Consider the following 43,464-nt stretch of genomic DNA (forward strand, 5'->3'; position numbering starts at 1 on the left):
ACGGTGACCGAGCCGATCGTGTCGGCGACGACCTCGAGCGAGACGGCTTCGAGGTTGAGCGGACGTGACCGGCCGCCGCTCAAGACGCGCCACACCACCAGATTCACGACCAGACCCACCAATGCGATCGCCAGCATCAACCCCGTCATCACCTCCAGCGGGTTCCCGAACCTCCCGACCGCCTCGAAGACGACGTACCCGGCGACGGCCAGGAGGAGGACCGCATTGGCGAGAGCGGCCAGGATCTCGAGCCGGTAGAGGCCGTACGTTCGCCTCGTGTCGGCCGAGGCGCGTTCGGCGGCGACCGAGGCCGCCAGGGCCATCCCGAGCCCGAGGGCGTCGGTGGTCCATGTGGCCGGCGTCCGACATGAGGGCGAGCGATCCGCTGAGGACCGCACCGACGAACTCGACGACCATGAACCCCGCGATCAGCGCCAACGCCACAGCCAGCCGGCGGACCTGGCCCACCGGCCTCGACTGGGCTCCATCGTGGTCGTGGTTCATCCTCGCGCCACGGTAGCGATGGCGGCACGCCGGCCGGCAGCGGGGATCAGATCTCGAGGTACCTGGTCTCGTCGTGCGTCACGGCACCGCCGATCTCCGTTGCGTCACCGCGCCACCGCAGCTCGATGAGCGACGGGTGGCCCATCTCCTCGCCCTGCCGGATCTTGACGCTTCCCTCCTCCTCTCCGGCCGATCGCATGGCGGCCGCCAAGGCGACGGCGGCGCTCCCTGTCGCCGGATCCTCGGGGACACCGGCGGCCGGGGCGAAGAAGCGAACTCGAGCGGCGCTTCCTCGGCGATGGGCGATGAGCACGCCGAAATGGTCGGCGAGCACTCCGAGATCGGGTGCCACGGAGGCGACTGCCTCTTCCGAATCGACCACGAAGATGAGGTATTCGAGCGGCATCATGACCCGGTAGGCGGCGATCGGCGCCGGTACTCCGGCGGCCCCGGCAAGAGCCACAAGATCGTCACCGGCCGCCACTTCGCCGAGCGGCCCGGTCTGCACCCACGTCACATCGCCTTCGAACCGCAGGCCCACCTCTCCGATCCCGCAGCGAAGCCGGTCGACGCCCCCCGGCCCCATCCGGCCCATCACGTGCCCGGTCCCGACGAGCGGATGCCCGGCGAACGGCAGCTCCATTCCCGGCGTGAAGATCCGCACCACCGGAGGCGCGCCCGGCTGCCAGTCGACGAACGCCGTCTCCGAAAACCCGAGGTCGGCTGCGATCTGCTGCATCATCTCGTCGTCGAGCCCGATGCAGTCGTTGACGACGCCGAGGTGGTTGCCGCCCTCGCCCCCTCGAGTGAACACCCGCAGGACGTGAACCGACCGGGCCATGCGCTCCTCCCCGAGTAGATGACCCGCAAACGCTAGACGCCGATCCGAGCGTGCTCGGAGGCGGCGACCCGAGGTTGTCGCGGCCGGCGCGTCGCAGCGCAACCGGTGGCGCCCGGGTCCGCTCCCGGAGCGGGGTGGCGGACCGCCCCCAGCTACATTCGGGCGCGTGATCGCTCAGGACTTCGTCGACATCCTCGGCCTCGACTCGCTGCTCGCCCAGCTGGTGCTCGGCCTGGGAGCCGCCATGGTGCTCGGCAACGGCTACGCCATCTACCAGCACCGCAGGGGGCGAGCGCCCCATGGTGCCGCCGGCGGGTTCCGAGCCGCACGCGCTTGGTGGCTGCTCGGGGTCGGAATCGTGATCCTGGCTTGGGGAACTGCGAGCCTGGCGGTCTGATGTCCTCGGAGCTCTCCTTCATCTGCAGGACGTGTGGCCACCAACATGCTGCGTCGCTCTCGCCGCCACCGCGCTGCGCCATATGCGACGATGAGCGTCAGTACGTCGGGTGGGAGGGCCAGCAGTGGACGACCCTCGCCGAGTTGGCGGAGGAGGGTCACCGCACGGAGCTGCGCGACGTCGAACCGGGCCTCTGGGGGGTCGGGGTGACCCCGGCCCTCGGGATCGACCAGCGGGGGCTCGTGGTGACGACGCCGCAGGGGAACGTCCTGTGGGACGTGCCGGGGTTCGTGGACCACGAGGCCATCGAGCGGGTTGCCGGGCTCGGGGGCCTGGCAGCCATCTCGGCGTCGCACCCGCACTTCTACGGCGTCATGGTCGAGTGGGCCCGGGCCTTCGGTGCGACGATCTTCTTGCCGGTCGCCGACCGGGAGTGGATCATGCGTCCGGACGCGAGCATCGAGCTGTACGAGGAGGCGGTGTCCCCGGTGGCCGGTGTCCGCCTCGTTCGAACAGGCGGTCACTTCGCCGGTAGCGCCGTCCTCGAGTGGCGAGCAGGCGCAGAGGGAAGGGGAGCGCTCCTCACGGGAGACACCGTCGCGGTGGTGCAAGACCGCCGGTGGATATCGATCATGCGGAGCTACCCGAACCTCATCCCACTCGACGAGGCGACGCTCCGAGCCATCGACTCGGTGCTCGACGGGCTGCATTTCGACCGGATCTACGGAGGCTGGTGGGGCCGGGTGATCCCGACCGGTGCCAGGGCGAAGGTGAAGGCGTCGATCGAGCGGTACATCGAGAGGATCGGAGGAGCCGACACATGACTGGCCGCACGATGAAGCCCATCACCGTCGAGGCGCGCCTACCGGCTCCCCCGGACGAGGTGTTCGCCTTCATCGCCGACACCCGAAACGATCCGCAGTGGTGCTCCAACGTCGAAACGGTCGAAGTGATCGCCGGCGGCGCCATCACTCCAGGCACGGCCTTCCGATTCCACCAGCATTTCGACAGGCCCGGGGGGAGACGCATGCAGTTCGACGTCGACGTCACCATCGAGTCCACGGAGGGCCGGTCGATCACCTGGGTCGCCGACGATCGATTCCAGCTGCGCCGAATCACGATCGCCGTCGAGCCGGCCGGCGAGGATTCGAAGGTGACTCAGACCACCGTGGCCACGTTCAAGAGCCCACCCGGGCCGGCGAGGTGGATGTACCCGCTCCTGGCCAAGCGCACCTTCAAGCGCCAGTTCGCGGCCCTCGCCGCCCGCTATCGCTGACCGGCCGGTTCACCGCCGGTCGCGGTGGACGACGCCTTCGATGGGACGGCGATCGGTGTTCTCGATCGGGCGGAGAGGCCGATCTGCCGGCTGCACAGAGGCGCTCTCGGGTGGGTTCAGGTGCCGGCGCCCGGACCATGCCGAGATGTCTCGGGTACACTGGTCCCTCTGACGCGGATGTAGTTCAATGGCAGAACACGAGCTTCCCAAGCTCGGAGTGGGGGTTCGATTCCCCTCATCCGCTCGATGATCCTGTCCGACCGCGACATCAACGAGGCGATCTCGTCCGGCCGGATCATCATCGACCCGTTCGATCCGTCGATGGTCCAGCCGTCGTCCGTCGACCTGCGTTGCGACAGGTTCTTCCGTGTGTTCGAGAACCACCGCTACTCGATCATCGATCCCAAGGCACCCCAGCTCGATCTGACGAAGCAGGTGGAGGCGGGCGAGGACGACCCGTTCATCCTCCACCCGGGTGAGTTCGTGCTCGGGTCGACCATGGAGATCGTCGGACTGGCAGACGACATCGTCGCCCGCCTCGAGGGCAAGTCGAGTCTCGGCAGGCTCGGCCTGCTCATACACTCGACGGCGGGCTTCGTCGACGCCGGCTTCAAGGGCCAGGTGACCCTCGAGCTGTCGAACGTCGCCAACCTCCCGATCGCCATCTATCCGGGCATGGCCATCGGGCAGGTGTCGTTCTACGAGCTCAAGTCGCCCGCCGAAGCGCCGTACGGCTCGCAAGGCCTCGGCTCGAAGTACATGAACCAGGCGGGTCCCACGGCGAGCAGGATGCACGAGAGCTTCGAGGGATGATCGGCCCAGGGCCGAGGGACGGTGCCACCTCCCTCACGGCGTGAACGTCGTTCCTTCGGTGAGCCACATGCTGAGCTCGCCCCTGTCGGGCTCGTGGAGGGCACCGTCTCGCACGAAGTACGCCCTGTCGGCCAGCTCGAGGGCCGCCGGATCGTGAGTGGCGATCAGCACGGCCGTCCCGTTTCGAGAGATCCCCTCGAGCAGGTCGAGAACGGCTGCCCCCGTGCCCGTGTCCAGCTCCCCGGTCGGCTCGTCGGCGAGGATGTACCCCGGTCCGTGGACCAGAGCCCTGGCGATGGCGACCCGCTGCTGCTCGCCGCCCGACAACTCGTCGGGCCTGTGCCCCAACCTCCCCTCCATCCCGACCGCGGCGAGCGCCGCGCCGACCTTCTCCCGCCCCTCACGGCCCCCGACCCCGATCAGCCGCAGCGAGACGTCGACGTTCTCCTCTGCCGACAGCAGCGCCAGCAGGCCGGCCGTCTGGAACACGAAGCCGAGCTTCGTTCTCCTCAGTACCGCGGCGGCATCCTCCTCGAGCGTGTCGACGCGCTCGCCGTCGAGGAAGACTTCTCCCTCGTCCGGCGGCTGTAGGACGCCGGCGATGTGCAGAAGGGATGTCTTGCCGGAACCCGAGGGCCCGAAGAAGGCGACCAGCTGGCCCGGGTCGATCGTGACACTGACGCCGGCTGCCCCGACCGCGCCGCCCGGGTAGCGCTTCGTCACGTTGCGCAGCTCGAGGCTCACGATCCCACCTCGCCCGCCGCCTCCTCGGGCGAGAGGAGGATCCCGTCCTCGGTCGTCTGCGCCCTGACGTGGCGCCCGATCCCCGCTTGGAGGAGTAGGTCGCGCGGCAGGCGCACCCCTCCTCGCTCGTCGACGGTCAGCACCTCCGATGCTCCTTTGCGCCGTTCGGTTGCGGTCCTGCCGTCTTCGAGCCGCACCACCCTGTCGGAGCGCACCGCAAGGGCGACGTCGTGGGTCACGACCAGGACGGACAAGCCGCCTTCGTGTGACATGCGGCGCAGCAGTTCGTACACCTCGAGGCCCGTCTCGGTGTCGAGCTCACCCGTCGGCTCGTCTGCCAGCAACAAGCGGGGGCCGAGGGCGAGCGCAACGCACAAGGCGAGCCGCTGCTGCTCGCCGCCCGACATCGTCGCCACCCTTGCGTACGCCTTGCTGCGGAGGCCGGTGGCCTCGAGCAACCCCTCCGTGCGCTGTCTGCGCACCTTGCGTGAGACGCCGGCCATCAGCATCGGCAGCTCGACGTTCTGGGCGGCCTTCAGGTAAGGAAGGAGGTTGCGGGTGAAGTCCTGCCAGAGGAACCCGACATTGCGCCTGTAGTGCTTCACGAGGCCCGACTGCGTCACGTCCTCCAGGTCGGTCCCGGCGACGTGCGCCTTGCCTGCGGACGGAGACTCGAGACCGGCGAGGATCTGCAGAAGCGTGGACTTGCCGGCTCCCGACCTGCCTACCACAGCGACGAACTCTCCCTCCTCCATCACGAAGTCGAGGCCTTGGAGCGCCACCACCTCGAGGTTTCCCTGCTTGTGGATCTTGATGAGGTTGCGGCAGTCGATGATCAGCGCCATCAGCGCTCCACCTCCCGGAGGACCTCGCTCATCCTCCGCACGGACACCCGCCGCGTCGCCCACACGACGGACACGATGAGAAGCGCTCCGACGAAGGCGACGTAGCCGAGGAGCACGATCCAGTCGATGCTCAGGATGATCGGCGGGACGATGTCCTCGGCGGTCTCGCCGAGCTGCAGGAAGGGCAGCATCGCCTTCATGAGGGCGATTCCCCCGGCGATGCCGATGACGGCGCCCAGCCCGAGGACGACGAGCTGCTCGACAGCGAACGTGGCAGCAACGCTCGACCGCCCCAGCCCGAGGGCGCGCAGCACCCCCATCTCCCTGGCGCGCCTGGCGACGGCGAGCAGCACGTACCCGGTGACCCCGAACAAGGCGAGTGCGATCGACGTGGCAGCACCGACGAAGAGGATCGCAACCAGACCGACTTGGACGGGCCTGCTCGAGAACTGCGCCTCGGCGCCGGCGATCGTGATGACCTCGTCGGGGCTCTCGCTCGGGGGGAGCTGACCGGAGACGCGGCGGGCGGCGGCATCGGCGTCGTCCGTCCTCACCCAGAGCTCCTGGGGTGCGGTCACCCGTCGGGGCGTCGTGTTGTAGCTCCACGTCGCTTCGCCGTTCAACAGCATGTTCATGGCGTCGATGTCGAAGACCATCGTCCCTTGGAAGCGGCGATCCGTGACCGTCGGAACCGGTCCCACGAGCCCGGCGAGCTCGGCGTCGAACACGGTGCCCTCGACCGAGAACGCCGCCGACTCGCCGACCTCGAGGCCGGCGTTGGCTGCCGCCTCCGCGTCGAGGAGGACCCGCACCGGGACTGGGGGCATCCGGAGCTGGGGAACGGTGGCGCCGATGCGGCCTCGCACCGGGAACACCCAGACATCTGCTTGGCCCTCCCTCGCCAATGGCGACGCTGCGAGCTCTTCGGCTGTCGGGGGTTCCTGGCCTTCGGGGAGCTCGCGAAAACGGGCGTCGCGCGCAGTCATGGCGGTCTGGTCCTCGCGGATCGACATGCCTTCTGATGGCTGGAGCTCACCGTACAGGTCGGCCCGCAGGTCGGCCCGGCCTGCCGGCGTGACAACTTCGATGGAGGAGACGACCACCTGCTCACCGTTCGTGACGTTCCCGTCTGTCGGGTTGACGCGCTCGACCCAGATGGCATGGATCGTGAGCGGAGGCACCGGCGGGCTGGGGTAAGCCGGGCGGCCCTCACCGAGATCGATGGCCACGGTCCGCCACTCGGTCGTGACGAGGTCCTCGTCGGCCTGCATCGTCCATACCTTGCCGTCGGCATCGAAGACCTTCGCCATCCAACGGACGGTCCTGTCCTGCAGGGCGGTGCTCAGCTCCACTTCGGCGAGGACCGTGGAAGGAACCACGATGCCGTCGAGGCGGATGGCCGTGGCGTCCGCGGCCAGGGTGACGCCCTGGTCCGGCGGGTCACCGTCCGGGCGAAGCGGCGAGAACACCGACGAGGGGTCGACGCCGAAGTCCGACCGCCAGACGACCACTTCCGAGAACTCGTCCGGGCGAATGGCGATGCCCTCGGCGGGGCGCGACTGGGCGCGGCGCGGACCGCCGGACGTCCTGAGCACCCCCGTCCCCGCGTCGCCGTCCGGCACCGCGAGGAAACCGGCACCTGGTGCGACGATGCGCAGGTCCGCTCCGGCTGCGAAGGCCGCCCTGTCGGTGAACGACCCCTCCAACGTGTTGGCGTACGTGAGCGCGAACGCCCCGAAGCCCGTCGTGAGCCACACGAGCAGAGCGAGCCGGCCGTAGGGGATCGGGTTTCGACCCAGATGCCAGCCCGGCAGCGCAAGGGGCATGGCGCGCCTCTTCGTCATCAGCCACCCGACGAGGCGCAACACCCACGGGAGCACCCGCAGGAGCACGAGAGCGCCTGTGAACAGCAGCAACACCGGGAAGACGACGGCGACCGGGTCGAGGGCCACCTCGTCGCCCGACGTGTTGATGAAACCGCGCTGCGCGAGTTGGACGAGGATCACGAGTGACAGTGCGATAGCGAAGAGGTCGAGGTTGTAGCGCTGCCACACGGAGGTGCCGGTGGGGCGGGCGGCGAGTGAGCGCAGCTCCAGCACGCGCCGCCTGGCGAAAGGGATGATGGCCAGCCCCATCGCCACGAACGTCGTGACGGCCCCGCCGAGGACCCACGGGACGACGGATTGGAGCTGGGCGACCCGAAGCGGCTCGCCACCCGTGAGCTCGGAGAGCGGGGGGATGCGCCCCGTCAGGCCCACCATGAGCCGAGCGACGTATGGGGCCGCCGCGCCGGCGACCCCTGCGATGAGTAGCGATTGGGCGAGGTGGATCCCGACCGTCTGCCACGTGCTCGCTCCCCTCGTCCTCAGCAAGGCCATCTCAGGCCCCTCGCGCTCGAGGGTGAGGGCCGCCGTGTAGACCAGAAAGTACAGCGCACCGCCGACCACGAGAGCGAGGATCGCCAGGATCGGGGCTCCGACGACGACCGACCGCACGCCGAAGGCGTCGAGTAGCGAGGTGAGCCCTGAACTGGTTGCCATGGCGCCCCCGGTCGCCTGAGCCGTCTCGGCCCTGAACGAGTTGACGGCGCCTCGGATCGCTGCCAACTCCTCGAGGTCGAGCTCGTCGGGCGCCAGCTCGAGGACGAATCGCTGCGTGGCGCTCGTCTGGACGAGCCCTCGGAACGGCCGCAGCCAGGGATCCTCGGTCGGCGTGATCGGGATCTGGGTGGTCCACGCGTCGAACGTCGCCTGGTCGACGTAGATCATCCGCGACGGGTCGTCGATCCCCCAGATCTTCGCTCCTGGGTCCACAGGTTCAACGATCCCGGCAATCTCGACGACCTCGAAGGTCTCCCGCTGGCCGAGAAAGGGCTTGAGGACGAAGCGGTCTCCTACGTCGAGAGCTCCGAGTCTCGAGACGTCGGAACCGATGGCGATCCGCAATGGATCCCCACCGCTTGCGGGGCTGCTGCTCGTCGGCGGGAACTCACCCGAGACGACGGTCACCGCCTCCTCCATGAACGGGCTGGTGAGGAGACGAACCTGCAGAGGCTCCTGAGGCGGCGTCGGATACGGGGCCTGCGGAAACTCTTCCGGCGGCGTTCCATCGGCCTCGAGCCGGGCGATCTCGCCGCGCCACTCCTCGGCCGACCCGAGCCAGTCCTCGGAGCCTCCGATCGGGATGACGACGAGCTCACGCGACTGCGTGCGCTCGATGATGGAGGGGTACCACTCCGCCAGTGAGCGAGCCTGGGTGTCGGCGACGAGATCCCTGTTCGATGCGGCCGTGGCGGCGGAGTAGGAGGACGTGGTCTCGAGCGCCACCAGGTCGACCTGGCTCGCAGGTGCCCCCCGTACCGTGAACACGAGGTCGACTGCCTGCACCGAAGCTTCGTAGAGCGGCACGATGACCAGCAGCGCGATCACCAGGGTCGCTCCGAGCAGCGACCCGACGAGGATGCCTCGTTTCGCCCACACGCGGCGGACCACGAGATCGATATAGGGCACGAGCCTCACGTGAGTTGTTGCCTCCGACCCGAATACCGTAATCCGGATGCTGCGATGGGTGCTCCCCATGCAAGAGAGGCGTGCTCCGGGCCCGGCGACGCCGGGGCGGAGGGCTGTGCGTGCTGCGGCGCTATCCCCGCACCCCTCGCAGCGAGATGAGGTGCTTGTTGACGCACGCCGCACGGCCGGCCCCGGTGGCGTCGAGGTCGGGGACGCCCGCCAGGCATTCCGTCGTGACGTGGTTGCAGCGCGGAGCGAAACCGCACCGATCGGCAGGGGCGTCCGTGATGCGCGGCGGGGAGCCTCTGATCGGTCGTAGCCGTTCGGAGCCTGCCCAGGGTATCGACCCGAGCAGCCCCTCGGTGTAGGGATGGCGCGGCGAGGCGAAGATCTGCTCGACGGGGCCTTCCTCGACGATGCGGCCGAGGTACATCACGATCACCCTGGTTGCGAGTGAGGCCACGGTCGCCAGGTCGTGGGTGACGAGGATCATCGCCATGGCGCGCCGGTCACGCATGTCGCGGATCAACGAGAGCACCGATGCGGCGACAGAGGCATCGAGCCCCGAGAGCGGCTCATCCGCCACGAGGAGGGCCGGGGCCTTGACGAGGGCCGCCGCCAGCATCGCTCGCTGCGCCTGTCCCTGGCTGAGCTCGTGACGAAAGGACGAGAACGCCCGGGCTCGCGGGAGCTGCACCTCGCCGAGGGCGTCGAGCACGCGTTCGTTGATCATCTCCGTGGTGAGTCCGGTGTGCTCGTCGAGGGGCTCACCTGCCTGGATCCCGATGAGCTCGGCCGGTGCCCAGCTTCTCACCGCATCCTGGAACATCACCCCGATCTCGGTGCCGAGCACCTCGCGGTAGTCGTCGTCGAGCAGCTCTTCCATGAAGCGCTCCCCGCGCCTCGGCCTTCTCTTGGGGAGGAAGCGGCGCGGCGCTCTGCTGCGCTCGAGCTGCCTCGTGGGACGGAGCTGCAGGTCGCGGAAGCGGATGGTGCCGGCGACGACCTTTGCGGTGGGGCCGAGCAGGCCGAGAGCGCCCATCGTGGTCAGCGTCTTGCCCGACCCGGACTCGCCGACGATGGCCAGGACCTCACCCGGCGCGACGGAGAAGTCGATCCCGTGGACCACCTGGGTCCACTCGCCCCCGAGGCGCGGTCCGAAGGGCTCGACGAAGATTCGCTCGTCTCCCCGACCGGTCGGATCCATGACGGCGACGCGCAGCCCCGTCACCTCGAACAGCTGCTGTGCGCACACCGGGGCCTCCTGCGCCGCCCTCGACCGTCAGCCTATCGCCGCGAGTAGCGTGAACCGCCATGAAGGTCAGCAACATCATCCTGCGGGTCGCGTCGATGGAGCGGTCACTGGAGTTCTATCGCGACGCCCTTGGGCTGGGGGTGCTCTCCGAGTCGCCCGAGTTCTCGTTCCTCGACGCCGGCAACATCCGGGTCGCCCTCAACGCCGATGCGACCCAGCAGCCGGACGCGACCAACAGCGAGGTGGTGCTCGAGGTCGGGGACGTGCGCTCGGCGTACGAGGAGATGAAGGCACGCGGCGTGCCATTCGAGATCGAGCCCAGGATGGTGATGGCGCACGACGGCCGCGAGTTGCACGCCGCCCACTTCCGCGACCCTGATGGGCACGTGTGGTCGATCACCGGCTGGCTCCCTCCCAGTGACTAGTCATCGCGCGCCGCGATGAATGACCCAGGTCGGGGGCGCAAAGAGATCAAGGAACAGGGGCGTTCCTGCCGATGACATCGGGTACAAGAGAGAATTCGGGCGGTGTTCCTGCACTCCACCGGAACACAACGGAGGTCCCCTTCCCTCCGACTCCTCCTCAGAGCGACCGTCCGGATGAACGAGCAGCCCCTTCGGGGGCTGCTCTCTCTTTGTGACCCGTCGTCGCGGTGACCCATCGGCGCCGGCCTGAGGCGGCGTGCCACAATCCGACCGATGATCCGGGTCGCACCCCGCGTCGCTGCGGCGCTCGCCTCTTCCTCCCCCGTCGTGGCGCTCGAGTCGACGGTGATCGCCCACGGCCTCCCGCGGCCGACCAACCTCGAGATGGCGACGCTCCTCGAGGCACGCCTCGACGACATGGGCGTGGTCCCGGCGACGGTCGGCGTCGTCGACGGCGAGGTCGTGGTCGGGATGGCGCCGGACGAGATCGCCCGCATCGCCGCAGGGGGCGACGTCTCCAAGGTGAGCATGCGCGACCTGGCGGCTGTGTCGGTGGCGGGCGCCCTGGGCGCCACGACGGTCGCCACGACGATGTGGGCCGCGGCGCGGACAGGGGTGCGCGTCATGGCGACCGGAGGCATCGGAGGGGTCCACCGCGGCGCCGGCTCCACTTTCGACGTCTCCGCCGACATGGGAGCGCTGGCAACGAACCGCGTTGCCGTCGTCTGCTCGGGCGCCAAGTCGGTGCTCGACATCCCGAAGACGCTCGAAGTCCTGGAGAGCCTCGGCGTCCCCGTCGTCGGCTACCGGACCCACGAGTTTCCCGCCTTCTACTCGCGCTCGAGCCGGCTGCCCCTCGATCACGTCGTGACATCCGCGCGCCACGCGGCGGAGGTGATCCGTGCCCACGCCGAGCTCGGGCTCAGTTCGGGCATCGTGTTCGCCAACCCTGTTCCCGAGGCGGAGGCTCTGCCGGCCGAGGACGCCGAGGCGCTCGTGTCGGCAGCCGTGGCCGCAGCTTCCGACCAAGGTGTCGAAGGCAAGGACCTCACGCCCTTCCTGCTCGCCTTCATCGCCGATGGAAGCGCCGGTCGTTCGCTGCAGGCGAACCTGGCTCTCCTCGAGTCGAACACGATCGTGGCGGGCGAGATCGCAGCAGCGCTCGCCTGACCGTTCCTACGATCCGCCGATGACCGACGCTCCTGCCTCGTCGATGGGTCTCGATCGGGCCGCTTCGACGCTCGAGCTCTTCTTCGACCTCGTGTTCGTCCTCGCCGTCACCCAGGTCGTGGCGATCTTCGAGGAGACCCACTCCGCAGCGGGCACGTTGCGCGGCGCCATGCTCCTGATGATGTTCTGGTGGACCTGGGGCCTGTTCACCTGGACGACGAACTGGACGGGCACCGACACGCTCCTGATCAGACTCACCCTGCTGGCCGCCATGGCAGGCCTGCTCCTGCTTGCGGGGGCGGTGCCGGAGGCGTACACGACCGCGGGAGCGTGGCTCGGTGGAGCGTACCTGGCGGTGCGGTACACGGCGGCGCTGGTCTACTTCCTGGGCGTCCGGGAGAGCCCACAGCAGCGAGCCGCTCTGCTCACCTTCTTGCCGTTCGCAATGGTGCCGCCACTCGTCGTCCTGGCAGGAGGCCTCGTCGACGACCCGGCGAGGACTGTCCTGTGGCTGGCGTCGATCGCGGTCGACCTCGTCGCCGCGGCGCTGGCGGGCCGGGGCGAGTGGCACGTCGCAGCCCGGCACTTCGCCGAACGACACGGCCTGTTCGTCATCATCGCCCTCGGCGAGTCGATCATCGCCATCGGGGTGAGCGCCGTCGGGACACCGAGAACACTCGTCCAGGCGGCGGCGCTCGTCGTGTCGTTCGTGATCGCCGCCGCCTTGTTCTGGTCCTACTTCCACGGCGCCGCCCCGGCGGCCGAACGCAAGCTGGACGCCCTCGTCGGCAAGCAGCGCGGGCGGTTCGCGAGGGACTTCTACACGATCCTCCACTTCCCCATCGTCCTCGGCATCGTCCTCTTCGCCGTCGCCTCCGAGGAGATCGTGGCGCACCCATCCGATCCGTTGAGCGGATACGGCCGCTTCGCCATCGTCGTGGGCACGTCGCTCGTCCTCGTTTCCCTCGCAGTCGGCCTCCATCACGCCACGACTCGCCTGCCCCTCGACCGCCTGGTGGCGGTGCTCGTGATCGCCGCGGCGGCCCTCGCCACCCAGGCTGCTCCAGGGCTCGTCACCGCCATCGTCGTCGCCGTGGTCGTCATCGCGGCACTCGTCGGCGAGGAACGGCGCCGAATCGTCGTGGATTGACCCGAGCGCGAAAACTCTTCTGCTCCTTGGTTTTCCCGACCCGGGGAGTGGCCCGTACACTCGCCGCGCTTCCCTATGTACGACGCCGCGGGCTGGCGCGCCATCGAAATCTGTCACAAGCAACCGGTAGGACAGTGACACAATCAGAGCAGTGGAGGACAGAGTGACATCACTCGTCGACCGGCCAGGGACCCTGCACACCCCACCACACAGCGCCGAGGCCGAGGAGTCGGTGCTCGGCGCCGTCCTCCTTTCCTCCGACGCTGCCAACGTGGCGCTCGAGAAGCTGCGCCCCGAGGACTTCTACCGGCCGGTCCACCAGGCGATCTTCGAGGCGGTCTCCTCGCTGTTCGACGCCAACGAGCCCATCGATGCGGTCACCGTTTCCGAGGCCTTGCGGCGCACCGAGATGCTCGAGCGCATCGGCGGCCTCGGCTATCTCACCCATCTGATCGACGCAGTCCCGGCGACGTCGAACATCGACCACTATGTCTCGATCGTCGAGGAGCACGCCCTGCGACGCAGGCTGATGCGCGTCGGCGGCGAGGTCTCGACGTTCGCGACGACGATGGACGAGCCCATCACCGAGGTGCTCGACAGATCGGAGCAGGCCGTGTTCGCGGTGTCGGAGCGCCGGGTGGGCGACGGCCTGGCCCCCATCGATCCGCTTCTCGGGCCTGCCATCGAGCTCGCCGAGGAGCTGAACCGAAAGGGAAACGAGGTCACGGGCTTGTCAACGGGTTTTCGCGACCTCGATCGCAAGCTGGCCGGCCTGCACCCGACGAACCTGGTGATCGTGGCGGCCAGGCCCGGCATGGGGAAGTCGACGATCGCCCTCAACATCGCACAGAACGTGGCCATCACGGACGAGCCGGTCGCCATCTTCACGCTGGAGATGAGCCGCGAGGAAGTGGTGACGCGCATGCTCTGCTCCCTCGGCAGGATCGATTCGCAGAAGCTGCGGACGGGGCGGCTCAACGAGTCGGATTTCACGAAGATGTCGAACGCTGCGAGCGTCCTCTACAAGAAGCCGATCTACGTCGATGACTCGCCGTCGCTCACGGTCACCGAGATCAGGGCGAAATGCCGGCGGATGCGACGCAGGCCGGGCCTGTCGCTCGTCGTCGTCGACTATCTCCAGCTCATGCAGGCGTCGGGAGGCGAGAACCGCCAACAGGAGATCGCAACCATCAGCCGCGGGCTCAAGCACCTCGCCAGGGAGCTGAACGTACCGATCATCGCCGCCTCCCAGCTCAACCGGGCCTTGGAGGCGAGGGAGGACAAGCGGCCTCGGCTCGGCGACTTGCGAGAGAGCGGGTCGATCGAGCAGGACGCCGACGTCGTCATGTTCATCTACCGCCACGAGTACTACTACCCCGAGGCGCAGGAGACGAAGGGGATCGCCGAGGTGAACATCGCCAAGCATCGCCAGGGCGCAGTGGGTCGAGTCGAGATGACCTTCCTCCCCGAGTTCACCCTCTTCGCCGACATGGGACGCGACGCATCGGTCGCCGTCTAGCAGCGCGCCGTCGGGCTCCCCTGTCGGAGAGCGCCTTTCGCACCCGGTTCCCCCGGAGTGCCGTCGCCACGCCTCGTGCGTCGATGACTGAGGCCCTCGTGGCGTCTCCCAGGCCGGCCGGCCGCTCATCCGGCCACGCCGGGGAGGCCGGCCGGTCGGGCGGCGTGCTCCACCGAGCGCCGGGCGAAGCCGACTCGTGAGCCTCGACGCCTTGACGCTGGTGCTCGCCTCGGCCGTGCTGCACGCGTCGTGGAACCTGGTCGTGAAGGCAAGCAGCGATCGCCTCGTCGCGGCGTTCGCCCAGGTCACCATGGGTGCACTCGCCTTCGCCCCGTTCTTGCTCTTCGTCGACGTGCCCTGGGAGGCGTGGCCCTGGTTCGTGGCGTCGTCGCTCGTCCACCTGGCGTACGGGCTCACCCTCGTCGGCGCGTACGAGCGAGCCGACCTGTCACTCGTCTACCCGGTGGCTCGCGGTGCGGCGCCGGTCCTCGTCACGGTGCTCGCCGCTCTGGTGCTGGACGACGTGCCGAGTGCGGCCGGCCTGGTCGCCATCGCCTTCGTGATCTCAGGTGTCCTGTTCGTCGCTCAGGGCTCCTCCCGGTCCGGAGGCATGCGATGGGCGCTCGCCACCGGGGCCCTCATCGCCACGTACACGCTCATCGACGCCTCGGCGGTGCGGAGGCTCGACTCGGCATTCGGTTACACGGTGTGCGTCTTCTTGGGCAACGCGGCCGTCTACGTGCCGACGATCCTCCGCCTCCGGGGTGCCCGGCTCGTGCGAAGCGCCCTGCGTCGCGAGGGCGGGCGCCACCTCGCTGCTGGAACGGCCTCGGCGTTGGCGTACGTGCTCGTGCTGGCTGCCGCCCGGCTGGCGCCGCTCGGCCTCGTCGCCGCCTTCCGAGAGACGTCTGTGGTCTTCGGGGCGCTGGGCGCCTGGCTCCTCTTGGGTGAGCACCACGCCAGACGCCGGCTCCTCGGAGCGGTGCTGATCGCCGCAGGGCTCGCCGTGCTCGTCGGTGCCGGCTGACCGCGCCGGGAGCTCAGATCGGCCGCTTTCGGAACGGGCGAGGAACGTCACCTGAACATCTGCGGAACAATGCCGTGGAGCCGACGACAGATCGACCTCGGTCTGCTTGGTTGCGGAGTGGGCTACTCGACCGAAAGGACCACTCGTGAAACCAACCACTCGCGCCGGCGCCTTGCTGGCGCTCGCACTCGTCGCGGCCGGGTGCGGAGGCGACTCCACACCGTCCACCACCGCGCCAGAAGCCACCACGGTGGCGACGACTACGTCGCCGTCCGCCACGGAGCAGATGGAGGAGATGGGCGACGTGCTCGAGGTTGCGGAGGCCGAGGGCGACCTCGGGACGTTCCTCGAAGCGCTCGGGGCGGCAGGGATCATGGAGGACTTCCACGGTGAGGGCCCGTTCACGATCTTCGCGCCGAGCGATGCCGCATTCGAGACCTACCTCGCAGATGCCGGCATGTCGATGGAAGAGGCGTTCGCCGGCGCCGAGATGCTCCAATCGGTCCTCGGCTACCACGTCGTGGCCGCAATGGACGACGCCGAGATGGTCATGGGGATGGCGGGCGATTCGTTCACGACGCTGACGGGCGCGACGCTCGACGTCACCGTCGACGGCGAGACCGTGATGGTCGGGGACGCAACGATCGACCGCTACGACATCGAAGCCTCGAACGGGGTCATCCACGTCATCGACAAGGTGCTGAGCCCACCGGAAGCGTGACCGTGAACGAGCCGGGGGGACCGCAACGTGTCCCTCCGGTTCGACACACCCCCGACCGGGAATGACGCCGTCGCGCACCGCAGCCTGTCGGCGCTTCGCGGGATCCTTGCGGGACCCGGCCCGCCTCTAGGCGGGGATGACGTCGAGGGTGATCTGGAACTCGATGTCGGCATGCGGCTTCAACGTCACCTCGTGGATGCCGATCTCCTTGATCGGCGACCGGACCGCAACGATCGCCCGATCGATCTCGACACCGGTGAACTTGCGGATCGCCTCGGCGACGTCGGCGGACCCGATCGATCCGAACAGTCGGCCTTCGTCGCTGGCGCGCGCCGCAACGACCACGCGTGAGCCGATGAGGGCCGTCGCCAGGTTCTCGGCATCCTCCTTGACCTTGCGCTCATTCTCCTCGCGAGCGCGCCGCATCGCCTCGGCCTGGCGCACAGCCCCGTCCGTCGCCTTGACGGCGAGGCTCCTCGGTACGAGGTAGTTGCGGGCGTAGCCGTCCGAGACGTCGACGATGTCGCCCTTCAGGCCGAGGCTCGACACGTCCTTCGTGAGTATGACCCTCATCGGCTATCCCCGATTCTGGATGTACGGCAGGAGCGCCATCTCCCTGGCGTTCTTGACCGCCTGGGCGACACGTCGCTGGTGGATCGAGCACGCCCCCGTCACCCGGCGGGAGCGGATCTTGCCCCTGTCCGACATGTACTTGCGGAGCAGGGCGACGTCCTTGTAGTCGATCGTGATGCTCTTGTCCTCACAGAACTGGCAGGTCCGGCGCTTGCGCCGGATGTCGGGGCCGCCGGGACGGCGCCTCTTCTGCCGCTTGTCGTTCACCATGGATTTCCTCCTGGTCGGCTCAGAACGGGGCCTCGTCCGGGCCATAGTCTTCTCGTCCGACCGGAGCGGCCGGCGTCGAGTAGTCACCGCCGCCGGCGCGCGGAGTCTTCGTGACGGCCGCGGTCGCCCAGCGGATGGAGGGCCCGATGTCGAAGATGTTGACGTCGATCGTCGACCGCTTCTCACCGTCCTGGGTCTCCCAGCTACGCTGCTCGAGACGGCCGGTGACGATGACTCGCATGCCCTTCTGGAGGGATTCGGCGACGTTCTCCGCCATGTCGCGCCAGCACGTGCCGCTGAAGAAGCTCGTCTCCTCCTGCCACTGGTTGTCGCGGTCCTGGTAGCGGCGACTGACGGCGAACCGCACCTTCGTCATGGCGACGCCCGATGGTGTGAAGCGAAGCTCCGGGTCGTCGACGAGGTTCCCGATCAGTGTCACGCTGTTGGTGCTCATCTCTGCTCTCTCTCTGGCTGCCCGCTCGCCACTGCTGCGAGTCTGCACGCGGGGTACGACAGGATCCGCCTCAGCTCCCGTCGCGTCGAATGATCTTGTGCCGCACGATGAAGTCGGCGAGGGAAAGTGCCCTGTCGATCTTGGCGACGAGATCGACATCGCCCGAGAACTCGATCACCGAGTAGTAACCCTCGTTGATGTGGTCGATCTCGTAGGCGAACCTGCGCTTCCCCCAGAAGTCCGTCTTGGCGACGCTGCCTTCTTCGTTGAGCGTGGACTCGACCTCGCCAATGCTGTTCCTGACGTCCGGTTCGGCCAGCTCGGGCCGGTGGATCATCATGAGTTCATAGCTGCGCACGGCAGCACCTCCTGTGGACATCCGTGAGACGGAAGGCCCCCGATCTGCCTCGGGAGCAGGGGTGGATTGGGTTCAGGAGTGTACCCCATCGGCGGGGTCGCCCGTCCTGCGTACACCACTGCGGACGGCGTCATGGCACGAGGAGGACGTCGCCGTCCTCGAGCCAGGCGAGATCCCCCGCCTCCGTCTCGAGCGCGAACTGGAACTCGCCCTCCGGCGAGTAGCTCGGGCAGTTGTCACCGGCGTCACAGGGCTCCATCTCGAGCTTGGTGACGAGGCGCCCCCCGGCGTCGAAGAAGGCGATGTCGAGGGGGATCAGGGTGTCCTTCATCCAGAACGATCCGAAGCGCTCCTCGGCGTAGACGAACAGCATGCCGTCCACGTCGAGGAGGTCTTCGACGAACATCAGACCCCGGGTTCGTTCGGTCGGACTGTCGGCGACGGCGACGAGGGGCAGGGTGCGCTCCCCGATCGTCAGGGCGACGTAGGTGAGTCGATCGATCTGCGACGGGATGTCGGCCGCGCCGGTGGTGGACGACGGCGCCTCCGTCGGCGCGGCCGTCGTCGTCGGAGCCGCTGCCGGGGTTGTTGCCGGGGACGGCGTCGATGCGACCGGCCGGGATCCGTCGTCGGACGATCCGCAGGCAGCCACGATCAGGGCGACGACCAGGAGGTGGCGCATCCACCGAAGCTACCAACCCGGCGGCGTACCGTTAGCCGGGGCTACTTCTCCATCGCCTCGTCCGCCATGAGCTCGTCGGCGGTTCCGAAGGCGCTCTCCGTGAGCTCGCGAAGGACCGCCGCCGACTCAGCCGGCATGTGATACGTCTCCGCCTCCCCGGGGAAGGCGCCGCTCTGCACGTCCTCGAACCAGCGCGCCAGCGCCTCGACGGCGGTGTCGGCCAGGCCGGCGTACTGCCGCACGAACTTCGGCAGGTAGTCGCCGCCGCCGAGGCCCACGACGTCGTGAAAGACGAGCACCTGTCCGTCGCAAGACGCCCCCGCTCCGATTCCGATCGTCGGCACGTCGACCTCACGCGTGACGATCTCAGCGAGCACGTCCGGGACGCCTTCGAGGACGATCGAGAAGACCCCTGCGTCGGCGAGCGCTTTGGCGTCGGATATCAGCTCGTATGCCGCGTCGGCCTCCCGCCCCTGCACCCGCATTCCTCCCATGGCGTGCACGGACTGGGGCGTGAGCCCGATGTGGCCCTGCACAGGGATCTCCGCATCGAGGATCGCCTTGATCACGGCGGCGCGCTTGGCGCCGCCCTCGAGCTTCACCGCGGCGGCTCCACCCTCTCGGATCATCCTGGCGGCGTTCGTGACGGCATCTTCGGATGTCGTGTGGTAGCTGAGCCAGGGCATGTCGGCGACGACTAGGGCCTGGGGTTCGGCACGCATCACGGCCGCAGTGTGGTGAACGATCTCGTCGACGGTGACGCCGAGCGTGTCGGGCCTGCCGAGCACCACGTTGCCGACGGAGTCGCCGACGAGGATGACGTCTGCGCCTGCTCGGTCGGCGATCCGCGCCGTCGGGTAGTCGTAGGCGGTGACCATCCTGATCTTGTCGCGGCCCTTGCGGGCACGGATCATCGGAACGGTGGTCTTGTCCGGCATGTCGCTTCCTCTCTCCCCACCCGCAGGGTTGGGGGAACGCCGCTCTCGGATGGCTGCGGAGACCTCCCGCTGCGTCGTCGGCCGCCCCCGCTGAGGTCGCCCGCGACGGACGGCCGTCCGCGCTTTCACAAGTATCGCATCGTTCGGGGCGGGCGGGGGCGGATGCTCCCCGGTTCTCATCGGGCGCTACATTCGCGCCCATGGCTCGCAAGGACATCACCATGACGGAGGAGGAGATCAGCCGCTTCCTCGATGCGGACCGCACGCTCCAGGTCGCCAGCGTCGGCAGGGACGGGTATCCGCATCTGGCCCCGATGTGGTACGTCGTCGACGACGGGAGAGTGGTGTTCCGCTCGTTCACGAAGTCGCAGAAGATCGTCAACCTCACCCGCAACCCCAAGGTCACGGTGCTCGTCGAGGAAGGCGAGGCGTACTCCGACCTGCGGGGAGTGACGATCGAAGGCGACGCCCGCCTGGTGACGGACAGGGCCTACGTGCTCGAGGTCTACGGCCGGCTGGCCGCTCGCTACCCGATGATGGACGACCAGCCCGTCGAGCTCGACGCCGAGACGCTCGAGGCGACGTGGGGCCGGTACGCCGAGAAGAACACTGCCGTCATCGTGGAGCCGCGCAGGGTCGTCAGTTGGGACCATCGCAAGCTGGCGGGCGGCTACTGAGCCGTTGCCCCGTCAGCCGCCGGGCACCGGGATAGGGTTGCCGTTGCAGTCGAGGCCTTCTCCGGGACGGTAGGTGGCGAACACCGCGTCGTCGATGACGGAACCGTCGGGGGCGGTGCGCTGCCGGAACGTGTTGACCCTGGTGCAGCGAGACACCCTGCCGGACTGCTGCCCCGTCTGCTCGACCTCGAAGTACGGCGTCGAGTAGAGCTGCACGGTGATCGAGGCGCTCGTGTAGCTGGTCCATACGAGCATCGAGTACGGCGTGTTGTTGACGACTGCGAGGTCCGGCTGGGGGAAGTTGAGCGTCGCCTCCCTCCCGTAGGGGTATCGGGAGATGTAGATCGAGTGCGACTGGTACGAGTCGAAGTCGAGACCTGCGAAGAACGAAGCGTTGAACATAGTCGTGGCGAACTGGGAGATGCCGCCCCCGACGTCCTCGGTGAAATGCCCTCGCTCGATGACGCCCGCCGAGACGAAGCCCTTCGCCCTGGTCCGCGGACCGACGAACTCGTTGACCGAGAAGCGCTCCCCCGGGTCGATCACCTGACCGCGGACGAGATCGGCGATCCTGTGGATGTTCGTCACGCGAGACTCGCAGCAGGCGTGGCGCGTCGTGAACTCGCCGATGACCTCTTCGACGCCCATGGCCTCGACTCGCCCGATGCCGCCATCCTCCTCGACGAGCCTCGTCGGCAGGTCGGCGATCCCTCCCCTCTCGGCCGTCTTTCTCACGATGTCGGTGACACCAGGCCCGCAGCACATTCGGGCAGGCTCGCCGAGCGTGTACTGCACCTCCCCGTCGACGATGTCGAAGATCGGGTCGGGTAGCGGGTCGGCCAGGTCGGCGAGGAGCGACTCGATGCCGGGCTCGACACGCTCGGAATCGAAGAGGGGGACCAGGCCGGAATCCGTCGTCGACCCGTCGATCCAGCTGCGCACGACATCGGCGCTGATGAAGGCGATGCGGTCGCCGACCTTGGCGGGGATGCGCCTCGTCAGCGCCTTGGCTTCGGCGAGAGCAGATTCGAGCTGTGCTTGCGACACCTGGGTCGGCACGACGGTCGACTCGACAGTGAGAGCGTACGGCGGCGGGCCGGCGGCGACGGCCCCCTCGAGCGCCGCCACGACGTCGCCGGCCTCGACGACTGCCCCGTCGATCGCATCTTGGACCTCGAAGCCTCCGGTGGTCCCGGTGAAGGCCGGCTCGACCGGCTCCCGCACGATCCGGCCCTCGTCCCAGTCGACCAGGGCGTCCATCGCGTTCGGGTCGACCGCATACATGAGGTCGACTTGGCGATCCTCGCGAAAGCCCGCCAACCATGAGGAGAACTGGTCGAAGACGCTGCCCGTCCGCCCGATGGACATGGCCTCCGACTTCACGGCGTCGGCGTCGATGTACACCCCGGCAGCCCGGGTCGTCGTCTCGAGCGAGTACCCGGGCGCCGCCACGGTGAGCGGGACGACGTCGAGCCCCCCCTGGAGGGCACGCATCAGCTGGTCGAGGTCGGACTCGCCGAACCCGGACACATCGTGCCCCGCCACCGTGACGCCCGCCACGATCTCGTCGGCCGAGGCGATCCTGTACCCGACGAACACGGCGACTACCGCAAACAGGAGAGCGAAGACGATGGCGAGCACCCACACCGAGAGGCCGATCCAGCCACGCAAACCGGCGACGGTCAGGCCTCTTGTCTCCGCTGCCCCCCTGACCTCCACTTGACCACCCCTAGCCGATGCTCAACAGCTCGATCTCGAACGTCAAAGCCTGGCCGGCGAGCGGGTGGTTGGCGTCGATGAGCACGGCGTCACCGTCGATCTCCGCCACGACCACGGTCTGGCCGTCCGAGGTGGAGAGCTGGTCGCCGACTTGCGCACCTTCGGGCACCTGGTCGATGCCGACCTCGATCAGCAGCGCGTCGTCCCGTTCGCCGTATGCGTCGCCGGCCGCGATCCGCACCGACTTCAGGTCACCCACCGCCATACCGCGCACCGCCTGGTCGAAGCCGGGGATCATCTGACCCGACCCGACGGTGAACGTCAACGGGGTGCCGCCATCACGGGACGAGTCGAACTGCTCGCCGTCGTCGAGGGTGCCCACGTAGTGAACCGACACGACGTCGCCCTCCCCGGCCACTGCGCCGGGATTGGTCGCCGCAGCCGTCGTGGTCGGCGCGTCCGTCGTCGCCGGACCGGCGGTCGTCGTGGCTACATCGCTCCCGCCGCACGCCGTCGCGATGGCGAGCAAGAGGACGGCTGCCGGCATCGATCTCAAGGGAGTGCTCCATCCGATGGCATGTCTCTGGTGGCTTCGGCCGTCACCGCCGCCTCGGTCGATCCTCGCCCCCAACGAACCCGGCCCGGTGCTTGCCCTCAGCCCACCTCGGCATGGAGTGTAGGAGGGGGTCGGAGGTACACCCATCACTCAGAACTGGTCGCGCAACCACTTGATGTCGGCTGCGTGGTCTCCGGCGTCGCCTGGTGTCTCGACGACCACGGGGGCGCCGGCGTCGCGCACGAAGTCGATCAGCAGCTCGGGCGGGATCTCGCCGTGACCGAGGTTGGCGTGCCTGTCGCGGCGCGAGTTGTGTGGATCTCGGGAGTCGTTGCAGTGGATGAGGTCGACCCGGCCGGTCAACCCCCGAACGAGGCCGACTCCCGCCGCCAGGTCATCGCCGCCCGCCCAGACGTGGCACGTGTCGAGGCAGATGCCGACGTTGAGGTCGCCGATCTCGTCCCACAACGGGCCGTAGTTGGCGAGCTCTCTGACGACGGCGTTGCCTCCGCCGGCGGTGTCCTCGATGAGGATCGGAATGGGGCTTTCGATCGTCTCGAGAGCTTTTCTCCAGCGCTCGAAGCCGACGGCGACCGCCTCGTCGTCGCCGACGTGCCCTCCGTGCACGATCACGCCCGCCGCGCCGATCGTCTCGGCCGCCTCGACGGCCTGTGCGAGGTTCTTCCTGCTCGGGATCCGGATGCGATTGTTGGGCGAAGCCACGTTCATCAGGTACGGAGCATGGACGTATATCGGCAGCGGCGAGGCACGTAGCTCGTCTGCGTCCGGTCGTGGGCTCGGCTTCTTCCAGCCCTGCGGGTCGGAGAGGAAGAGCTGGATGAGGTCGGCTCCCCTCTCCTCCGCCTCGGCGAGAGGATGGGCCCCGCCCGTGTGCGCTCCGATGAGCATCTCAATCTCCCCCTTGCTGCTCGGGAGGATCGCCCGGCTCGCGGCGACTCCCGACGAGCCGTGCGAGGGCGAGGTTGCAGTGCACCGCGACCTCCTCGGCCGGCACATCCCAGGCGTCGGCGTCGACGTGGAGGACGCTGCCATCCCACTCTGCGGCCCACGGGTCGGGAGGGTACATGGCAGGGTCGGCGACCTCGATGAGCAGCTGCCTGCCCGGAACGCGCCCATCGTCGTCCTCGGAGCCCGACCTCACCGAGAGGACCTCGCTCCACGGGATGCGAACGCCGCGGCTCGGCCCGGCGATCCTCAGGTAGAGCGCGTCGTCGCTCAGCTCGACGACAGGTGCCCGCCTGAAGAGCCCGACGATGCCGACGAAGAGGAGCGGCACACCGACGACCACGAAGAGGCTCGACCAGAGGATGTCTTGGCGGCGCTCGACGATCCCCCGAGTCGTCAGGCCGCCGTCGTCCCCTACGGTCGGCGCCGATGAGAGGACGTGCCACCAGAGGATGTCGAGAGCCGTGACGATGAGGACCACTCCGGCGAAGCCGATGAGGAACTGGCGGATGGGTGACCGCTCGACGGTGAGCTGAACGCTCATGCGACTCCGAGGTCTCCGGGGACCACGACGGCATGGAAGGGGATGCCGAGGTCGCGCATGGCGCGGCGTGCCGCCCCCCCGCTCCTGTCGACGACGACGATCGCCTGGGCGACGTCGATTCCCTCGGACGCCAGCACCTTCGCCGACTCGACGAGTGACGCGCCGGTCGTCGTCGTGTCGTCGACGATCGCCGCGACGTCGGCGTGCGTCACCGGACCGACGACCCGACCGCCGACGCCGTGGGCCTTCTCCTCCTTGCGGATCGAGAAGGACTTGAGTCCGGGCGAGACGATCGCCGTGGCGATCGCCACCGGGTCGGCACCCATCGTCAGCCCTCCGACCGCGGTGACGCGGTCGCTGAGGATCGAGGCCACGCACGAGCCGACGAGCCGGCCGCCGTCGCCGTCGTACGTGGTCTGTCTCCCGTCGAGATACCAGTCCGACCACCCTCCCGAGCTGAGCTGAAACGGGCCGTCCGTGCGCAAGGCATGGTCGACGAGGTGGGTGACTAGTCCCTTTTTGAGTTGTTCGAAATTCTCCAAGAAAGTCCTCAAGATGTCGCGGCGGGTGCCGATAAGCGTACTCAGACAGGATGCCTTCCTACCTCCCGTCTAAGCCCGAACCGTGAGGCCGCCATTCGGCGGCCTTCGGTTCTTTCTGAGCGAGTTCGCCGAGAATGCGGATCGTCAGCCGCAAAACCCCGCGGTGGCACGATCGGAGTGGAGCAACCCTGGCATGAGCGACGGCGCTACTCTCCCAGGTGTGGAGATCGTCTTCGTGCGGCATGGCGAGCCTGCGTGGGCGATCGACGGGCTCTCCCAACCCGACCCGGCGCTCACCGAGCTCGGCTTCGAACAGGCGCATCGCGCCGCCAAACGTCTCGCTTCCGATCGCGTCCCGACGAGTGAGATCCTCGTCTCGACCGCACAACGGGCCGTTCAGACTGCGGATCCGATCGCAGGCGCCATCGGCATCGAGCCGACCACGGTCGCCGAGCTCACCGAGATCCGCATGCCGAACTGGGACGGGCAGCTCGAGGAGACGGTGCAGCGCATCTTTCGCGAGGCCCGCGACCGCCCGGCGGCGGATTGGTGGGAGGGCCTGGATGGCGGCGAGTCGTTCCGGGACTTCCACGCCAGGGTGACGGCCAGCCTGCTCCGGCTGCTCGGTGAACGCAACGTCGTGCCCGACACCCACCGTCAGATGTGGCGCATCGAGGGTCGAGACGTCGGCCGCATCGTCATCGTCGCCCACGGGGGAACCAACGCCGTGGCCCTCGGCTGGCTCCTCGGCGTCGAGCCCACCCCGTGGGAGTGGGAGCGTTTCGTGCTCGGTCACGCATCGTTCGCCCGGCTCAAGGCGGTTCCCCTGGCAGGCGGCCATGTGTTCAGCTTGCGGACGTTCAACGACTGCGAGCACCTCGACCCCGAGATGCGGACCCGCTGACCGTTCCGGCGTCCCCCGGTCGCCGATATGCGATGGTGGGACGCAGGAACGACGAGATCGACAGAGCTAGGCGGCGCGATAGACGAGGGCGCGGCCTCCGGCGTCGATCGTGAGCAGGTCACCGTCGATCGAGAAGTTCGTGGCGCGGCCAAGGACGTCGTAGACGAACGCCTCCTGGTCCATGACCGCCTGGTCGCAAGCCATCTCGGTGGTGGTGATCTCATCGAACGTGATGGTCGGCGGATCGACCGTGACGCGGCCGCCGAAGCTGTTGCAGCCGGACTCCCCACCGGCCTCGCCGCCTTCGATCGTGAGCGTCGCCTCGGCGCCCGCCACCGGAGTCGAAGCGGTGTCGCCGTCGACCAGCGTGTCGAGCACCCAGCGGGTTCCCTCGAGGCCGGCGTCGGCCGGCGGTCCTTCGCCCCGGCCCAGCTCGAGCGCTCCCGTGCCGTCCGATGCCCCGACCGTCAGGATGCCTCCTTCAACGCTCCAACGGTCGGCTGCCGCCAGCACCGCCATGATCTGCTGCTCCTGGAGGGTGAGAGGCTCCTCGCACCCGATCTCCGTCTGGCCGAGCTGGCTGAGCGAGATCGAGTCACCGTCGACGCTGAAGGTGCCGAAGAACGAATTGCACCCGGTCGTTCCGTTCATGTCCGCCCCGTTGAAGGTGATCGAAGGGTTCGAGTCGGGGACGAGCGCTCGAGTTGCTCCCGACACGACGAGGCCGACGATCGAATACGTCTCGTTCCAGAGATCCTCGGTTGGTGGAGTGGCGGTCGACGTCGTGGTTGTCGACGAGCAAGCGGTGAGGGCGATACCGAGGATGAGGAGTGCACGTTTCATGCGCGTCAGACGCCTTGCGCTCCGCGTCCGGTTCCACCTCACCGCGCCACGATGCTGAAAGGCGCCAGCTCGCGGTAGTGCCGTTCGCACTCTTCGAGGAGCGCCGAGTAGCGGAGGGGCAGCTCCGCCACCTTCTCCCGGTAGGGTGCGAAGCCGGTCGACCTGTGCACGGTGGCGTACCAGTGCTTCGCCCACACACCGTCTTCCGGCTTGGGACCGGCGGGCCACGTCAGCATGGCGGGATCCCACGGTACTCCGATGCGGCGACAGAGCTCCGAGAGCACCGAGCTCGGATCGAGGAGGATCTGCTTCGAGTCGACGACGATCGGCGACCCGCCACCCGCGACGATGCGCCTCACGAGCTCGGCTTGGTACGGGAGCCCGGTCATCTCGACGGTCGCCTCCGGCAGGTTCTCGACGAGCGACGTGAGCATCGCCCGCGGCTCCCTGGTCAGGAAGACGCTCGTCACCCGATCGAGGAACGACAGGTCGAGCCCGACGCCGAGGGTGTGGTGGCCCATCGACTTGAAGAAGGCCACCGGCGTGTCGTAGTCGCCGAGGATGATGTCGCGGATGGCGGCCTCCCCGTCGGTCGGCTCGATCGCCATGACCTCGTCACCGCCTGGGTGATCGATGCCCGTATAGGCCAGGTAGTGCCCGTACAACGGCTCGTCGTAGACCGTCGTGTCCGAACGCTGCCGGAACGAGTACATGAGCGCTGTCGATATGTTGCGCGGCCCCGAGACGAGGTAGATCCGGATCGTCATCCGGCGGCCGCCTCGACCGCCTCCCGATAGAGATCTGTGAGCCGCCCCGTCACCGGGCCGGCTCCCGGGGCACCGATGGCTCGGCCGTCCACCTCGCGAACCGGCGTGAGCCCGCCGAACGTCCCGGTCACGAACGCCTCGTCCGCTCCGTACACGTCGGTGAGCGAGAAGTCCTTCTCGTGGACGGGGATGCCGTGCGCCCTGCACAGTTCGATGACGAGTCCCCTAGTGATGCCGTTCAGGCAGTATTGCCCCGTCGACGTCCACACCTCCCCGCCGGTGACGATGAAGAAGTTCGTGGCGTTGCATGTCGCCACTGCGCCGTTGACGTCGAGCATGAGCGCTTCGTCTGCGCCCGCCTTCATCGCCTGGATGAGGGCGATCACCTCGTGGAGCTTGCTGTGGCAGTTCAGCTTCTGGTCGAGGACGTCGGGACCCGGCCGCCTCACCGTCGACGTGAAGAGGGCGATCCCGCCGTCACGCACGGCCGGGTCCGCCTGCTTGTGCTCGGCGATGATGACGATGTTGGGCCCTCCGACGAGGTTGCTCGGATGCTGTGACGGCGTGGACTTGTCGCCGCGAGTGACCATGAGTCTCACGTGAACACCGTCCGACATGCCGTTGCGCTCGACAGTGTCGTAGAGAGCGGCGCTCAGATCCTCCCGAGACATTCCGATCTCGAGGTCGATGGCCGCGGCGTTCCGGTACAGGCGATCGAGGTGGCGATCGAGGAAAGCAAGCGTCCCCCGGTGGAGCCGCACCCCCTCCCAAACCCCGTCTCCGACCAGGAATCCGCTGTCGAACACGGAGATCTTCGCCTCGTCACGAGGGTGGAGGACACCGTTGACATAGACGAGAACGTGTTCATTTCGACCGTCGTGGACGGCGGCGTGGGTGGATGCCATCAGCGAAAGCTACTCGCAGCGAGCGACCGCGACGGCGTCCGAGTCGAGGCTGTATCGGTGATCGGCCACCCCGACCCGGTCGCGGAACTCGTGGCCGCACCAACCGACGATCTCGGAGACGACTCCTGCCCATCCGAGGTCCACTGCCGAGGCAGCCCCGCCAGACGACGGTACGACCGGAGCGTCGCCAGCCACCAGGTCGGCGCCACGACGGACCACCGAAGCGGTCGAGAACCTGACCAAGCCGCTCAAACGAACCGGATTGGTATCCCGCCGACTCTGCAACCAGCGCATCGCGGCGCCCTCTACACCTGCAAACCCGACCACGACCTACTCGCCGCCATCACGTCCCGCTGCATCCGAACCAGCCGATTCCCACCCGGGTGAGAGGAGTCGGCTCATCTGCCGAATCGGCGCTCCCTTCGAGTGAAGTCGCGTAGTGCCCTCAGGAAGTCGACCCGGCGAAACTGCGGCCAGAACACATCGACGAACGAGTATTCGGCGTATGCCGACTGCCACAGCAGGAAGCCGGACAGGCGGGCTTCTCCGCTCGTGCGGATGACGAGATCCGGGTCGGGGAGGTCGGCGGTGTACATGTGCTTCGCCAGCGTGTCGGCGTCGATGTGGTCGGCGATCGCATCGGCGGCGATGCCTTCTGCAGCGAGCTTCGTGACGAGGTCTCGGGTTGCGTCGACGATCTCCTGCCTGCCGCCGTAGCCGAGCGCCAGCGTGATCCGCCTCTTGCCGCCGGAGCACTCCTCTTCGAGTCGCTTGGCAGCTGCGGCCACGTCCCTGGGCACGAGGTCGAGCGAGCCGATGAACCGCACCGAGACGTCGTGGTCGCCGATCGCCGATGGCATCCTCTCGAAGAGCTCGACGAACACCTCGAACAGGGTGTCGAGCTCGCCGGTGTCGCGGCCGAGGTTCTCCTTGGACAGCAGCCAGCAGGTGACGGCGGGCACATCAAGCTCCCGAGTCCAGTGGATGAACTCGATCAACTTGTCCGTGCCGACCCGGTAGCTCGCCCGATAGTCCGGGAGGCCCTCGACTCGGGCGTAGCGCCGGTGACCGTCGAGGATGACGCCGATGTGGCGGGGCAGTTTGCCCTTGTCGAGGTCGGCGACGAGGCGCGCCTCGTAGAGGCGGTAGAGGGGCTTGGTGAGGATGTCTCTGGTGCGGGCCATCGAGTCCAATGCTATTGCTCGCCGCGAGATCTGCCGCCATTTGTGCGCAGCGGGAAGTCATGCGCGAGAATGTGGCGGCACCAGGTAGTCGAGCCCCAATCATGGAGAAGGAGCTGTCATCGTCATGGCGATGTCCAAGGAGCACAAAGCTGCGCTCGCGCAGGGACGCAAAGAGTCGAAGGCGATCAAGCAATATTTGGAGGGAATGGCGAGTCGCAGGCCGGGTCGACCTGTCAACGCCTCCTCGTTGAAGTCGAAGCTGGCCCGTCTCGAGTCGCAGCTGGCCGCCAATGCCGATCCACTTCGTCGCGTCGGTTTGCTTCAGCAGCGGCTCAACGCGCGGAACCAACTCGACTCACTCGAGCACTCCACGGATGCTTCCGAGCTGGAGCGGGGCTTCGTCGAGAACGCCAAGGCGTACTCGCAGCGGAAGGGCATCAGCTACGCGGCTTGGCGCGAGGCGGGCGTCCCGGCGGCCGTCCTCAAGCGTGCCGGGCTCTCCCGGTCCCGCTGATTCTCTACAGCGCCAAGGGCGTCATGCCGATCATTGCGGCATTGCCAGCAATGGAAGGCGATGACCAATCCAAAGGGTGACGTTCAATTCGACGTGGTCGACAGCGGCTACGACATCGAGCAGGTGAACCAGTACATCGAGCGGGCCGACTCCTCAGACGCCCCGAGCCGGCTGAACGCCGAGCTCCTGAAGCGGGCCACGAAGCGGATCGAGGAGCTGGAGCACAGTCTCTCGACCGCTCCGCCCGATGCGGCCGGCGTCCGCGAGCTCGAGTCGCGCATGCGGGACCTGCACGCCGAGGTCGGGGACCGCATCGGGACGATGTCGACGGCATACCAGCGGCTCGTCTCCGAGCTGCGCACGATGTCGGTGTCACTCCAGGAGTTGTCTGCGCTCTCCGCCGCCATGTCCGAGACGCTCCAGGACGTGAATGCCGCCGGCTCGCAGATGGCCAGGCCGGAGGTGGATTCCCCGTTCGCGCTCGACGTCCCCACGCCTGCCGTCCCCGTGCAGGCGGTGGCGGCCGACCGCGTTGAGGTCTCCGAGGAGCCGGCCGCAGCGCAACCAAGCCCGCCGGCCCCCGCAGCGCAACCAAGCCCGCCGGCCCCCGCAGCGCCGTCGGGTGAGGACTCTGCGCTCGCAGCTGTGGCCGACCGTCTGCTGGCAACGCTCGCCGGAGTGGAGGCTTCGCTCGATGCCGCCGTCGACGGAGATGCGTGGATGAACGTCGGCATCGACGGAACGGACGACGACTCGGCGCAGGAGGACGAAGAGGTCGAAGTGCCGCCCGTGGAGGCGGAAGTGGAGATCGCTGCCGAGGAGCCGGAGCCCCCCGCTCCGGACGTGGACGCCGCCGAGAAGCGCCGCCGGGACGTCGACGCCGCAACGAAGCGCCGGGAGGACGATGACGCGGCCGCGTCCGGACGCACGGGCTCGTTCTACTCGCGACGCTCAGCGAAGCTTCCCCGCCTGGCCGACGCCGGACAGGATGCCCTCGCGGCGGCCAAGTCGCTGCGGGGCGTCCTCAACGACTGACCGCTCGGCCCGGCCGGCGACGGACTTCGATACACCTGCCGTAACCCGCTGCTGCGCGTAAGCTCTCGCAACGGCGCCACTCCAGCTCGCAGAGCGCCGGACCGAAGTAGAGGTAGTGGAAGAGGCAAGACTCAAGCTCGGCCGCATGGAGAACCCGGTGCGCGGGTTCCTCCACGGCACGGCAGCGGTTGCCGCCCTCGTGGCGACGATCGCACTGATGCTGCGGGCGACCACCGTGACCGGGATGCTGGCGGGGCTGGTGTTCGGCATCGGGCTGGTCGCCGTCTACGTCACGAGCAGCCTGTATCACTCGATTCCGTGGGGGCCACGCAACAAGGTCAGGATGCAGCGGGCCGACCACGCCATGATCTTCGTGCTCATCGCAGGCACGTACACGCCGGTGGCAGCCGCCCTCGGCGGCCGCTTGGCTCTTCTCACCCTCCTCGTCGCCTGGAGCATCGCGATCACAGGCATCCTGCAGCACCTCGCCTTCCCTCGGCATGACCAGCGTCTTTCGATCGCACTCGCCACGACGATGGGCTGGCTCGCGGTCGCCATCCTCTGGCCGATGGCGCAGGCCGGCGGTCCGGCTGCCGTGATCCTCATCGCCGTCGGAGGCGTGTTCTACACGGTCGGCATGGTGTTCATGGTGACCCGCCGCCCGCGGCTGTGGCCCCGCGTGTTCTCGGCGCACGAGCTGTTCCATGTCTTCGTGATCGTCGGGTCGACCTGCCACTTCGCCGCCAACTACCGATACTTCCTTCCCCTAGCGTGAGCGGCATCGGAATCTGTCGCACCGGGTAGGTACGTTGTCGGCATGAGAACCGACATACGAAGCACCCGCCAAAGCGTGGTACCACCCAGTGGACCGGTCGGACGGCACACCATCGAGGACGGCCGAGGGGACCAAGCCGTCGCACTGCTCGCGGCACTCGGGATCGAGGCCCGGCTCGTCGACCGTTGCCCATTGCCGTCGTGCGAGGTCTGCACGTCACCCGCCGACCAGGCGGCCGCCTAGTGGTGCGTCGTCCAATTGGTGACCTCGGCTCTGGACCGCCGGGTGGCCGACGCCGCAAACCGGGGACGGCCACACAAACGCTGTCTCCCGCTCGGCGGGGGACCGGCGAGCGGTCGCCCTGCGACCCGAGTCGAGGGGGCCCCACCATCCCCAAGCTGTCAGGCGAGCGCCCGACCGGCAGGGCGTCGCCGGTCAGGCCGGGACCAACGCAGCAAGGGCGGTGAGCTGCCTGGCAACCGACTCGAACGAGCCGCCACCGCTCGACACCCTCCGGCGCACCGACGTCTCGACATCGAGCAGCGTGACGTCACCCGGCTCGAAGGCCTCGTGGGTGACTGCCAGCTCGTCCGGTGTCACGTCCGCCAGGGTGCGCTGCTGCGTCATCAGCCTGGCGACGAGCCCTCCGACGACCTGGTGGGCCGTCCGAAACGCCACGCCGCGAGACACGAGGATCTCGGCGAGATCGAGCGCCAGCACCCACGACGAGGGTGGAGGGGGACGGAACTCGGCCCCGGACAGCAGCTCGGCCATGGCGCGCAGCGCGCCACGCACGGCGTCGTCGGCGCGGAAGACCGCGGCCTTGTCTTCCTGTAGATCGCGGTTGTAGGCCAGCGGCAGCCCCTTCTGGATGGCGAGGAGTGTCACGACGTCGCCCGTCACGGCGGCGGCCTTGCCCCTCGTGAGCTCGGCGATGTCGGCGTTCTTCTTGTGCGGCAGGGCGGACGAGCCGGTCGTGTGCCTGTCGGAGAACGACACCCACCCGAACTCGGTCGTGCTCCACAAGACGAGTTCCTCCGCCATGCGAGAAAGGTGGGCCATCGTCTGAGCGCAGCAGAATGCGTACTCGGCGGCGAAGTCACGCGACCCGACCGCGTCGAGGGAGTTGGCGAACACGACCTCGAAGCCGAGGTGGCGCGCCGCCGCGGCCGGATCGAGAGGAAGGCTGCTGCCGGCTGAAGCGCCGGCGCCGAGCGGCGAGACGGCGATTCGCTCGCGAGCCCGCCGGAACCGGTCCACGTCGCGAATCAGCATCCACCCGTACGCCAGCAGATGATGCGCCAGCGGGATCGCTTGAGCCTGCTGGAGGTGGGTGTAGGAAGCGACCACCGTCCTGCCTGCCTTCGCCGCCTTCGTGAGGATGACACGCACCATGTCCTCGATCTCGCGGATACGCAGGTCGACTGCGTCTCTGAGGTAGAGCCGCAGGTCGAGGCACACCTGGTCGTTACGGGAGCGCCCGGTGTGCAGCTTGCCCGCCACGGGGCCGATCAGCTCGCCGAGTCTCCGCTCGACGGCGGAGTGCACGTCCTCGTCTCCGTCGAGGAAGACGAAGGCGCCGTCACTCACCTCTGCTGCGACGGCGGCCAGACCACCCTGGATGGCCTCCGTCTCGCCCGGGGTGAGGATTCCGACCTCTCCGAGCATCGCAACGTGCGCCATCGAGCCGGCGACGTCGTGCCCCAGCAGTCTGCGATCCGAGTGATCAACCGTGAAATCCCACAGCGTCGGGTCGGGGCCCTCGGAGAACCTCCCACTCCAGAGCGTCATTCGCCTCCCCCGAGGCGCTTCTCGGCGAACGTGCGCAGCCGAAGCGACTGGAGCCTGATGAACCCGGCGGCGTCCCCCTGGTGGTACACGTCGTCTGCCTCGAACGTGACGGTTCGCTCGTCGTAGAGGCTGTCCGTGTCCGAGCGCCTGCCGTCCACGATCGCGTTGCCCTTGTAGACGGTGATCCGAGCCTCACCGTTGACGCGCTTCTGGATGTCGTCCATGAATTGCTGCAACGCCTGCCTCTCCGGGGAGAACCAGAAGCCGTTGTACACCATCTCGGCGTAACGAGGCGCCAACTCGTCGCGCAGGTGAGCCACCTCTCGATCGAGCGTCAACGACTCGACTGCCTTGTGGGCGTGGTGGAGGATCGTGCCGCCCGGCGTCTCGTAGACGCCGCGGGACTTCATCCCGACAAACCGGTTCTCGACGATGTCGATCCTGCCGACGCCTGCCCGGCCGCCGACATCGTTGAGCTTCTCCAGCAGCTCGACGGGCCCGAGCCGGACCCCGTTCACCGAGACCGGATTGCCCTCCTCGAACTCGACGGACACGGTCTCCATCACGTCGGGAGCCTCCCACGGGTCGACGGTCATCCGGAACATGCCCTTCGGAGGCGCCACCCACGGGTCCTCCAGAACGCCTCCCTCGTACGAGATGTGGAGGAGGTTGGCGTCCATGGAGTACGGCCTGTCCGGCGTGACCGGCACCGGGATGCCGTGCTCCTCGGCGTATCCGATCAAGTCGGCCCTTCCCCGCATGGCCCACTCGCGCCACGGTGCGATCACCTTGATCGTCGGGTCGAGGGCGTATGCCGCCAGCTCGAAGCGCACTTGGTCGTTGCCCTTGCCGGTCGCCCCGTGAGCGACTGCGTCGGCGCCGGTCGCCTTGACCGCCGCCATGAGCCCCTTGGCGATCACCGGCCTGGCGAGCGACGTGCCGAGGAGGTAGTAGCCCTCGTAGACCGCGGCGGCCCGCAAGGCGGGGAACACGAAGTCGCGGACGAACTCCTCGCGCAGGTCGTCTGTGACGGCGTCGACGGCACCGGTCGCCAAGGCCTTGTCGTGCGCCTCGAGGACCTCGTCGCCCTGGCCGACATCGGCGGTGTATGCCACCACCTCGGCGCCGTACTCCTCCTTGATCCAGCGGAGGATCACGGACGTGTCGAGGCCCCCGCTGTATGCCAGCACGACCCGCTTCACGTCGCTGCGTGCCATCACCCGGCTCCCATCTGCTCGAGGCGCTTGGCCACGGCCCCTCCACCGGCGTCCTCCGAGGCAACGATCACCAAGGTGTCGTCCCCTGCGACGGTGCCCAAGATGCCGCGTATCGCCGCTCCGTCGATCGTGCTCGCCACGAAGTGGGCCGCGCCGGGAGGTGTGCGGAGCACGACCAGGTTCCCGGAGACCGAGATCGACTCGACGAAGTCGACGAGTGCCCTGCCTGCCGAGCGCTCCTCGTGCGTGAGCGCGTAGCGCTCGTCGTCGATGACGTACGTGGTGTGCCCGTTCGCTTTCCTCTCCTTGACCGCTCCGAGGGCATCGAGGTCACGCGAGACCGTTGCCTGGGTCACCGGGTAGCCGGCGTCTGCGAGGAGCTGCACGAGCTGCTGCTGGCTGGCGATCTCCTCGCCGTCGATGAGCCTGCGAACCAGTCGGCGGCGGGTGGCGGCGCTCGGGGTCACGCCACGAGCTCCTTCGTGATCATCGTTCCGATGCCTTCGGGCGTGAAGATCTCGAGAAGGACGGCGTGCTGCACCCTGCCGTCGAGGATGTGGACTCTGGCGACCCCGTGCTCGATGGCGTCGATGCACGACTCCAGCTTCGGCAGCATCCCGGACGAGACGGAACCGCCGTCGAGGAGGTCGCGCAACTCGGAGACGGAGATGCGCGAGATCAGCGACCCTTCGTCGCCGAGGTCACCGTAGAGGCCCTCGACGTCTGTCAGGTAGACGAGCTTGACCGCCCCGATGGCGGTTGCCAGCGCCGCCGCGGCAGTGTCGGCGTTGAGGTTGTACGTCTGGCCGTCCTCGCCTCTCGCCAACGGAGCGACGACGGGGACGTAGCCGCGCTCCTGGAGGCTGATGACGATGCCGGGATCGACGGCGGTGACCTCGCCGACGAATCCGAGCCGCTCGTCCTTGGGCCTGGCGACGAACAGGTTGCCGTCGAGACCGTTGACACCTGCCGACACGGAGCCGTGGGAGTTGACGAGCCGCACGATGTCAGGGTTGATCTCACCGGCCAGGGTCGACTGGACGACGCGGATGGTCTCGGCGTCCGTGATGCGCAGGCCGTCGACCCATTGCGGCTCGATGCCGCGCTGGCCCATCGCCCGTGAGATCTGCGGGCCACCGCCGTGGACGATGACCGGCTTCATTCCGACATAGTGCAGCATGGCGACGTCGTCGGCGAACGACGAGCGCAGATGGTCGTCGACCATCGCCGAGCCGCCGTACTTGATGACCACCGTCGCGTTGCGGTAGGCCTTGATGAACGGGAGGGCCTCGCTGAAGATCCGAGCCTTCCCCATCGTCGATGCGATCCGCGACTTCATCGCCTGCGGGCTGCCGTGTCCTGTCGCCATGTCAGCTCCGCTCGGAGTTGAAGCGCACGTAGTCGGGCGTCAGGTCGGTGGTGAGCACCGTGGCGGCTCCGGGTCCCTGGTTCAGGTCGACGGCCACCGTGAAGTCACCCTTGGCGAGCGCCTCGACGAGAGCGTCCTCGTCGAACTCGGACGCCACGCCGTCGTACGCGACCGTCACACCTGCAAAGTCGATGCGCACGGAGTCGAGGTTCACCGGCACGGATGCCGCCCCGAGCGCCCCCACGATCCGGCCCCAGTTGGGATCGCCTCCGTGGAACGCCGACCGCACGAGGGCCGAGTCACCGATCGACCGACCGAGCGCCCTCGCCTCGCCGTCGTCCGCGGCCCCTGTCACATCGATCGTCACCACCCGCGAGGCTCCTTCGGCGTCCTCGGCGAGCTGGTGGGCCAGCTCCCGGCACACCGACGAGAGCAGTGGTGCGAGGTCCGACGACGCCAGCCTCGTCCCGGAGGCGCCCGAGGCGAGAACGACGACGGTGTCGTTCGTCGATGGGCAGCCGTCGATGTTGAGGGCGTGGAACGAGTCGTCGACGGCCGCCCGGAGAGCGATGTCGAGGTCGCCGGGTGAGACCACAGCGTCCGTGGTGAGAGCGACGATCATCGTCGCCATGTCGGGCCTCACCATCCCGGCACCCTTGGCGATGCCGCCCACGGAGACGCCCCCGATCGATGCAGAAGCCATCTTGGGAACCGTGTCGGTCGTCATGATCGCCCTGGCGGCGCCGGCGTCGGCCGCGTGCCCCGCCGACACGGTGCCGGCGGCCGCATCGATGCCTCGCATGACGAGGTCGACCGGGAGGTGACTTCCGATGGTCCCGGTGGAGGCTACGAGCACGTCGCTCGGGGCGCACCCGATCGCCGATGCCGTCCGGACAGCCATGGCGCGGGCAGCTACCTCGCCTCGCTCCCCCGTCGCCGCGTTGGCGCATCCGGAGTTGACGACGAATGCCCTGGCCGTCGGGCCGGCGCCCAGATGCTCCCTGCTGAGTCTCACCGGAGCGGCGGCGGCGCGATTGACGGTGAAGACGGCCGAGGCCACGGCCGGTTCGACGGCGGTGACGAGAGCGAGGTCCTCGACGCCTGAGGGCTTGATGCCACAGGCGACGCCTGCGGCGAGGAAGCCATGCGGAACAGTGACGCTCATGGCAGCCACCCCTCGGTTGGGAGGCCGCTGGTCTCGTCGAGGCCCAGCATGAGGTTGGCGCACTGGACTGCCTGCCCCGCAGCCCCCTTCACGAGGTTGTCGATGGCGCACATGACGATGGCGGTGCCGGTTCTGTCGAGGTGGAAGCCGAGCAACGCCCGGTTCGTGCCGACGACCCAGCGAGTCTGAGGCGGGTCGTCGATCACGGACACGAAGGCCTCGCCTGCGTACGCCTCGTCGAGGATGCTCCGCAGGGCGGCCGCGTCCCCGCCGGGCGCCGTGGCGTGGCACGTTGCGAGCAGGCCGCGCTGCATCGGGACGAGATGCGGGGTGAAGGCGACTGCCACACCCGCCATCCCGGAGTGGGCGGCGATCGCCTGCTCGATCTCGGGCCTGTGACGATGGACGCCCACCTTGTACGGTCGGACTCCCTCGGCGACGGCGCCGAATGACAAGGACTCGTCCGCCGATCTGCCGGCTCCGGTCGCGCCGGATACGGCGGACACGACGAAGGTCCCGGCGATGGCGCCCGCCCGGGCGAGCGGCGCCAGGGCGAGCGCAGCTGCCGTCGGGTAGCAGCCGGGGACTGCGACGCGGTCTGCGCCGCGGATCGACTCGCGGAACAGCTCGGGCAGACCGTACGGCCAGCGGCCGAGCTGGTCGGGCCTCGGGTGCTCTCCACCGTACGTCTCGGAGTAGCGAGCCGCCGAGTCGAGCCTGAAGTCGCTTCCGAGGTCGACCACGCGCACTCCGCGGTCGAGCAGCCCCATGGCCGGCACGGCAGACGCTCCGTGGGGCATCGCCAGGAACACGACGTCGAGGTCGGACATCGCATCGACGTCGACCGGCGAGAGGACTCGATCCCCGTTCGACAGCTGCGGATGGACCTCACGCTGGTGCTTGCCTGCGCTCGTGTTGGCTGCCAGGTAGTGCAGCTCGAGATCCGGGTGCGAGTCGACGAGCCGGATGAGCTCGCCGCCGGCGTACCCCGAGGCGCCGGCGATCCCGATGCGGTAACCCATGATGGCCGAAATATACGCATATGTGAATGATTCGGCAAGACGGGTAGACAGAAGGGCTCGAACCGAACCGCCACTACCGTTGCCGGGATGTGCCGCACCGAACGCCCCATGATGCTCGGCATCGTCGTTCTCGTCGCCGCCATCTCTGCATGCGGCACCAGCGCGACCACCACGTCCACCATTGCTGAGACGACGGCGACAACGGCCCCGACCACGGCAATCCCGACCACGTCGGCCTCGCCCACCACCACGGCGGGCGAGGAGACCACGACGACCGCCGGGGCGACGTCGACCTCTACCCCCGGACCGACGGTGATCGAGGTCTCGGTCGCGGGTGGCGAGGTCGCAGGGCCCGGGCAGGTCGAGGTCTCGCTCGGCAGCGATGTCGTGCTGCGGGTCACGAGCGACGTCGCCGACGAGGTCCACCTGCACGGCTACGACGTCTTCGCCGACGTCGAGGCGGGCGGCACCGTCGAGCTGTCGTTCACGGCGGACCGCGAGGGCATCTTCGAGGTGGAGCTCGAAGATGCCAGGCTCCCCTTGCTCGAGATCATCGTGCGATGATCCGACGCCTGTCGGTCCTCGGCTTCGTGGTGGCGGCGGTGACGGCGGTCGGGACGACGCCGGCGCACGCCCATGGCATCGGAGGCCGAGAGGACCTGCCCGTCCCGCTCGAGCTGTTCATCGTCGGGGCCGGTCTCGCAATCGTCGTCTCGTTCCTCGTCGTCGCCTCGAGATGGACGACGCCGCGGATGCAGGACGGTCCGTTCGACCGGTCGTCGCGCCTGACGGTCCTCGGCGCCCTGCCGCCCCTGCTGAAGCTGATCGGCCTCGTCGGCTTGGCCCTGGTGCTGCTCGGCGGAATCATCGACGGCACCGAGAGCCGCAACAACATCGGACCTGTGCTCGTCTTCGTGTTCTTCTGGCTGGTCGTGCCGTACCTGGCTGTGGTGCTCGGCGACCTGTGGCCGTACGCCAGCCCGTTCCGCAGCATCGCCAGGTGGGCCAACGGAGACAGGCAGGAGCGACCGGACCTGCTGGCCGACTTCGGCGTGTGGCCTGCAACGGTCGCGTTCGTGGCGTTCACTTGGCTCGAGCTGGTGTCACCGGACAACGTCTTCCCGCGGACGCTCGCCATCGCGGCGATCGTCTACACGCTGTACGTGCTCGTGATCACGGCGGTGGCGGGTGTCGAGACGGGACTCAGGATCGGTGAGGCGTTCGCGACCTACAACCGGCTGATCGGCTCGATCGCCCCGATCGCGGTCGAGCGCGGCGAGCACGGCGTCCGCGTCGTGCACCGCGGCTGGTTGAGAGCGCTCCCGGCGTTGCCCGAAGGCAAGGGCGTCGCCGCATTCACCGTCGCCATGATCGGCACCGTCACGTATGACGGGGCATCGTCTTCGACGTGGTGGGGGGAGGCCTTCGGCGACCTGACCCGCGAGACGTGGTTCGGGACCGTGGCTCTGGTGGCCGTCGTCATGCTCGTCGGACTCGCCTACCTGGCGGCGTCGTGGGCCGCGGCTCGCCTGGCGGGGACCGGTGCGACCCTGGACGTCGCCCGCAGGTTCGCGCACACCCTCGTCCCGATCGGCTTCGCCTACGCATTTGCCCACTACTTCACGCTCATGCTGTTCGAGGGACAACTCCTGTTCCGCACGGCCAGCGACCCCTTCGGGCTCGGCTGGGACCTCTTCGGAACCGCAGACTGGGTGTCGGTTCAGTTCCTGCCCTCGCTGGCGATCTGGTACATCCAGGTGGCGACAATCGTCGCCGGCCACATCGCAGGGGTGGTCCTGTCGCACGACCGGGCACTCGCAGACTTCGGGCGGGAAAGGGCGACCACCAGTCAGTACGCCATGCTGGTTCTCATGGTCCTGCTCACCAGCGTCGGCCTCCTGATACTGGCCGGCTGATGCCATTCGTTGTCGCGCACCAGGGCGGATGGGACGAGGTGCTCTACATCGTCGTGCCGGTCCTGGCGGCATTGCTGGCCGTCCGCTGGGCTGAGCGGCGCCGGCGGGAGACACCGCCGGACGACCGCCACGACGTGCCGGGCGAGTAGCCGGCCGCCCACTCGACGCCCTGAAGCCTGCCGAAAGCCCGACCGCTACGGTGCGCCGGGGCGCACTGAACACGAAGTGGACGATTGGGGCGGGCATGAAACGATCTATGGCGACGCTGCTGCTCGGGACGGCACTTGCCGCTTGCGGAGGAGGCGACGGTGGAGGCGCCGACATCGACTCGCCGTGCGACCTCGCCGACGCCGCCATGGTTCAGGAGGCGTTCGGTGGCACCGTCGCAGCGGGCGTGGAGGGCGGAGCACGCAACTGCGAATTCGAGATCAGTGGTGGGCCTGTCGAGTCGCTGAGCGTCTTCCACTTCGGCGAGGCGTCGAGCTTCGACGGTGTCCGCAGCGGGTTCGAAGACAACCGAGGGGGCACCACGGACGTGGCAGGCATCGGAGACGAGGCCTTCTACCCGAACGACCGGGGGCCCATCGAAATCGTCGCCAGCGCCGACGGGGAGATCTTCGCAGTGTCGGTGTTCGTGTTCTTCTCCGATCCCCCGGCCGGCACGGACGGCATGGTTGCCGACCTCTCGCGTGCGATCGTCTCCCGACTCGCAGACTGACACCGGCCCTCCCGCCGGGCGGCGCTAGGTTGCTCGAGATGACAGCCGATGACGGCACGGACCACGACGCTGCCCTGGTCGACCACCTCGTCGACGAGCTTCTCGTCGAGGCCGACCCGGGTGGTGACCGGTATGAGTTCATGGGAGCCCAATTCGACAAGGGCCTAGCCTGGGTTCACTTCCCGGAAGGCTCTGGCGGCCTCGGCCTCGCCCCTCGGCTTCAGGAGGTCGTCGACACCAAGCTGGACGCCGCGACGAGCCACCGTCCGCGCCGCGTCGACGTCATCGGGCACGGCATGGGCGCTCCGATGCTCGTGACACACGGCTCCGCCGAGCAGAGGACCCGTCTCCTCAGGCCGTTGTTCACGGGAGAGGAGATCTGGTGCCAGCTCTTCTCGGAGCCCGGCGCCGGATCGGATGTCGCCGGACTGTCGACCCGGGCATCCCGAGATGGCGACGAGTGGATCGTCAACGGCCAGAAGGTGTGGACGACCGTCGCACAGGTCGCTACCTGGGGAATGCTCGTCGCCAGAACCGACCCGGACGCCCCGAAGCACCAAGGGCTCACCTACTTCCTGATGGACATGCGCGCCCCAGGGGTGGACGTGCGCCCGCTGCGTCAGATCACGGGAGATGTCGAGTTCAACGAGGTCTACATGACCGATGTGCGCATCCCGGACTCGATGCGCATCGACGACGTCGGCGCCGGTTGGCGAGCGGCCCTCACGACTCTCATGAACGAGCGGGTCGCCATCGGCGGGAACGTCCAAGGCCGGGGAGAGGGCGCCATCGAAGACTTGGTCACGGTCTGGAAGGAGCGAGGCGGGACGCCGCGGCAGCGGGACGACGTCATGAAGCTGTGGGTCGAGGCCGAGGTGGCGCGACTTACGAACCTGCGGGCCAGCGTCAACCGGTCGGCCGGTACACCGGGCCCCGAGGGCTCGACCGCCAAGCTCGTCTACGCAGAGCTGAACAAGAGGATCTACGAGCTGGCGACGGAGCTCATGGGACCGGAGGCCATGCTGTACGACCTGTACGACAAGGTCCACGACGAGGCGGCCGACGCCGACCTGCGACGCCGCTTCTTGAGGGTGCGGGCGAACTCGATCGAGGGCGGCACGTCCGAGATCATGAAGAACATCCTCGGCGAGCGGGTCTTGGGACTTCCCGGCGAGCCGCGCGTCGACAAGGACCTGCCATGGAAGAGCGTCCCCCGCAGCTGAGCCGGCGCCTCGCCGCCATCGGCAGCAATCCGACGGACGTTCGGCAACGACGACCTCCAACGCGCACGGGCTCAGTTAGCACACCGGACCTACTCGATGCGCCCAACCTTCTGATCCGTAGATCTCCAAGCCGTATCCGTCGCGGCCCCCGCTTGTGTCCGTGCAGCCCGACAAAACGGTTCTACGCGTTGGAGTGGGGAGATCACACAGTCCGACGTGAAGGTATCAGTAGGGAGGCTCGATGGCGTCGAGCGGATCATTCGATTCGACGCGGCGTGGGCCTGGGCCCATGAAGTGGCCACGAATCAGGTGTTTCCGGACGTCTCCGTTGCCTCAGCTAATGCGTCTCCGCACCGGTCGCGCCCCTCCGAATCGGCAACATCGTTGCCACCGGCTGGTTCTCGAGGAAATCGAGCACGATGCCGTTGAGGAGGTCGGGCTTCTCCATCAGGACCGCATGAGAAGCGCCGGGGACCACGGCCAGCTGCGAATTCGGGATAGCCCGGAACAGCTCTACGGAATGCTCGATGGAGATCATGTCGTCGTCGCCCACGATCACGAGAGTAGGCGACGAGATCAGGGCAAGCTCGTCGACCTGGATGTGTGGCTCGCGCTGTGTCATCTCCACGAACTTTCCGAACACGACCGGCCAGTGCTCGGGCCCGTCAGGTGAGTGCGTCTCATACAAGCCGCGAAACATCGCCATGTCAGCGGTGTCGGGGGCCATGTTCGCGAACATTTCCTCCACCTCGGGAGCGACGCCCCTCGTGTCGTAGTTCGTGCCGATCACGACCAGCTTGCGGACGAGGTCGGGGCGTGCGATTGCGACCATCAGACCCACGATCCCACCGTCGCTCCAGCCGACCAGATGCGCAGGCCCACCGACGACCCTGTCGAGGAACCCAACGGTGTCGGTGGCCATGTCGGCATATGTCAAAGGGCCCTGCGTATCGGCCGTGTGACCGTGACCACGCCGTTCCGGCGCCAGGACGCGGAAGCGCTCCGCGAACATGGGAGTCTGCGCCGACCAGGTCTCGTTGGTACAGAGCCCGCCGTGCAGCAGGACAAGGGGCTCGCCGCCTCCGTCCTCGTCGTACCACGTGTTGAGGCCGTCGATGTCTACGTACCCACCCATGTCGTTGACTCCTGCGTCTGCGTTCCCACAGCGGTGGCTGATTCGCTACCGCCCACGTGGAGACCCACCCGACGCTCACAAGCATCCCGGCTCATGAGTTGGAGATCTGCGACCTGGACTGTCGGCGTCAGCCGCTGCGGTCGCTTGGGCTTTGGCCCATTGGTGGAGGCTCTCCCCATTCCATTTCCGGGGCGCTGCGGAGATGATCGACATTCCGGTCGCCGATGCGGGCTCGGAACTCCGCTTCGAGATGGGCGAATGTTTGCAGCGCTACCCGGACTGCCTCCCGCGGGCGGTGGGACGGACCAGTTTGGCTCTACCACTCTCAGGAGGGCGCCCTCGCCGCCGGCCACCGCCCGACCTGACGCTCACCGCACACCCCTCCACCAGTCGGTTCGTCCGACCTCGCGAAACGATCGGCGGTAGAAGGCAACGGCGTCGGAGCGGTGCGCACCGGTTCCCACTCGCACGGTGTGCATACCGGCGGCGGCCATGTCTCCGGCCGC

The 43,464-nt window shown here is 68.2% G+C and carries 49 protein-coding genes and 1 tRNA gene; 21 read left to right on the forward strand and 29 right to left on the reverse strand.

Annotation, left to right across the window (positions count from 1 at the left end; translation table 11 throughout):
* The coding region (locus tag VGC47_02155) for a cation diffusion facilitator family transporter (protein ID HEX9854093.1) at positions 1 to 323 on the reverse strand (323 nt) is incomplete at its 3' end.
* Positions 324 to 550: 227 nt separating this feature from the next.
* The gene (locus VGC47_02160; GenBank protein ID HEX9854094.1) at positions 551 to 1,345 is read right to left on the reverse strand and encodes a PhzF family phenazine biosynthesis protein; all 795 of its coding nucleotides are present in this window, start codon (positions 1,343 to 1,345) and stop codon (positions 551 to 553) included.
* Positions 1,346 to 1,511: 166 nt separating this feature from the next.
* Between VGC47_02160 and VGC47_02165 the strand changes: the two genes are divergently transcribed.
* The 5 genes from VGC47_02165 to dcd all read left to right on the forward strand — a co-directional run bounded on the left by VGC47_02165 (position 1,512) and on the right by dcd (position 3,831).
* Positions 1,512 to 1,742 (forward strand): hypothetical protein, encoded by a 231-nt coding sequence (locus tag VGC47_02165; protein HEX9854095.1) that lies wholly within the window; start codon positions 1,512 to 1,514, stop codon positions 1,740 to 1,742.
* Entirely contained in the window at positions 1,742 to 2,566 is an 825-nt protein-coding gene (locus tag VGC47_02170) for a hypothetical protein (protein HEX9854096.1), read from the forward strand. Before VGC47_02165 ends, VGC47_02170 begins: the two co-directional genes overlap by 1 nt.
* Positions 2,563 to 3,018 carry an SRPBCC family protein gene (locus tag VGC47_02175; protein ID HEX9854097.1) on the forward strand — a complete coding sequence of 152 codons (456 nt, stop codon included), beginning with the start codon at positions 2,563 to 2,565 and terminating at the stop codon, positions 3,016 to 3,018. Before VGC47_02170 ends, VGC47_02175 begins: the two co-directional genes overlap by 4 nt.
* 173 nt (positions 3,019 to 3,191) lie before the next feature.
* Positions 3,192 to 3,262, forward strand: a tRNA-Gly gene (locus VGC47_02180).
* A gap of 2 nt (positions 3,263 to 3,264) precedes the next feature.
* Complete coding sequence (gene dcd, locus VGC47_02185; GenBank protein HEX9854098.1) at positions 3,265 to 3,831, forward strand: dCTP deaminase; 567 nt, start codon at positions 3,265 to 3,267, stop codon at positions 3,829 to 3,831.
* A 33-nt stretch (positions 3,832 to 3,864) separates the two neighbouring features.
* Here the strand turns inward: dcd and VGC47_02190 are convergent, their stop codons facing one another.
* From VGC47_02190 to VGC47_02205, 4 genes are all read right to left on the reverse strand, one after another.
* Entirely contained in the window at positions 3,865 to 4,575 is a 711-nt protein-coding gene (locus VGC47_02190; GenBank protein ID HEX9854099.1) for an ABC transporter ATP-binding protein, read from the reverse strand.
* Entirely contained in the window at positions 4,572 to 5,420 is an 849-nt protein-coding gene (locus tag VGC47_02195; protein HEX9854100.1) for an ABC transporter ATP-binding protein, read from the reverse strand. Before VGC47_02195 ends, VGC47_02190 begins: the two co-directional genes overlap by 4 nt.
* Positions 5,420 to 8,938: an FtsX-like permease family protein gene (locus tag VGC47_02200; GenBank protein ID HEX9854101.1), complete on the reverse strand. Its 3,519-nt coding sequence runs from the start codon at positions 8,936 to 8,938 to the stop codon at positions 5,420 to 5,422. The genes VGC47_02195 and VGC47_02200 overlap by 1 nt, the downstream gene beginning before the upstream one ends.
* 121 nt (positions 8,939 to 9,059) lie before the next feature.
* Positions 9,060 to 10,184, reverse strand: coding sequence for an ABC transporter ATP-binding protein (locus VGC47_02205; GenBank protein ID HEX9854102.1), 1,125 nt, complete (start codon positions 10,182 to 10,184; stop codon positions 9,060 to 9,062).
* A 59-nt stretch (positions 10,185 to 10,243) separates the two neighbouring features.
* Here VGC47_02205 and VGC47_02210 point away from each other — a divergent pair, with 59 nt between their 5' ends.
* From VGC47_02210 to VGC47_02235, 6 genes are all read left to right on the forward strand, one after another.
* Entirely contained in the window at positions 10,244 to 10,609 is a 366-nt protein-coding gene (locus VGC47_02210; GenBank protein ID HEX9854103.1) for a VOC family protein, read from the forward strand.
* Positions 10,610 to 10,882: 273 nt separating this feature from the next.
* Positions 10,883 to 11,779, forward strand: coding sequence for a pseudouridine-5'-phosphate glycosidase (locus VGC47_02215; GenBank protein HEX9854104.1), 897 nt, complete (start codon positions 10,883 to 10,885; stop codon positions 11,777 to 11,779).
* Positions 11,780 to 11,798: 19 nt separating this feature from the next.
* Positions 11,799 to 12,929, forward strand: coding sequence for a low temperature requirement protein A (locus VGC47_02220; GenBank protein ID HEX9854105.1), 1,131 nt, complete (start codon positions 11,799 to 11,801; stop codon positions 12,927 to 12,929).
* Positions 12,930 to 13,092: 163 nt separating this feature from the next.
* Positions 13,093 to 14,448 (forward strand): replicative DNA helicase, encoded by a 1,356-nt coding sequence (gene dnaB, locus VGC47_02225; protein ID HEX9854106.1) that lies wholly within the window; start codon positions 13,093 to 13,095, stop codon positions 14,446 to 14,448.
* Positions 14,449 to 14,668: 220 nt separating this feature from the next.
* A complete protein-coding gene (locus VGC47_02230) occupies positions 14,669 to 15,475 on the forward strand; it encodes an EamA family transporter (protein HEX9854107.1) in 807 nt (268 codons plus the stop codon).
* 145 nt (positions 15,476 to 15,620) lie between these two features.
* Positions 15,621 to 16,196, forward strand: coding sequence for a fasciclin domain-containing protein (locus tag VGC47_02235; GenBank protein HEX9854108.1), 576 nt, complete (start codon positions 15,621 to 15,623; stop codon positions 16,194 to 16,196).
* Between the two features lie 126 nt (positions 16,197 to 16,322).
* Here the strand turns inward: VGC47_02235 and rplI are convergent, their stop codons facing one another.
* The 6 genes from rplI to panB all read right to left on the reverse strand — a co-directional run bounded on the left by rplI (position 16,323) and on the right by panB (position 19,471).
* Positions 16,323 to 16,769, reverse strand: coding sequence for a 50S ribosomal protein L9 (gene rplI, locus VGC47_02240; protein ID HEX9854109.1), 447 nt, complete (start codon positions 16,767 to 16,769; stop codon positions 16,323 to 16,325).
* 3 nt (positions 16,770 to 16,772) lie between these two features.
* Complete coding sequence (gene rpsR / locus VGC47_02245) at positions 16,773 to 17,039, reverse strand: 30S ribosomal protein S18 (protein HEX9854110.1); 267 nt, start codon at positions 17,037 to 17,039, stop codon at positions 16,773 to 16,775.
* A gap of 19 nt (positions 17,040 to 17,058) precedes the next feature.
* A complete protein-coding gene (ssb, locus tag VGC47_02250; protein ID HEX9854111.1) occupies positions 17,059 to 17,493 on the reverse strand; it encodes a single-stranded DNA-binding protein in 435 nt (144 codons plus the stop codon).
* Between the two features lie 70 nt (positions 17,494 to 17,563).
* On the reverse strand, positions 17,564 to 17,851 hold the full coding sequence (gene rpsF / locus VGC47_02255) for a 30S ribosomal protein S6 (protein HEX9854112.1): 288 nt from the start codon (positions 17,849 to 17,851) through the stop codon (positions 17,564 to 17,566).
* A gap of 130 nt (positions 17,852 to 17,981) precedes the next feature.
* Positions 17,982 to 18,533 carry a DUF192 domain-containing protein gene (locus VGC47_02260; protein HEX9854113.1) on the reverse strand — a complete coding sequence of 184 codons (552 nt, stop codon included), beginning with the start codon at positions 18,531 to 18,533 and terminating at the stop codon, positions 17,982 to 17,984.
* 41 nt (positions 18,534 to 18,574) lie between these two features.
* The gene (gene panB / locus VGC47_02265) at positions 18,575 to 19,471 is read right to left on the reverse strand and encodes a 3-methyl-2-oxobutanoate hydroxymethyltransferase (protein ID HEX9854114.1); all 897 of its coding nucleotides are present in this window, start codon (positions 19,469 to 19,471) and stop codon (positions 18,575 to 18,577) included.
* 200 nt (positions 19,472 to 19,671) lie between these two features.
* On the opposite strand from panB, the gene VGC47_02270 reads away from it, so the two are divergent.
* Positions 19,672 to 20,148, forward strand: coding sequence for a pyridoxamine 5'-phosphate oxidase family protein (locus VGC47_02270; GenBank protein ID HEX9854115.1), 477 nt, complete (start codon positions 19,672 to 19,674; stop codon positions 20,146 to 20,148).
* Positions 20,149 to 20,160: 12 nt separating this feature from the next.
* On the opposite strand, the gene VGC47_02275 is transcribed toward VGC47_02270, so the two are convergent.
* From VGC47_02275 to VGC47_02295, 5 genes are all read right to left on the reverse strand, one after another.
* Positions 20,161 to 21,819, reverse strand: a complete 1,659-nt coding sequence (locus tag VGC47_02275; GenBank protein ID HEX9854116.1) for a VanW family protein — start codon at positions 21,817 to 21,819, stop codon at positions 20,161 to 20,163.
* 58 nt (positions 21,820 to 21,877) lie between these two features.
* Entirely contained in the window at positions 21,878 to 22,414 is a 537-nt protein-coding gene (locus VGC47_02280; GenBank protein ID HEX9854117.1) for a peptidylprolyl isomerase, read from the reverse strand.
* Positions 22,415 to 22,573: 159 nt separating this feature from the next.
* Entirely contained in the window at positions 22,574 to 23,332 is a 759-nt protein-coding gene (locus VGC47_02285; protein HEX9854118.1) for a deoxyribonuclease IV, read from the reverse strand.
* A gap of 1 nt (position 23,333) precedes the next feature.
* The gene (locus VGC47_02290; protein ID HEX9854119.1) at positions 23,334 to 23,933 is read right to left on the reverse strand and encodes a hypothetical protein; all 600 of its coding nucleotides are present in this window, start codon (positions 23,931 to 23,933) and stop codon (positions 23,334 to 23,336) included.
* Positions 23,930 to 24,475, reverse strand: coding sequence for an orotate phosphoribosyltransferase (locus tag VGC47_02295; GenBank protein ID HEX9854120.1), 546 nt, complete (start codon positions 24,473 to 24,475; stop codon positions 23,930 to 23,932). Before VGC47_02295 ends, VGC47_02290 begins: the two co-directional genes overlap by 4 nt.
* A 193-nt stretch (positions 24,476 to 24,668) precedes the next feature.
* Between VGC47_02295 and VGC47_02300 the strand changes: the two genes are divergently transcribed.
* Positions 24,669 to 25,379, forward strand: a complete 711-nt coding sequence (locus VGC47_02300) for a histidine phosphatase family protein (GenBank protein ID HEX9854121.1) — start codon at positions 24,669 to 24,671, stop codon at positions 25,377 to 25,379.
* A gap of 66 nt (positions 25,380 to 25,445) precedes the next feature.
* Here the strand turns inward: VGC47_02300 and VGC47_02305 are convergent, their stop codons facing one another.
* From VGC47_02305 to uppS, 5 genes are all read right to left on the reverse strand, one after another.
* On the reverse strand, positions 25,446 to 26,222 hold the full coding sequence (locus VGC47_02305; protein ID HEX9854122.1) for an META domain-containing protein: 777 nt from the start codon (positions 26,220 to 26,222) through the stop codon (positions 25,446 to 25,448).
* 38 nt (positions 26,223 to 26,260) lie between these two features.
* Entirely contained in the window at positions 26,261 to 26,989 is a 729-nt protein-coding gene (locus VGC47_02310) for a sulfotransferase family protein (protein HEX9854123.1), read from the reverse strand.
* Entirely contained in the window at positions 26,986 to 27,894 is a 909-nt protein-coding gene (locus VGC47_02315) for an aminotransferase class IV (protein HEX9854124.1), read from the reverse strand. Before VGC47_02315 ends, VGC47_02310 begins: the two co-directional genes overlap by 4 nt.
* 9 nt (positions 27,895 to 27,903) lie before the next feature.
* Complete coding sequence (locus tag VGC47_02320) at positions 27,904 to 28,146, reverse strand: hypothetical protein (protein HEX9854125.1); 243 nt, start codon at positions 28,144 to 28,146, stop codon at positions 27,904 to 27,906.
* Between the two features lie 146 nt (positions 28,147 to 28,292).
* Positions 28,293 to 29,078 (reverse strand): polyprenyl diphosphate synthase, encoded by a 786-nt coding sequence (gene uppS, locus VGC47_02325; protein HEX9854126.1) that lies wholly within the window; start codon positions 29,076 to 29,078, stop codon positions 28,293 to 28,295.
* A 124-nt stretch (positions 29,079 to 29,202) separates the two neighbouring features.
* On the opposite strand from uppS, the gene VGC47_02330 reads away from it, so the two are divergent.
* The 3 genes from VGC47_02330 to VGC47_02340 all read left to right on the forward strand — a co-directional run bounded on the left by VGC47_02330 (position 29,203) and on the right by VGC47_02340 (position 31,402).
* Positions 29,203 to 29,592, forward strand: a complete 390-nt coding sequence (locus VGC47_02330; protein HEX9854127.1) for a hypothetical protein — start codon at positions 29,203 to 29,205, stop codon at positions 29,590 to 29,592.
* Between the two features lie 60 nt (positions 29,593 to 29,652).
* Positions 29,653 to 30,627: a hypothetical protein gene (locus VGC47_02335; protein ID HEX9854128.1), complete on the forward strand. Its 975-nt coding sequence runs from the start codon at positions 29,653 to 29,655 to the stop codon at positions 30,625 to 30,627.
* Positions 30,628 to 30,742: 115 nt separating this feature from the next.
* On the forward strand, positions 30,743 to 31,402 hold the full coding sequence (locus VGC47_02340) for a hemolysin III family protein (GenBank protein ID HEX9854129.1): 660 nt from the start codon (positions 30,743 to 30,745) through the stop codon (positions 31,400 to 31,402).
* A 435-nt stretch (positions 31,403 to 31,837) separates the two neighbouring features.
* Here the strand turns inward: VGC47_02340 and argH are convergent, their stop codons facing one another.
* From argH to argC, 6 genes are read right to left on the reverse strand one after another with little or no spacing between them, the layout of a single operon-like run.
* Entirely contained in the window at positions 31,838 to 33,193 is a 1,356-nt protein-coding gene (gene argH / locus VGC47_02345) for an argininosuccinate lyase (GenBank protein HEX9854130.1), read from the reverse strand.
* On the reverse strand, positions 33,190 to 34,410 hold the full coding sequence (locus tag VGC47_02350; protein ID HEX9854131.1) for an argininosuccinate synthase: 1,221 nt from the start codon (positions 34,408 to 34,410) through the stop codon (positions 33,190 to 33,192). The genes argH and VGC47_02350 overlap by 4 nt, the downstream gene beginning before the upstream one ends.
* A complete protein-coding gene (argR, locus tag VGC47_02355; protein HEX9854132.1) occupies positions 34,410 to 34,877 on the reverse strand; it encodes an arginine repressor in 468 nt (155 codons plus the stop codon). The genes VGC47_02350 and argR overlap by 1 nt, the downstream gene beginning before the upstream one ends.
* Entirely contained in the window at positions 34,874 to 35,779 is a 906-nt protein-coding gene (argB, locus tag VGC47_02360; GenBank protein ID HEX9854133.1) for an acetylglutamate kinase, read from the reverse strand. Before argB ends, argR begins: the two co-directional genes overlap by 4 nt.
* A 1-nt stretch (position 35,780) precedes the next feature.
* A complete protein-coding gene (gene argJ, locus VGC47_02365; GenBank protein HEX9854134.1) occupies positions 35,781 to 36,944 on the reverse strand; it encodes a bifunctional glutamate N-acetyltransferase/amino-acid acetyltransferase ArgJ in 1,164 nt (387 codons plus the stop codon).
* Complete coding sequence (gene argC / locus VGC47_02370) at positions 36,941 to 37,966, reverse strand: N-acetyl-gamma-glutamyl-phosphate reductase (protein HEX9854135.1); 1,026 nt, start codon at positions 37,964 to 37,966, stop codon at positions 36,941 to 36,943. Before argC ends, argJ begins: the two co-directional genes overlap by 4 nt.
* Before the next feature lie 87 nt (positions 37,967 to 38,053).
* On the opposite strand from argC, the gene VGC47_02375 reads away from it, so the two are divergent.
* From VGC47_02375 to VGC47_02395, 5 genes are all read left to right on the forward strand, one after another.
* Complete coding sequence (locus VGC47_02375; protein HEX9854136.1) at positions 38,054 to 38,530, forward strand: hypothetical protein; 477 nt, start codon at positions 38,054 to 38,056, stop codon at positions 38,528 to 38,530.
* Positions 38,527 to 39,882 (forward strand): hypothetical protein, encoded by a 1,356-nt coding sequence (locus tag VGC47_02380; GenBank protein HEX9854137.1) that lies wholly within the window; start codon positions 38,527 to 38,529, stop codon positions 39,880 to 39,882. The genes VGC47_02375 and VGC47_02380 overlap by 4 nt, the downstream gene beginning before the upstream one ends.
* Entirely contained in the window at positions 39,882 to 40,031 is a 150-nt protein-coding gene (locus VGC47_02385; protein HEX9854138.1) for a hypothetical protein, read from the forward strand. The genes VGC47_02380 and VGC47_02385 overlap by 1 nt, the downstream gene beginning before the upstream one ends.
* A gap of 95 nt (positions 40,032 to 40,126) precedes the next feature.
* Positions 40,127 to 40,600, forward strand: a complete 474-nt coding sequence (locus tag VGC47_02390; protein HEX9854139.1) for a hypothetical protein — start codon at positions 40,127 to 40,129, stop codon at positions 40,598 to 40,600.
* A gap of 38 nt (positions 40,601 to 40,638) precedes the next feature.
* Positions 40,639 to 41,823, forward strand: coding sequence for an acyl-CoA dehydrogenase family protein (locus VGC47_02395; protein ID HEX9854140.1), 1,185 nt, complete (start codon positions 40,639 to 40,641; stop codon positions 41,821 to 41,823).
* A gap of 337 nt (positions 41,824 to 42,160) precedes the next feature.
* Here VGC47_02395 and VGC47_02400 read toward each other — a convergent pair whose 3' ends face one another.
* On the reverse strand, positions 42,161 to 42,958 hold the full coding sequence (locus VGC47_02400) for an alpha/beta hydrolase (GenBank protein HEX9854141.1): 798 nt from the start codon (positions 42,956 to 42,958) through the stop codon (positions 42,161 to 42,163).
* Between the last annotated feature and the right edge of the window lie 506 nt (positions 42,959 to 43,464).

Source organism: Acidimicrobiia bacterium (assembly GCA_036396535.1).
Lineage (GTDB): Bacteria > Actinomycetota > Acidimicrobiia > Spongiisociales > UBA5794 > DASWKR01.

Bases quoted from the DNA above. Each gene is read 5' to 3' on its own strand.
- VGC47_02260 (HEX9854113.1), bottom strand. From the start codon at position 18,533: ATGCGCCACCTCCTGGTCGTCGCCCTGATCGTGGCTGCCTGCGGATCG.
- argH (HEX9854130.1), bottom strand. From the start codon at position 33,193: ATGACGCTCTGGAGTGGGAGGTTCTCCGAGGGCCCCGACCCGACGCTG.
- VGC47_02175 (HEX9854097.1), top strand. From the start codon at position 2,563: ATGACTGGCCGCACGATGAAGCCCATCACCGTCGAGGCGCGCCTACCG.
- VGC47_02310 (HEX9854123.1), bottom strand. From the start codon at position 26,989: ATGACGATCCGGATCTACCTCGTCTCGGGGCCGCGCAACATATCGACA.
- VGC47_02315 (HEX9854124.1), bottom strand. From the start codon at position 27,894: ATGGCATCCACCCACGCCGCCGTCCACGACGGTCGAAATGAACACGTT.
- rpsR (HEX9854110.1), bottom strand. From the start codon at position 17,039: ATGGTGAACGACAAGCGGCAGAAGAGGCGCCGTCCCGGCGGCCCCGAC.
- VGC47_02170 (HEX9854096.1), top strand. From the start codon at position 1,742: ATGTCCTCGGAGCTCTCCTTCATCTGCAGGACGTGTGGCCACCAACAT.
- dcd (HEX9854098.1), top strand. From the start codon at position 3,265: ATGATCCTGTCCGACCGCGACATCAACGAGGCGATCTCGTCCGGCCGG.
- VGC47_02380 (HEX9854137.1), top strand. From the start codon at position 38,527: ATGATCCGACGCCTGTCGGTCCTCGGCTTCGTGGTGGCGGCGGTGACG.
- VGC47_02220 (HEX9854105.1), top strand. From the start codon at position 11,799: ATGACCGACGCTCCTGCCTCGTCGATGGGTCTCGATCGGGCCGCTTCG.
- VGC47_02280 (HEX9854117.1), bottom strand. From the start codon at position 22,414: ATGCCGGCAGCCGTCCTCTTGCTCGCCATCGCGACGGCGTGCGGCGGG.
- uppS (HEX9854126.1), bottom strand. From the start codon at position 29,078: ATGGCCCGCACCAGAGACATCCTCACCAAGCCCCTCTACCGCCTCTAC.
- VGC47_02290 (HEX9854119.1), bottom strand. From the start codon at position 23,933: ATGAGCGTTCAGCTCACCGTCGAGCGGTCACCCATCCGCCAGTTCCTC.
- VGC47_02305 (HEX9854122.1), bottom strand. From the start codon at position 26,222: ATGAAACGTGCACTCCTCATCCTCGGTATCGCCCTCACCGCTTGCTCG.
- VGC47_02195 (HEX9854100.1), bottom strand. From the start codon at position 5,420: ATGGCGCTGATCATCGACTGCCGCAACCTCATCAAGATCCACAAGCAG.
- VGC47_02375 (HEX9854136.1), top strand. From the start codon at position 38,054: ATGTGCCGCACCGAACGCCCCATGATGCTCGGCATCGTCGTTCTCGTC.
- argC (HEX9854135.1), bottom strand. From the start codon at position 37,966: ATGGGTTACCGCATCGGGATCGCCGGCGCCTCGGGGTACGCCGGCGGC.
- VGC47_02160 (HEX9854094.1), bottom strand. From the start codon at position 1,345: ATGGCCCGGTCGGTTCACGTCCTGCGGGTGTTCACTCGAGGGGGCGAG.
- ssb (HEX9854111.1), bottom strand. From the start codon at position 17,493: ATGAGCACCAACAGCGTGACACTGATCGGGAACCTCGTCGACGACCCG.
- VGC47_02385 (HEX9854138.1), top strand. From the start codon at position 39,882: ATGCCATTCGTTGTCGCGCACCAGGGCGGATGGGACGAGGTGCTCTAC.
- argJ (HEX9854134.1), bottom strand. From the start codon at position 36,944: ATGAGCGTCACTGTTCCGCATGGCTTCCTCGCCGCAGGCGTCGCCTGT.
- VGC47_02350 (HEX9854131.1), bottom strand. From the start codon at position 34,410: ATGGCACGCAGCGACGTGAAGCGGGTCGTGCTGGCATACAGCGGGGGC.
- VGC47_02215 (HEX9854104.1), top strand. From the start codon at position 10,883: ATGATCCGGGTCGCACCCCGCGTCGCTGCGGCGCTCGCCTCTTCCTCC.
- VGC47_02390 (HEX9854139.1), top strand. From the start codon at position 40,127: ATGAAACGATCTATGGCGACGCTGCTGCTCGGGACGGCACTTGCCGCT.
- VGC47_02210 (HEX9854103.1), top strand. From the start codon at position 10,244: ATGAAGGTCAGCAACATCATCCTGCGGGTCGCGTCGATGGAGCGGTCA.
- VGC47_02335 (HEX9854128.1), top strand. From the start codon at position 29,653: ATGACCAATCCAAAGGGTGACGTTCAATTCGACGTGGTCGACAGCGGC.
- VGC47_02330 (HEX9854127.1), top strand. From the start codon at position 29,203: ATGGCGATGTCCAAGGAGCACAAAGCTGCGCTCGCGCAGGGACGCAAA.
- rplI (HEX9854109.1), bottom strand. From the start codon at position 16,769: ATGAGGGTCATACTCACGAAGGACGTGTCGAGCCTCGGCCTGAAGGGC.
- argB (HEX9854133.1), bottom strand. From the start codon at position 35,779: ATGGCGACAGGACACGGCAGCCCGCAGGCGATGAAGTCGCGGATCGCA.
- VGC47_02300 (HEX9854121.1), top strand. From the start codon at position 24,669: ATGAGCGACGGCGCTACTCTCCCAGGTGTGGAGATCGTCTTCGTGCGG.
- VGC47_02400 (HEX9854141.1), bottom strand. From the start codon at position 42,958: ATGGGTGGGTACGTAGACATCGACGGCCTCAACACGTGGTACGACGAG.
- VGC47_02285 (HEX9854118.1), bottom strand. From the start codon at position 23,332: ATGCTCATCGGAGCGCACACGGGCGGGGCCCATCCTCTCGCCGAGGCG.
- VGC47_02395 (HEX9854140.1), top strand. From the start codon at position 40,639: ATGACAGCCGATGACGGCACGGACCACGACGCTGCCCTGGTCGACCAC.
- panB (HEX9854114.1), bottom strand. From the start codon at position 19,471: ATGCCGGACAAGACCACCGTTCCGATGATCCGTGCCCGCAAGGGCCGC.
- VGC47_02270 (HEX9854115.1), top strand. From the start codon at position 19,672: ATGGCTCGCAAGGACATCACCATGACGGAGGAGGAGATCAGCCGCTTC.